The following is a 57,671-nucleotide window of genomic DNA, read 5'->3' as shown; positions in this document are numbered from 1 at the left end:
GTTGGCGGCGGTACCGTTGAAGGCGAAGAACACTTCGCAGTCGGTTTCAAACAGTTTGCGGAAATCGTCGGACGCGCGGGCGGTCCATTCGTCGTCGCCGTAGGCGCGCTGATGGCCATGGTTGGCCTGCTCCATGGCAGCCCAGGCTTCAGGGCAAATGCCGGAATAGTTGTCGCTGGCGAATTGTTGGCTCTTATCGGTCATGGCCTGCTTCCGTGGTCGAGACGCCTATGGTGAAGCGTCTCGTGGTCAATGAGGGTGCGCACTTTACCGAAGATCGTCCGGGGAGCGCACGGGATGTCACTGTCAGAACATTACAAGGATGCCGGGCAATTATGCACGTGAGTCAACGGGACGGTGCACTGGATCTGCTCAAGTGGCTGGCATTGCTGAGCATGCTGCTCGATCACCTGCGATATGTCGGTTATTCCGCCGATTGGCTGTATGTGCCGGGCCGCCTGGCGTTCCCGTGGTTTTGCCTGGCGATGGCGGCCAATCTGGCGCGGGCGTCGGCGATGACGACAGGTAGGCAGTGGCGCTATCTGGGCTGGTTGCTGCTGTTCAGCGCGGTGAGTGAAGTTCCCTACCGGATGTACATTCCCAATCCCGACACCTTGAATGTATTGCCCACGCTGGCACTCGGCCTGCTGGTAGTGCGGGGCTGGCAGGACCGGGTTCTGCCAGCGCGTCTGCTGGCCGGCGGTGCACTCGCACTGGCGGCGATGTTCCCGGAGCGACTGATGTTCGGGTTCTTCGGCGTGTTATTACCGCTGGCGATGCTGCTGGCCATCCGGCGACCCTGGGTTTTCGCACTGCTGCCGGGGGTGGTCTGCCTGGCGGCCAATCAATTGCAGGTGCTGTATTACTCCGTTCGATTGGGTAATGGCGTGGCGATGGCGGCGGTTGCCACTTGTCTGATTGCGCCATGGCTGGGGCTGTTCCTGTTGCGACACGCTCAAGACGCAAAACCACCCCCGATGCGGCGCTGGGCGTATGCCCTGTACCCCGCGCATTTCCTTGTGCTGCTGGCATTGCGACAGGTTCTGGCATAACCGCGGGAACTGAATGCAAACCCTGTGGGAGCGAGCCTGCTCGCGAAGAGGGAGTGCCAGGCGACATCAATGTTGCTGACGCATCGCCTTCGCGAGCAGGCTCGCTCCCACAGGGGATTGCGGCGGGTTCACCGATTGTGTGCGGCTTGCCATTTCCCGCCATGTCGTAAACGCACCTTTGCGTGGCGCCCATAGGCATTTGACCGCGCCAAGCCAGTCATACCATCGCTATCAAAGGGCACTGCCGAAACACCAGTGCCTTACCGAGACGAATGGCGCACAGATGCCGCTGGGAGAGACGCGATGTTCAGCAAGCAAGACAAGATCCAGGGTTACGACGATGCACTGCTGGCGGCGATGAATGCCGAGGAGCAACGTCAGGAAGATCACATCGAGCTGATCGCGTCGGAGAACTACACCAGCAAGCGCGTGATGGAAGCGCAGGGCAGCGGCCTGACCAACAAGTACGCCGAAGGCTACCCGGGCAAGCGCTACTACGGTGGCTGCGAGCATGTGGACAAGGTTGAAGCCCTGGCCATTGAACGCGCCAAGCAACTGTTTGGCGCCGATTACGCCAACGTGCAGCCGCACTCCGGTTCCTCGGCCAACAGCGCCGTGTACCTGGCCCTGCTGCAAGCCGGCGATACCATCCTCGGCATGAGCCTGGCCCACGGCGGTCACCTGACCCATGGCGCCAAGGTGTCGTCCTCGGGCAAGCTGTACAACGCCGTGCAGTACGGTATCGACACCAACACCGGCCTGATCGATTACGACGAAGTCGAGCGCCTGGCGGTCGAGCACAAGCCGAAAATGATCGTTGCCGGTTTCTCGGCCTACTCCAAGACTCTCGACTTCCCGCGCTTCCGTCAGATCGCTGACAAAGTCGGTGCGCTGCTGTTCGTCGACATGGCGCACGTGGCCGGTCTGGTCGCCGCCGGTCTTTACCCGAACCCGCTGCCTTACGCCGACGTGGTCACCACCACCACCCACAAGACCCTGCGCGGTCCACGTGGCGGTCTGATCCTGGCCAAGGCCAACGAAGAGATCGAGAAGAAGCTCAACGCCGCAGTATTCCCCGGCGCTCAGGGCGGCCCGCTGATGCACGTGATCGCCGGTAAGGCGGTGTGCTTCAAGGAAGCGCTGGAGCCTGGCTTCAAGGCTTACCAGCAGCAAGTGATCGACAACGCCCAGGCCATGGCCGGCGTCTTTATCAAACGCGGCTACGATGTAGTGTCCGGCGGTACCGATAACCATCTGTTCCTGGTCAGCCTGATCCGTCAGGGCCTGACCGGCAAAGAGGCGGATGCAGCACTCGGTCGTGCCCACATCACCGTGAACAAGAACGCTGTCCCGAACGATCCGCAGTCGCCGTTCGTGACCTCCGGCCTGCGCATCGGCACACCGGCGGTGACCACTCGCGGCTTCAAGGTTACCCAGTGCGTCACGCTGGCCGGCTGGATCTGCGACATCCTCGACAACCTCGGCGATGCCGACGTTGAAGCCAATGTCGCCCAGCAAGTATCGGCCCTGTGCGCGGACTTCCCGGTTTATCGCTGAGTGCGGTTTTGGAGTAAATGACTATGCAACGCTACTCAGGCTTCGGCCTCTTCAAACACTCCCTCAGCCACCATGAAAACTGGCAGCGGATGTGGCGCACACCGACCCCGAAAAAGGTCTACGACGTGGTCATCGTCGGCGGTGGCGGGCATGGTCTGGCGACCGCCTACTACCTGGCCAAGGAACACGGCATCACCAACGTGGCCGTGGTCGAGAAAGGTTGGCTGGGCGGCGGTAACACCGCGCGCAACACCACCATCGTCCGCTCCAACTACCTGTGGGACGAGTCGGCGCACCTGTACGAACACGCGATGAAACTGTGGGAAGGCCTGTCCCAGGACCTGAACTACAACGTGATGTTCTCCCAGCGCGGCGTTTACAACCTGTGCCACACCCTGCAGGACATCCGTGATTCCGAGCGTCGGGTCAGCGCCAACCGCCTCAATGGCGTGGATGGCGAGCTGCTCGATGCCAAGCAAGTGGCTGACGAGATTCCGTACCTCGACTGCTCGAAGAACACCCGCTACCCGGTGATGGGCGCCACCGTCCAGCGTCGCGGCGGCGTGGCCCGGCACGATGCCGTGGCCTGGGGCTTTGCCCGTGCCGCCGACGCACTGGGCGTGGACCTGATCCAGCAGACCGAAGTGATCGGTTTCCGCAAGGAAAACGGCGTGTGCATCGGCGTGGAAACCAACAAGGGCTTCATCGGTGCCAAGCGCGTCGGTGTGGTCACTGCCGGTAACTCCGGGCACATGGCCAAGCTCGCCGGTTTCCGTCTGCCGATCGAATCCCACCCGCTGCAAGCGCTGGTGTCCGAGCCGATCAAGCCGATCATCGACAGTGTGATCATGTCCAACGCCGTGCACGGTTACATCAGCCAGTCCGACAAGGGCGACCTGGTGATCGGCGCCGGTATCGACGGCTACAACGGCTACGGCCAGCGTGGTTCGTACCCGGTGATCGAACACACCATCCAGGCCATCGTCGAGATGTTCCCGGTCCTGTCCAGAGTACGTATGAACCGTCAGTGGGGCGGCATCGTCGACACCACCCCGGATGCGTGCCCGATCATTTCGAAAACCCCGGTGCCGAACATGTTCTTCAACTGCGGTTGGGGTACCGGCGGCTTCAAGGCCACACCTGGCTCGGGCAACGTATTTGCCGCAAGCCTGGCCAAGGGTGAAATGCACCCATTGGCCGCACCTTTCTCCATCGACCGTTTCCACAACGGTGCGTTGATCGATGAACACGGCGCTGCTGCGGTTGCCCACTAACAGGAGAAATCCCCATGTTGCATATCTTCTGTCCTCACTGCGGCGAGTTGCGCTCCGAAGAGGAATTCCACGCATCCGGCCAGGCGCACATCCCGCGTCCACTGGACCCTAACAGCTGCACTGACGAGGAGTGGGGCGACTACATGTTCTTCCGCGACAACCCTCGCGGTCTGCACCACGAGCTGTGGGATCACGTCGCCGGTTGCCGCCAGTACTTCAACGTCACTCGCGACACCGTGACCTACGAGATTCTCGAAACCTACAAGATCGGCGCCAAGCCACAATTCACCGACAAGACCGATAGCCCGAAAGCGGCCACCACGGCTCTGGGAGAGAAGGTATGAGCCAGATCAATCGCCTGTCCAACGGCGGACGGATCGACCGCAACAAAGTCCTGAGTTTCACCTTCAACGGCCAGAGCTACAAAGGCTTCGAAGGCGACTCACTGGCCGCTGCACTGCTGGCCAACGGCGTCGACATCATCGGTCGCAGCTTCAAGTATTCCCGTCCGCGCGGGATCTTCGCCGCCGGTGCCGAAGAGCCGAACGCGGTGCTGCAGATCGGCGCCACCGAAGCCACGCAAATCCCGAACGTACGTGCCACGCAGCAGGCGCTGTACCAGGGTCTGGTCGCCACCAGCACCAACGGCTGGCCGAGCGTGAACAACGACATGATGGGGATTCTCGGGAAGGTCGGCGGCAAGCTGATGCCACCGGGTTTCTACTACAAAACCTTCATGTACCCGCAATCGTTCTGGATGACTTACGAGAAGTACATTCGTAAGGCTGCAGGTCTTGGCCGCTCGCCGACCGAGAACGATCCGGACACTTACGACTACATGAACCAGCACTGTGACGTGCTGATCGTTGGCGCCGGCCCTGCCGGTCTGGCGGCTGCACTGGCCGCTGCGCGCAGCGGTGCCCGGGTGATCCTGGCCGATGAGCAGGAAGAGTTCGGCGGCAGCCTGCTCGACTCCCGCGAAAGCCTCGACGGCAAGCCTGCCATGGAGTGGGTCGCCAGCGTCATCGCAGAACTGAAGAACACCCCGGACGTACTGCTGTTGCCGCGCGCCACGGTCAACGGCTACCACGACCATAACTTCCTGACCATTCACGAGCGCCTGACCGATCACCTCGGCGACCGCGCACCGATCGGCCAGGTACGTCAGCGTATCCACCGCGTGCGTGCCAAGCGCGTGGTGCTGGCCACGGGTGCCCATGAACGTCCGCTGGTCTACGGCAACAACGACGTGCCGGGCAACATGCTGGCCGGCGCTGTGTCGACTTACGTTCGTCGCTACGGCGTGGCACCGGGCAAGAAGCTCGTGCTCTCGACTAACAACGACCACGCCTATCGCGTGGCCCTGGATTGGCTCGATGCCAGCCTGCAAGTGGTGGCCATCGCCGACGCCCGCAGCAACCCTCGTGGTGCGCTGGTGGAAGAAGCGCGCGCCAAGGGCATTCGCATCCTCACCGGCAGCGCCGTGATCGAGGCCCGTGGCAGCAAGCACGTGACCGCTGCCCGCGTTGCCGCGATCGATGTGAAAGGACACAAAGTCACCAGCCCTGGCGAATGGCTCGACTGCGACATCGTCGCCAGTTCCGGCGGCTACAGCCCGGTGGTTCACCTGGCTTCGCACCTGGGCGGCAAGCCGATCTGGCGTGAAGACATCCTCGGTTTCGTACCGGGCGAAGCACCGCAGAAACGCGTGTGCGTCGGTGGCATCAATGGCGTCTATGGCCTCGGCGATTCCCTGGCCGATGGGTTTGAAGGGGGCGTGCGCGCTGCCAGCGAAGCCGGTTTCGGTGCGGTCGAAGCGACCTTGCCCAAAGCCCTGGCCCGTCTGGAAGAGCCGACCCTGGCGCTGTTCCAGGTGCCGCATGAGAAGAACACCGCACGGGCACCGAAGCAATTCGTCGACCTGCAGAACGACGTGACCGCCGCCGCCATCGAACTGGCGACCCGCGAAGGCTTCGAGTCGGTCGAGCACGTCAAGCGCTACACCGCCCTGGGCTTCGGCACCGATCAGGGCAAGCTTGGCAACGTCAACGGTCTGGCCATTGCCGCCCGTTCGCTGAACGTGACCATCCCGCAGATGGGCACCACCATGTTCCGCCCGAACTACACGCCGGTCACTTTCGGCGCCGTGGCCGGTCGCCACTGTGGGCACATCTTCGAGCCGGTGCGTTACACCGCGCTGCATCAGTGGCACCTGAAAAACGGTGCCGAATTCGAAGACGTCGGCCAGTGGAAACGTCCGTGGTACTTCCCGAAAAGCGGTGAAGACATGCACGCGGCGGTCAAGCGCGAATGCAAGGCCGTGCGCGACAGCGTCGGCCTGCTGGACGCCTCGACCCTGGGCAAGATCGACATCCAGGGTCCGGATACCCGCGAGTTCCTCAACCGCGTGTACACCAACGCCTGGACCAAGCTCGACGTGGGCAAGGCCCGTTACGGCCTGATGTGCAAAGAAGACGGCATGGTGTTCGACGACGGCGTGACGGCATGCCTGGCCGAAAACCATTTCGTGATGACCACCACCACCGGTGGCGCGGCCCGCGTGCTGCAATGGCTGGAGCTGTACCACCAGACCGAATGGCCGGACCTGAAAGTGTACTTCACTTCCGTGACGGATCACTGGGCGACCATGACCCTGTCCGGGCCGAACAGCCGCAAGCTGCTCAGCGAAGTCACTGACGCCGACCTGAGCAACGAAGCCTTCCCGTTCATGACCTGGAAAGAAGCCTTGGTCGGCGGTGTGCCGGCGCGGATATTCCGGATTTCGTTTACCGGGGAACTGTCGTACGAAGTCAACGTGCAAGCCGACTACGCCATGGGCGTACTGGAAAAAATCGTCGACGCCGGCAAGAAGTACAACCTGACGCCATACGGCACCGAAACCATGCACGTCCTGCGGGCCGAGAAGGGCTTCATCATCGTCGGTCAGGACACTGACAGCTCGATGACCCCGGATGACCTGAACATGGGCTGGTGTGTGGGCCGCACCAAACCGTTCTCGTGGATCGGCTGGCGCGGGATGAACCGTGAAGACTGCGTGCGTGATCAACGTAAGCAACTGGTCGGCCTGAAGCCGATCGATCCGAACAAGTGGCTGCCGGAAGGTGCGCAACTGGTGTTCAACACCAAGCAGGCGATCCCGATGACCATGGTCGGTCACGTGACCTCCAGCTACCTGCACAACTCCCTGGGCTATTCGTTTGCCATGGGCGTGGTCAAGGGCGGCCTGAACCGCATGGGCGAGCGTGTGTTCGCGCCACTGGCGGACGGCAGTGTGATCGAGGCGGAAATCGTTTCTTCGGTGTTCTTCGATCCGAAGGGCGAGCGCCAGAACGTTTAATGGCCTCGATATCTGCGGGCGGGCTACCAATCGCCAGCAGGCTGGCTCCCACAGGGGAACGCGGTTGAATGTGGGAGCTAGCCTGCTGGCGATGACGGCAGTGCAGCCACCACAGAAACCAACAGAATTCAGGAAAGGTGCTTTATGACCGCAGCCAATGTTTACCAACAACGCCCAACCACCGGGGCCAAGGCCGAGTCGTCGCTGCATCATGCCGACCTCGCCAGCCTGGTGGGCAAGGGTCGCAAGAACGCCGGCGTGACCGTGCGCGAGAAAAAACTCCTCGGCCATCTGACCATCCGTGGCGATGGCCACGATGCCGCGTTCGCCGCGGGCGTGCACAAGGCCCTGGGTATCGAATTGCCCGGCGCGCTGACGGTTATCGTCAAAGGCGAAACCAGCCTGCAATGGATGGGCCCGGATGAGTGGCTGCTTATTGTCCCGACCGGCGAAGAATTCGCTGCCGAGAAAAAACTGCGTGAAGCGCTGGGCGATTTGCACATTCAGATCGTCAACGTCAGCGGTGGCCAGCAGATCCTCGAACTGAGCGGCCCGAACGTGCGCCAGGTGCTGATGAAGTCCACCAGCTATGACGTGCACCCCAACAACTTCCCGGTGGGCAAGGCGGTCGGCACGGTGTTCGCCAAGTCGCAACTGATGATCCGCCACACCGCCGAAGACACCTGGGAACTGCTGATCCGCCGCAGCTTCTCGGACTACTGGTGGTTGTGGTTGCAGGATGCATCGGCTGAGTACGGCCTTAGCGTTCAGGCGTAACTCGGTTCATGACCGCTTTTGTGGCGAGGGAGCAAGCTTCCTCGCCACAAAGTTCTCAGTGACCACAGAATTTGTTACAGGAGTCACCGCACTATGAGCCGCGCCCCAGACACATGGATTCTGACCGCCGACTGCCCCAGCGTGCTCGGCACGGTGGACGCGGTGACCCGCTTTCTGTTCGAGCAGGGCTGCTACGTCACCGAACACCACTCCTTCGATGACCGCCTCTCGGGGCGTTTCTTCATTCGTGTGGAGTTTCGCCAGCCCGACGGTTTCGACGAGCAGTCGTTCCGTGCAGGCCTTGCCGAGCGCGGGGAAGCTTTCGGTATGATTTTCGAGCTGACCCCGCCCCATCACCGCCCGAAAGTGGTGATCATGGTGTCCAAGGCCGATCACTGCCTCAACGATTTGCTCTACCGCCAGCGTATCGGCCAGTTGTCCATGGACGTGGCCGCCGTGGTCTCCAACCACCCCGACCTCAAGCCGCTGGCGGACTGGCACCAGATTCCGTACTACCACTTCCCGCTGGACCCCAATGACAAGCCTTCACAGGAGCGTCAGGTGTTGCAGGTGATCGAAGAGTCGGGTGCCGAACTGGTGATCCTTGCCCGCTATATGCAGGTCTTGTCACCGGAGCTATGCCGAAAACTCGACGGCAAGGCGATCAACATCCACCACTCCCTGCTGCCGGGTTTCAAGGGCGCCAAGCCCTATCACCAGGCCTATAACAAGGGTGTGAAACTGGTCGGCGCCACGGCGCACTACATCAACAACGATCTGGATGAAGGGCCGATCATCGCCCAAGGGGTCGAGGTGGTGGATCACAGCCATTACCCCGAAGATCTGATCGCCAAGGGGCGGGACATCGAAGGCCTGACCCTGGCCCGGGCCGTGGGTTATCACATTGAGAGAAGAGTGTTTTTGAACGCCAATCGTACGGTCGTTCTTTAGATCGCCATCGCCAGCAGGCTAGCTCCCACAGGATTTTGTGTCGTTCACAAGTCCTGTGTTCAACCCGGTCCACGGTGGGAGCTAGCCTGCTAGCGATGAGGCCATAACAGACAACGCAAAAAGACACAGGCAATAACCCGAGCAATCAACGCGCCGCCACTCCCCGGCGACGCGACCGCTACATAAAAACAACAGCGAGGTGAAAGCATGTCTGGCAATCGTGGTGTGGTGTATCTCGGCGCTGGCAAGGTCGAAGTACAGAAAATCGACTATCCGAAAATGCAGGACCCGCGCGGCAGGAAGATTGAGCACGCCGTCATCCTGCGTGTGGTGTCCACCAACATCTGTGGTTCCGATCAGCACATGGTGCGCGGTCGTACTACCGCTCAAACCGGCCTGGTCCTGGGTCACGAAATCACCGGTGAAGTGATCGAAAAGGGCCGCGACGTCGAAAACCTGCAAATCGGCGACCTGGTGTCCGTACCGTTCAACGTGGCTTGCGGGCGCTGCCGTTCCTGCAAGGAAATGCACACCGGCGTGTGCCTGAGCGTCAACCCGGCGCGTCCGGGCGGTGCTTATGGTTATGTCGACATGGGCGACTGGACCGGCGGCCAGGCGGAATACGCGATGGTGCCGTACGCCGACTTCAACCTGCTCAAACTGCCTGATCGCGATCGCGCGATGGCAAAAATCCGCGACCTGACCTGCCTTTCCGACATCCTGCCGACCGGTTATCACGGCGCAGTGACCGCCGGTGTCGGCCCAGGCAGCACCGTGTACATCGCGGGTGCCGGCCCGGTCGGTCTGGCCGCTGCCGCTTCCGCTCGCCTGTTGGGCGCAGCGGTGGTGATCGTCGGTGACGTCAACACCGTGCGCCTGGCCCACGCCAAGGCCCAGGGCTTTGAAATCGCCGACCTGTCCCTCGACACCCCACTGCACGAACAAATCGCCGCGCTGCTGGGTGAACCGGAAGTGGATTGCGCCATCGACGCCGTAGGCTTTGAAGCCCGCGGCCACGGTCACGACGGCGTCAAGCACGAAGCCCCGGCCACCGTACTCAACTCGTTGATGGGCGTGGTACGCGTAGCCGGCAAAATCGGCATCCCGGGCCTCTACGTCACCGAAGATCCAGGTGCCGTGGACGCCGCCGCGAAAATGGGCAGCCTGAGCATCCGCTTCGGCCTGGGCTGGGCCAAATCCCACAGCTTCCACACCGGCCAGACCCCGGTGATGAAGTACAACCGCCAACTGATGCAGGCGATCATGTGGGACCGTATCAACATCGCCGAAGTGGTGGGCGTGCAGGTGATCAGCCTGGATCAGGCGCCTGAGGGGTATGGCGAGTTTGATGCGGGCGTGCCGAAGAAGTTTGTGATTGATCCGCATAAGTTGTTTAGTGCGGCGTAAGAGCTACAAGCAAGAAGGTCGACGTGAAGTGACCTTCTTGCTTCTGATGTGTAAAGAGGTTTCAGTGGCCAATAAACTGTTCCAGAAATGTCGTTGAATTTTGCAGAGTCGTACGACCGGTTCTGACATTGCGCATTTCGTCGAGAACTCTCATCAATTCACTTGTTGTTGCATCGCTTGGTGCGTTGCTGAAGACAAGATTGAGATCGGCCCAATCTTCAGGTCCTAAATTTGGGCGTACAACAGCACGATGACGCTCCGGCCCTACTACATCCAAGCCCTTAAACTCAAAACTGTCAGAAAGAGATACTTCGGAAGAACGACGCAATGGGGCCGAAGTATTGATAGGTGCAGGCATCGAGATGGGTTGCCTTCCACTGATCGACCCAATCTCATCGATAGAGGCAACTCTTGCCACTCGATTTACACCAGTCGCAGGCACATTTCCAGTTCCCATGACCCTTGAGGCAGCGTGCCTGCCAAGGCTGGCTAAAGATTTCCATACCGAGTGCATTATTCCGCTAATTGACCAATGTCCATTTGGGTCACTCCGATTCACCGGATCCCCCAGGCAATACGCGTATGCATTCAATCCACCCGCCCCAAATGGACTCCTATTGTCCGGGCAAATGAAGCGCCCCAACACCGGATTGAATGGCCGATGAAACCCGGTCCCCAACAAGTAACAGCCGGTGACCGGATCAGGCCATTCGCCGTTGAAGCCGAGCAGGCTGAGCAAACCGTTCCCCCATGGGCGATGGCCGTAGGGTGCGTAGGCGAAGGGGTGAGATTGTATTGCGTCCAGTACGTTCAACACTGACCTCTGCAGATCGGTTGCGAGCAGAGACGACTCCACAGTTGCACTGCTCTGGCGCTGTTGCTGCGCCAGAGGTTGACCGTCGCTCTGCATGATCGAACGCTTTACAGCGCCCTGAACCTCAGTAACCAGCTGGTTTTTCTGGTAAAAGCGCTGGGCGGTGGCTTGCGCCGAAGGTGTGCTGGCAACCAGCCGATTCAGTGCGTCGTAATGGTAGTTAACGAGTGGCGTATGGAGTTTGGGCTGCATGGGCTGAGTTCCCCTGAATGGCCATCGGTTCAAGGCTTCACTGTGGCGCAATCCCTGACCGCTGCCTACTAGCAGAACTGATAGGAATACTGGGTTTACACAAGGCATTGACGGCCAGACCTCATCGCTTCCACACCGGCCAGACCCCGGTGAAGAAGTACGTCCGCCAGGAGATGCAGGCGATCATGTGACCGGATCAACATCGCGGAAGTGGTGGGTGTGCAGGTGATCAGCCTGGATCAGGCGCCGGAAGGGTATGGCGAGTTTGATGCGGGCGTGCCTAAAAAGTTTGTGATTGATCCGCATAAGTTGTTTAGTGCGGCGTAAAGGAAGATGAATTGAAAAGGGCGACTTGATGTCGCCCTTTTTTGAATTTGGTGGCAAACGATGCTGAAGCGGAGTTAAGTTCCTAAAACGGTCAGAACCAGTTCCCACTTCTTATGCTTGATGCGGCAACAGGAAAATTCAGCTGAGGATGTGAGCCTTGGGGAAAACTTCCAAAAGTTATTGATCCATTTTGGCGTACTGCGACCATCGGATATGGGAAATGCCTCTGTGCATCTGCGATAGTTGTCCCGGACGCTACGGCTGCAGAGGGAGCTACTCCTCGGGTATGACCGAGTCCAACATCAGTTACGAGGGGCAAAAGTCCTCTTTCAGGAGTTTTATTAATTAGCTTAACCATGTTTATAGTTGATAGAGCTTTAACGTTGTCATTCATTCGTTTTGATGTTTTGGCGACGTTTGCAAGGTCATTTCCATCAAGATTCCCTAATATTTTTTCGATGATCTCATTGGGCATGTCAGAGATGGTGGTTTTTGCTGCCTTGCTCGGCACCAAGTCCTTTACCCACTTGAGCATTACCGAAAGCCAGTTATGCCCCGTTGGATCTTTCCGATTTACTGGATCCCCCGCGCAATACGCATATACATTCACCCCGCCCTCCCCAAACGGACTCCAACTATCCAGACAGATAAACCGCATCAACACCGGATTGAACGGCCGATGATGCCCAGTCCCCAACAAGTAACAGCCGGTCACCGGATCAGGTCGCTCGGCGTTGAAACCGAGCAGGCTGAGCAAACCGTTCCCCAATGGGCGATGGCCGTAGGGTGTGTAGGCGAGGGGGTGAGATTGAATCGCGTCCAGTACCTTCAACACTGACCCCTGTAGATCGGTCGCGAGCAGAGATGCCTCCACCGCCGCACTGCCCTGGCGTTGTTGCTGCGCCAGAGGTTGACCGTCGCTCTGCATGATCGAACGTTTTACAGCGCCCTGAACCTCGGTAATCAGCTGGTTTTTCTGGTAGAAGCGCTGGGCGGTGGCTTGCGCCGAAGGTGTGCTGGCAACCAGCCGATTCAGTGCGTCGTAATGGTAGTTAACGAGTGGCGTGTGGAGTTTGGGCTGCATGGGCTGAGTTCCCCTGAATGGCCATCGATTCAAGACTTCACTGTGGCGCAATCCCTGAATACTGCCTACTAGCAGAACTGATAGGAATACTGGGTTTACACAAGGCATTGACGGCCAGACCTCATCGCTTCCACACCGGCCAGACCCCGGTGAAGAAGTACGTCCGCCAGGAGATGCAGGCGATCATGTGACCGGATCAACATCGCGGAAGTGGTGGGCGTGCAGGTGATCAGCCTGGATCAGGCGCCTGAGGGGTATGGCGAGTTTGATGCGGGCGTGCCGAAGAAGTTTGTGATTGATCCGCATAAGTTGTTTAGTGCGGCGTAACAAATTTTACAATATGTGGGGCGACTTGTTGTCGCCCTTTTTTATTGGGGAAATCTGACTGATAGAAAGTTGTGTTTGAAGTAGGCGCGTGCCTGAGTTTTTGGGATGTATGGGTTGTGTTTGAAAATGGATAATTTTATATCGGGGTAATCTTCATTGTAGAATTGGTTTGCATTTTTTTTGAATTTTTCGTAGTACGCATCTATCTGTTCTCGTGGGTCAAATGTATTTTGCCAGCTTTGAACGGTTCCTATATATCCTTTGGTTGGTTTATTGGTGAGTTTGTTGATGTTTGCTGCAAATGAATTAACTCCACCGTTTCCCGAGTAGCAGGCTAATATTCGTACGCTATCAAATTGTTTGAAATCTATGCCTTGGGCCTGCGCCTCTGAGTAAAGGCGCGCTGCATCCCACAGCTCTCCATTGACTCCTATTTTAGAACTTTGACCTGGAGATGGTTTATTGCCGTGAGCGAAGAAGTTTAGACGTCGGTTTCCTTTGTAAATATCCTCGAAGCTGACGGCACCCTCACCTATCCTGTGGATGTTTTTCATGGGGCCACTGCGAGGTACATGTGTAGCATTGTTCGGTGGGGTTGGTTTGTTCATTTTAGAGATTGTATTTAGTTTTAATTTTATTGTGGCCCAACTATGCCCTGTCGGATCCTGACGGTTTACCGGACACCCGTCGCAATACGCATACGCGTTCAGCCCGCCCTTCCCGAACGGGCTCCAACTATCCGGGCTATTAAAACGCATCAGTTTCGGGTTATATGCCCGATAACCATTTCCCAACAAATAACGCCTTGTCACCGGATCTAGCCGTTCGCCGTTGAAGCCGAGCAGGCTGAGCAAACCATTATCTAATGTGTGATGACCGTAGGGTGTGTAGGCGAGAGAGTTGGATCGTATCGCATCAGACACATTCAATACCGAACGCTGTTGGTCAGTGGCGAGCAGAGATGTCTCTATCGCAAAGCCGCTCTTATGCTGTTGCTGCGCCAGTAGTCGCTCTTCGTGTTGCATGATCGAACGCTGCTCCACGCCTTGAATCTCAGTAGCCAGACGATCTTTCATGTAAAAACGTTGGGTGCTGGATTCCGCTAGGGGGGTGCAACCGACCAGTCGATCAAGTGCGTCGTAGCGGTAACTACAGAGGGACTTGAGGTTCGGTTGCATAATCAGAGTTCTCTGAGCGGACGATCGGATAAGAATTTCACTGTGGCGCAATCCTTCAACACTGCCTACTAGCAGAACTGATAGGTTCGCCGCCTCCCGCTCGTAAGTAGGTTAGAAAATGCCCACTGCACCCAGGAACATGCCCACGCATCCCCGGTCAAACCGGCAGCTTTGCGCCCATCAACCGGGCGTTTTTCATGGCACAAGAGGATGTCCGAATGAAGATTTTACGCGGTTTTGCCCTGGCATCGCTCATGACCCTGGCGGCCAGCCCGGTGTTTGCCCAGTTCAGCCTGGGCGATGCGGCCAATGCCATTTCCGGGATGCAAGGTGAAAACGCCGCCACGCAGGCTGCGCCGACTTCAGAGACCGCAGACCTGCTGGGCGCTCTTAGCCAGTTGAACGTGACCCCGCAGCAAGCTTTCGGCGGTGCCGGGGCGATGCTCGGATTGGCGAAGAACCAGTTGAGTTCGACCGACTACTCGGAGCTGGCCAAAAGCGTGCCGGGCCTCGACATTTTGTCCGGTGGCGGGGAGCTGGGCGCTCTCGCCGGATTACTCGGGGCTACCGGCCAGGTGGCCGGGCTGAATAACGCGTTGGGCAACGTTAAAAGCACCGACGACCTGAACAACGCCTTCAGTACCCTGGGCATGGACAGCGGCATGGTTGGCCTGTTTGCCCCGGTGATCCTGCAATACCTCGGTCAACAAGGCGTCGGTGGTTCGCTGCTGCAGAGTCTGGGCGGCATCTGGGGCACGGGCTCTGGAATTGACACCGACAGCTGATCAGCGGCTTTCGGTGCGCAAGGCGTCGATGCGCCGGTCTTTCTCGGTCCAGAGCTGGTTGACCCAGTTCTGGACCTGCTCACGAAACAGCGGATCGTTTTCATAATCGCCCTGCCACAGTGCCGGGTCGAGTTCGCGGGTCTTGATGTCGATGATGACCCTCGGCACGTTGCCGCTGATCAAGTCCCAGAAACCCGGAATCGCTTGCTGTGGATAGACCACCGTGACGTCGAGAATCGCATCCAGTTGTTCGCCCATCGCGGCCAGCACGAATGCCACACCGCCCGCCTTGGGCCTGAGCAGGTGGGTGAACGGTGATTGCTGCTGCACGCTTTTGGCGCTGGTGTAGCGAGTGCCTTCCAGGTAATTGACCACGGTGACTGGCTGACGCTTGAACAATTCGCAGGCCTGTTTGGTGATCTCCAGATCCTTGCCGGCCAGCTCCGGGTTCTTCGCCAGAAAGGCCTTGGTGTAGCGCTTCATGAACGGGTAATCCAGTGCCCACCATGCCAGACCCAGGAACGGCACCCAGATCAGTTCTTTCTTGAGGAAGAATTTGAAGAACGGCGTGCGCCGGTTCAGCGTCTGGATCAGCGCTGGAATATCGACCCAGGATTGATGATTGCTGATCACCAGGTATGAGGTGTCGGTGCGGAGATCGTCACCGCCACGAATGTCCCACTGAGTGGGGATGCACAGGCGGAAGATCAGTTTGTCGATCTCGGCCCAGGTCTCGGCAATCCACATCACCGCCCATGACGCGTAATCGCGAAAACGACCGGGCAGGACCAGCTTGAGCAGGGCAAACACCATCAACGGCCCGAACAGGACCAACGTGTTGAGCAACAGCAGCAGGGTGACGAAACAGCCGGTGAGCAGGCGGCGCATAGGCAACTCTTGAAAGCGTGTGGGCGCGCCATGATAAGCAGCTTCGGGCGGCAGGCCAAATCGGCGGATGACGAATGTTTCACCTTTGCGGCGGTAGGCTGGAGTAACGCTATCGGGTTCAGATACTCGGGTGACTGTGCCGGCCTCTTCGCGAGCAGAAGAACGAACGAATAGCTGGCGGGTTGTCTAAAATTCCGCTGCCCATCTTTCAAGGACAACGATCACGTGAAATCCCTTCTCGCACTGCTGTCGCTCATCGCCCTGCCGGCCCTGGCCGCCGAGCCGACCCTCTACGGGCGTTACGAATACATTGCGCTGCCGGAAATCGGCGGTGAAGTGCTCAAGGCCAAAATGGACACCGGCGCTTTGACCGCGTCACTGTCGGCCAAGGACATCGAAACCTTCACCCGCGATGGCGAGGATTGGGTGCGTTTCCGTCTGGCTACCAAGGATGCGAGCAACAAGGTGTACGAACACAAGATTGCGCGAATCAGCAAGATCAAGACCCGCTCCGAAGAAGACGAGGATGAAGACGTGGCCGCGCCTACCAAGCGGCCGGTGGTTGATCTGGAGTTGTGCCTGGGTAACGTCAAGCGCACGGTTGAGGTGAACCTGACTGACCGCAGCAGTTTCAATTATCCGCTGCTGATCGGTGCGAAGGCGTTGCGCGAGTTTGGGGCGGCGGTGAATCCGGCGAGACGGTTTACGGCGGATAAGCCGGATTGTTAATCAATCCACTTATTTTTGACCTCCTGTTCTAATTATTTTTTGTATTTCCTGGGTTGGAAGCGCTAAAAACTCTGAAGCCATTGCAGCGTATAGCCTTGCGTGTGTACTTGTTGGAATCGCGGCGAATTTGGAAGTGAGAAAGCCGCCATCTGGGCCAACTTGTTTTGAAAAATAGAACCCGTCCAAGTATTCATTGAAGTCTTCTGAAATGTGGCCCAGTGATTTCGTTCGGCGATTCAACAATCGGTTTTTTGTGATGTCGGAAGCATCAAGGTTTCTAATGCTAGTTTGCTGTCCCGTTGAAGCTGTCTGTGATTCTTGTGTCTTGGCTGTGGCTTTTGATTCGAATTCGGCACTGGGCTTTTTGGAAGGCAACTGGTGCGGCCTAGAGGCACCCGCCGATCTCGACGCATTGGGGTTGCTACGGGCACCATTTTTTGATGTGGTCTTCGGGGGCTTGGCCGCGCCTACCCTGACATTTTCACGAAGAAAAGATTTAAAGTCCTTCCACATATGGCCTGTTGGATCTGACCGATTAACCGGATCCCCTCCACAATACGCATACGCATTCAACCCCCCCTTCCCAAACGGACTCCAACTATCCGTGCTGTTAAACCGCATCAACACCGGATTGAACTCCCGATACCCATTCCCCAAATGATAATGCCCAGTCTGCGCGTCAGGCAGTTCGCCATTAAATCCAAGCAAGTTGCACCCGCCGTTTTCCCGTGGGCGATGACCATAGGGTGTGTAAGCGATGGGATGGGGTTGATTCCCGTGGAGAGCATTCAACACCGAACGTTGTTGATCGGTTGCCAGCAGGATTGTTTTGAATGAATGAGTAGGCATTGGTTAATCCCTGCGCCAGATTCCAAGTAAGGGGTATCAGACTCAGTCCTTTTTCGGCCTTTGCCTACTATCACAACTGCTAGGTCCTACAGACCACGCCACTGATTTACCCTTGCCGATTGACGCCGATTCCCCCTTGGTTCACCGTTCGCCCACTCACCTGACGGGCTCGGACGCCATGCCTCATATCCTGATTGTCGAAGACGAAGCGGCGATTGCCGACACCCTGATTTTTGCCTTGCAAGGCGAGGGGTTCACCACCACCTGGCTGAGCCTTGGCGCGACTGCGCTGGAGTATCAGCAACAGACGCCGGCGGATCTGATCATCCTCGACATCGGCCTGCCGGATATCAGCGGTTTTGAAACCTGCAAGCAACTGCGGCGTTTCAGTGATGTGCCGGTGATGTTTCTCAGTGCTCGCGATGGCGAAATCGACCGTGTGGTGGGTCTGGAGATCGGTGCCGACGATTACGTGGTCAAGCCGTTCAGCCCCCGGGAAGTGGCGGCGCGGGTCCGGGCGATTCTCAAACGCATGGCCCCGCGTGCGATAGAAGAGTCGGCGTCAACACTGTTTCGCATCGACAGCGAGCGGGTGCAGATCAGCTATCGCGGTCAGCTGCTGACTCTCACACGTCATGAGTTCCGCCTGCTGCAATGTCTGCTGGAGCAGCCCGAACGCGTGTTCAGTCGCGAGCAATTGCTTGATGCGCTGGGCGTGGCCGCCGATGCCGGTTACGAGCGCAGCATCGACAGCCACATCAAAAGCGTGCGCGCCAAACTGCGCCTGGTGAAGGCCGATGCCGAGCCGATCCAGACCCATCGCGGCCTCGGCTACAGCTACAACCCGGGGCACAGCTGATGCCGTTGGGGATGCGGATTTTCCTGGTCTATGTGCTGTTCATCGGCCTGACCGGCTACTTCGTGCTCAACACCGTGATGGAAGAAATTCGCCCTGGAGTGCGCCAGTCCACCGAGGAAACCCTGGTTGATACCGCCAACCTGATGGCCGAGATCCTGCGCGACGATTTCAAGGCCGGCACCCTTAATCAGAACCGCTGGCCGGAACTGCTCAAGGCCTTCGGTGAGCGGCAGCCGAAGGCGAATATCTGGGGTTTGTCGAAGAACCAAGTCAACCATCGTATCTACGTCACCGACGCCAAGGGCATCGTGGTGCTCGATTCCAGCGGCGCGGCGGTCGGCCAGGATTACTCGCGCTGGAACGATGTGTATCTGACTCTGCGTGGTCAGTACGGCGCTCGCTCCAGCCGTAGCGACCCTGACGATGCAAGCTCATCGGTGATGCATGTCGGCGCACCGATTCGCGATAACGGGCGGATCATCGGCGTGGTCACGGTGGCCAAACCCAACAGCTCGTTGCAGCCCTATGTGGATCGTACCGAGCGCCGATTGCTGGCTTATGGCGCCGGGTTGATCGGCCTCGGCGTGCTGTTCGGCGCCTTGCTGTCCTGGTGGCTGAGCCGGGCGCTGCGGCGATTGACCGCTTATGCCCAGGCCGTGAGTGAGGGGCAACGGGTCGAGGTGCCGCACTATCGCGGCGGTGAGCTGGAACAATTGGCGACGGCGGTGGAGCAGATGCGCACGCAGTTGGAAGGCAAGGCTTACGTCGAGCGCTATGTGCACACCTTGACCCATGAATTGAAGAGTCCGCTGGCGGCGATTCGCGGTGCGGCGGAGTTGCTGCAAGGTGAGATGCCGTTGGATCAACGGCAGCGTTTTGTCGGCAACATCGACAACGAAAGCGCGCGTATGCAGCAGCTGATCGAGCGGTTGTTGAACCTGGCGCAGGTTGAACAGCGGCAAGGGCTGGAGGAGCGGCTAGAAGTGCCCTTGGCGGCGTTGATGGATGAATTGCTGAACGCTCAGGCGGCGCGTATCGAAGGCAAGGCACTGCGTGTGGAACAAAGGATTCCATCAACCGTGACGTTGATCGGCGAACCTTTTCTGTTGCGTCAGGCGCTGGGCAATCTGCTGGAGAATGCGCTGGATTTCACCCCGGCCAAGGGTGTACTGCGGTTCAGCGCCGAACGGATGGGCGAGCAGATTGAGTTCACACTGTTCAATCAGGCCGAGGCGATTCCCGACTATGCATTGCCGCGATTGACCGAGCGCTTCTACTCACTGCCCCGGCCGGACAGTGGGCGCAAAAGCACCGGGTTGGGACTTAACTTTGTCGAAGAAGTGATCAAGTTGCATGGAGGGGAGATGAGTATCGGCAATGTTGCAGGCGGGGTTGAAGTCAGGTTGCGCCTGGCTTAGCACCGAGTCGCTGCATTCGCGAGCAGGCTCGCTCCCACAAAGGATCTATGCCGCACCGAAGATCCCCTGTGGGAGCGAGCCTGCTCGCGAAGGGGCCGGTCCAGTCTCCACACAATCTCCATATTCCCCCCATAAAACCCCCACACAGCCATCCCAGACTCTCCCCATCCAAAACAGGGAGAGTCCCATGAACCGAAATTTGACCTTGAAACTCGGGGCCATCGCCCTACTGATTCTGTTATTGCTGATCCCGCTGTTGATGATCAATGGCGTGATCCAGGACCGCCAGAAACTGCGCGATGGCGTGCTCGAAGACATCGCCCGCAGCTCCAGCTACAGCCAGCAATTGAGCGGGCCGTTGATGGTGGTGCCGTACCGCAAAGTGGTGCGCACCTGGAAGCTCAACGAAAAAACCAACCAGCGCTCTCAGGATGTTGGCGAGGAGCGCGGCCGGTTGTATTTCCTGCCGGAGCGCTTTGAACTCGACGGCCAGGTCCAGACCGAACTGCGTTCCCGGGGGATTTATCAGGCGCGGCTGTTCCATGCCGACAACCGCATCAGCGGGCATTTTTCGCTGCCGACGCAACTGGGCATCAAGGAAGATTTCGCCGACTATCAATTCGACCAGCCGTTTCTTGCGGTCGGCATCAGCGACATTCGCGGCATCGAAAACGCCTTGAAACTCGAACTGAACGACCAGAAACTGGACTTCGTTCCGGGCAGTCAGGTCGGCTGGCTGGGCGAGGGTGTCCATGTGACGCTGCCGGCCCTGGAGGCGAAACAGGCCACCGAACTGGCTTTCGCTTTCGACCTGAAGCTGCAGGGCACTGGCCAGTTGCAAATCCTGCCGGTGGGCAAGACCAGCAATGTCTCGCTGACCGCCAACTGGCCGCATCCGAGCTTCATCGGCAACTACCTGCCGGCCCAGCGTGAAATCACCGATCAAGGCTTCACCGCCAACTGGCAGACCTCGTTTTTCTCCACCAACCTGCAAGAAGCCTTGAACGGTTGCGTCGCCCGCAGCAGTTGCGAGGCGTTTTATGGCCGCAGCTTTGGCGTGAGCTTCATTGACCCCGTGGACCAGTACCTGAAAAGTGATCGCGCCATCAAATATGCGCTGCTGTTCATCGTCCTGACCTTCGCCGGTTTCTTCCTGTTCGAAGTGCTGAAAAGCCTGGCGGTGCACCCGGTGCAATACGCGTTGGTGGGTGTGGCGCTGGCGTTCTTCTATCTGTTGTTGCTGTCGTTGTCCGAGCACATCGGTTTTGCCTTGGCGTATTTGCTGTCGGCTAGCGGTTGTGTGTTGTTGATCGGGTTCTATGTCTGCCACGTGCTGCGCAGCGTGCGCCATGGCTTGAGTTTTTCGGCGGGGCTGGCGGCGTTGTACGGGCTGCTTTATGGCTTGTTGAGTGCCGAGGACTACGCGCTGTTGATGGGGTCGTTGTTGCTGTTCGGAGTGCTGGGTGCGTTCATGGTGCTGACGCGCAAGCTGGATTGGTATAGGGCTGGGCAGAAGGTGGCCAAGCCACTGGAGTTTGATATTGGAGGGGTGGAATGAGCCGGTCGGTGGGGTTGCGGGAGGACAGGGTGCTGGGGAAACAACTGGCGGTTTTGATCGCCAGATTGTTTCCACCTCGTCCATCTCATACTTGAAGTTTAATGTTTTAACCTCCAAGAGAGTCTCGAGATGGATTTTTTCGGTCGCGTACAACCTTAGCGCTCATTTGTTCTCGTATGCCTTCGACCTGCCGAACCAGGTTTTTTTTTGATCCGGCCCTAGGCGCGGGCATTCGCCCAGAGGCTTTGAATGGCTCATCAGGAATAACGTTGAGAGTCGATTCTACCCATTTATCCACAGACAGTGGTTGACTCGGATAAGCCTCTCTGTGGTATGTAACCCCGTATATCAGCTCATGCATTGGGTTAACCCCACGCCGTGAATTGGAAGGGCCTATGTCAGAAAGAGAAACTTGCCTCAAGCTTTCGGGAGGAGAACGCGTAGGTGGTTGCGGGGTACCGTCGACACTCTTATATGATTTGATGGATGCGTAACCGGACGAGAAACTTTTCTCACTAATGTTTGATCCGGCAACATCGTAAATGATAGAGCCCTCGTTTATTGAAGCAGGCGTCGATACGCTACTTGCGGAATTGAGTTTAGGTAGTGGTTTAAACGTGCCAAATCTGTTTGGGCGCCAGAGGCGAGAGCGAAATGCGTGTCCGTCCGAATCGTATCGATTCCTCGGGTCTCCTCCACAATAAGCATAGGCATTCAACCACCCCGCCCTGAACGGACTCCATCCATCCGGGCTCAAAAAACGCATTAATCTCGGGTTGTACATTCGATAACCATTACCCAGTAAATAACAACCTGTCGTTGACTCCAGAAATACGCCATTAAATCGAAGTTGACTTTGCTGGCCTCCGTCCGTTGGACTATCACCGTAGGGAGTGTAAGCAATGGAATTATTCTTGGTTGTGTCGACGGCATTCAACACCGAGCCCGAATGATCGGTTGCTAACAAGATTGTTATGGAAGCTTGCGTAGGCATTGGATGATCTCCGAACACTGATTCAAAACGGCGCGGTCTCAGTGTCGGAGCTTCTTCAGCCTTTGCCTACTATCAGAACTGCTAGTCCTTTGCTCTCGTAGATTTCAAATCTTCGGCCTCGTCGCCAACATCGAAGGCCGCTGACTCACCTCGAAATACCACGCCGCCAATTGCGGATTCGCTGTGCGCCAGTCCAGGTCGGGATGGCGCAGGTCCAGGTACCCCAACGCACAAGCCACGCTGATCGCCGCCACGTCGAAGTGGCTGGTCAGTTCGGCAATCGCATCTTTTTCCAGCAGCGCCACGGCGCGGCGGATTTTGTCGCGTTGGCCGTCGAGCCAGGCGTCCCAGTGTTTTTCCGGGGCGCGCAGGGCGACTTCGTAGCGCACCAGCACGGCTGCATCCATGATCCCGTCGGCCATCGAGGCCAGGGTCAGGCGCCGCCAGCGGGCGGAGCCTTCGCGGGGAATCAGCGGATTGCCGACGTGCTGGTGGTCGAGGTAGTCGAGGATCACGCGGCTGTCGTGGATGACGCTGCCGTCGGCCAGGCGCAGGGCCGGTATCTTGCTCAGGGGGTTGTCGTCGATCAGCGTTTGGTCTGGGTCGACTGGGGTGAGTACACAGTTCTGCAGGGCCACACGGTCCTGTTGGCCGGTTTCGTGCAGCAGCACCATGACTTTGCGAACGAAGGGGGAGAGCGGGTTGTGGTACAGGGTCATGCTCGGGGCGGACATGGCGGCGTCTCGGTCGGTGGCGGTGAGTCGAGGCAGCATAGCGCGTTGAGGGGATAGCTCAATATCCCTTGTGGGAGCGAGCCTGCTCGCGAAAAGGGCGTGTCAGTCTCCATCAATGCTGGATGACAAAGCGCATTCGCGAGCAGGCTCGCTCCCACAGGGTTATCTGTGTTCAGTGGCGTTGCAGGAGGCCGCGCAAGGCGAGGACGGCGGGTATGCCCAACCCGAGCCAACTCAAGGCATCCCACACACCGTCGCCGAGCAAGGCGGCGAACAACCCCGCTGCGCTGAACAGAGCGATGACGGTGGGCGTGCCGAAGACCTTCCAGAAGTTTGACTGCCGGGGTTTCATGCCACGCTCTCCGCTTTTTCCAGCACGGCTTTCGCCGCCTTGCGCCGTACCACCCACAGGTAAACGCCGCTGCCGAGCACAATGATCGTCAGCACATCCAGGGTCGCCCAGAGGATTTGCATCGGCATGCCGCCGTAGTCACCGAAATGCAGTGGCTGCGACATGCCCATGGCGTCCATGTACCACGGGCGCTCCGCCACGGCGGTGACTTGCAGGGTGCTGGCGTCGATCAACACGGGCGTCAGCAAGTGCGAGGTCAGGTGCGTGCTGCCTTTCATGAACACCGCGTAATGGTGCTCGCTGGAAAAACGCGTGCCGGGAAACGCGATGAAGTCGGGCTGCATGCCCGGCGCAACCTCCCTGGCGATGTCGAGCAAACGCGTGGCGGGCGCCAGTTGCGTCAGCGGCGGCGCATCGCGATACGGTGCGACCATGGCACTGAGGCTGTCATTGCGCCACGCGGCGATGAGCAGGTCGGCGCAGGCACTGATGACGCCGGTCACGCCGACCACCAAAGCCCAGGTCAAGGTCACCACGCCGATCAGGTTGTGCAGGTCGAGCCAGCGCAGGCGGGTGGATTTGTCCTGGCGCACAGTGGCGAATTTCAGGCGGCGCATGAACGGCAGGTACAGCACGGTGCCGGACACGATCGCGATCACGAACAGCAGGCCCATGAACGCCAGCAACAGCTTGCCCGGCAGCCCTGCGAACATGTCCACGTGCAGGCGCAGCATGACCATCATGAAGCCGCCATTGGCCGACGGCATCTCCAGCGCTTCGCCGGTTCGGGCGTCGAGCATGAAGGTGTGGGACGAGTTCGGTTCGGTGCCGGCGGTGGGCGCCATGATCGCGATCGCGGCATTGGGCTCGTCTTCGTCGAAACCGAAATACTGCATGACGTCGCCAGGACGATGCTTTTCAGCGGCCAGCACAAGCTGCTGCAGATTCAATTGCGGGGTGTCCGCCGGCATTTGCTTCAACTCGGCGGCATCGCCCAGCAAGTGGTCGATCTCGTGATGGAAGATCAGCGGCAGGCCGGTCAGTGCCAGCAACAGCAAAAACACGGTGCAGATCAGGCTGGTCCAGGTGTGGACGAAGGACCAGCGACGAATTGTTTTACTTTTCATTTCATGACCTTCAGAAATACCAAAGCCGCCCTTGATGGACGGCCTGGGTACTGGGCGTGTCAGTTCAAGCCGTTACCACTTGTAGGTGGCACTGGCCACGACACTGCGTTGGTCGCCGTAGTAGCAATAGAAACCGTCGCAGGTGGAGATGTAGTCCTTGTCGAACAGGTTGGTCGCGTTCAATGCCAGTGAGGCACCTTTGAGGCTGTTATCCAGACGACCCAGGTCGTAATGGACCGCGGCATCGAACACGGTGTAGGCGTCAGCCTTGCCCAGCCAGGTATTGCCCTGGTCGCCGTAGGTATTGCCGGTGTAACGCGCGCCGGCGCCGATGCCAAAACCGTCCAGCACGCCGTTGTGCCAGGTGTAGTCGGCCCACAGCGAAGCCTGTTGGTTAGGCATCAATTGCAGGCGATTGCCTTTGAAATCGCCTTTTTGCACTTCCGATTTGGCCAGGGTGTAAGCGGCGATGACCTTGAGGTTCTCGGTCACGTCGGACACTGCTTCCAGTTCCAGGCCTTTGACTTTCACTTCACCGGTCTGGCTGGTGATCGAGACGTTATCCGAGTTGGTGGTGGTGACGGAGACGTTTTTCTGGGTCAGGTCATACACTGCGGCGCTCAGCAACGTGTTGCTGCCCGGTGGCTGGTACTTGATGCCCAGCTCCCATTGCTCGCCTTCGGTCGGCTTGAACGAATCGGTCGGCGAGGCCGTGGCGTTGCTGGTCGGCTGGAACGATTCGGCATACGACAGGTACGGGACGAAGCCGTTATCGAACACGTAGCTGATCGCTGCGTTGCCGCTGAAGTTGGTGTCGCGCTCGGTGTTGGTGGCATCGCCCTTGTTGAAGAACTTGGTGCCGGTGTGAACCCAGTCTTCGCGCCCGCCCAGGGTCAGGCGCCAACGGTCGAGGGCCATCTGGTCCTGAATGTACAGGCCGGTCTGGTAGGTCTTCTGATCGTAGTCATAGAACGCCGACGAGCGCGGTGGACGAACGATGGGTTGACCATAAATCGGGTTGTTGACGTTGGTGGGCGGAGCACTGCCGAAAATCGAGGTGTAGTTGGTATTGCTGCGCTGATGATCGAGACCGATCAGCAGGGTGTGACGAATTTCGCCCGTATCGAAGTCGGCCTGGAAGTTGTTGTCCACGGCGAACTGGCTGATGTCTTCGTCGACGCTGGTGGTCGAACGGCCTACGTTGCCTTCATCGTCGACCAGGGTGAACGGGTACGCGCCGACGGTGATGCCCTGGAAGGACAGGTCGGACTTGGTATAGCGCAGGTTCTGGCGGAACTGCCAGACATCGTTGAGGCGATGCTCGAAGGCGTAGCCCAGCGCGTAGTAGGTGCGGTCGTAGTATTCCCAGTCCGGGTCGCCCAGGTTCTTGTGGTGGGAAACATCGCCGAACGGCATGTTGATCTTGGTGCCCTGGATCGGCAGGAACTGGCTGGTGATGCCGGTATCGTCACGGGTGAATTGCGTGAGCAAGGTGAATTTGGTGTCTTCGTCGATGTTCCAGGTCACGCTCGGCGCAATGTTGTAGCGCTTGTTGTCGACGTGGTCGATCTGGGTGCCGCTGTCGCGCACCACGCCGCTGAGGCTGTAAAGGAATTGACCTTCATCGTCGATCTTGCCGGTGCTGGCGAAGTTGATCTGGCGATGATTGTCGCTGCCGTATTGCAGCTGGATTTCATTGCTCGATTCAGCGCCGGGACGACGGCTGACCATGTCCAGCAGACCGCCTGGCGGGGTCTGGCCGTAGATCGACGAGGCCGGGCCACGCAGCAGGGCGAGGCGGTCGAGGTTCCAGGTTTCCTGTTTCGGGTTGGCGTACACACCTTTTGGCAGGGGCAGACCATCGAGGAACTGGGTCGGTTCGAAGCCGCGCACACGTATCCAGTCTGCACGGGTGTCGCTGCCATAGCTGCTGGCAGTGATGCCGGGCATGTAGCGCACGGCGTCGTCGAGGCTGTGTACGTTGCGGTCGTCCATTTGTTCGCGGGTGGCAATCGAGATCGAACGGGGGACTTCGACCAGTGCAGTGTCAGTCTTGGTGCCGGCGGCGGTGCGCTTGGCCACATACCCTTCTACCGGGCCCCAGGCGCTTTCGGTGTTTTCCACGCCGATCACGCTGGTGGCCGGCAGGGCCATCGCGCCTTCGGGTACAGCTACCAGGGTGTAGGTGCCGCCGCTCTGCTCCAGCTGCAGGCCGGTACCGCGCAAGGCTTCTTGCAGGGCGCCGGCGGCATCGAACTGGCCTTTGACCGGGGCGGACGTCTTGCCCGCGGCCAGCGATGGATTCAACGACAGTGCCAGACCGGCCTGGCTGGCGATCTGGTTCAGGGTGCTGGCCAATGGCGCGGCCGGCAAGTTGTAGGCGCGAATGCTGGATGCCTGTTCAGCGGCGATCAGTTGGCTGCTGGCCAAAGGGGTGCAAAGGGCAATGGCAACCGCCAGCAAACTGGGGCGCAACAAGGTGTCTAGCGAACGGGACATACAGCGGCTCCTGAAAGTGAATACTTCTCAATTGCCTACGTGCCGAACGAAAATCAAAAAGTGATAGGGCTGGATGAAAATAATTTAGATTTCAATTGCGATGAAGCCGATGGGCCATTCGCGAGCAGGCTCGCTCCCACAGGGGTGGTGGTTCTCTGTGGGAGCGAGCCTGCTCGCGAAGACGGTCCGTCAGGCGCAACACCTGTCAGGGCTTGACCTCAGTCTTCGCCACCACCGTCACCCACCACGGCGTACGCTGTTCGATCTGCACCGGCAAGGTCGGCAGCAGAGCGCTCAAGGCCAGGTCAGTGTCTTTGAGCGGAAAGCTGCCGGTGATCCGCAGGTCGGCCACATCCGGGGCAACTCCCAAATGTCCCTGGCGATAGCGAGCGAGTTCATGCACCAGGTCTTCCAGGCGTGCGTTGTCCACCACCAACATGCCGCGGGTCCAGGCATCGGCGCCTTGGTTGAGCGCGGCAACCGGTCCCAGGCCGTCGTTGCGGATCAGCACTTGCTGGCCTTCGCGCAGAATCTGCTCGTCAGTACTCGCTTGCGGATGAGCAGCCACCGCGGACTGCAACACGCTCAGGCGCGTGCCTTGTTCTTCGCGCTTGACCAGGAACCGCGTACCCAGCGCGCGCATGCTGCCTTCACGGGTTTCGACGATGAACGGCCGGGTGTCGCCATGACCGGTCTCGACAAGGATTTCCCCTTCCTGCAGGACGATCAGCCGCTGCTGTTCATCGAAGCGCACGTCCACGGCACTGTGGGTGTTGAGATTGATCAGCGTGCCGTCGGTCAGACGAATCGTACGTTGCTCGCCGGTGGCGGTGCGTTGGTCGGCCAGCCAATAGTCGACCGGCAGATAGTGCTCACCGGCAAACAACACCAGGCCGATCACCGCGACGACACTGGCCAGGCCACTGCCGAGCCTGCGCACCCGTCGGCGAATGCCTTCGCGCGATTGCAGCAGGGCGGTGCGGGCCGGGCCGCTGGCGACGCTGAAGCGTTGATCGAGCATGCCCAACTGACGCCAGGCCCGCGCATGCTCCTCGTGGGCGGCATGCCATTTGGCAAATTCTTCGCGCTCCACCGGGTTGGCCGAATCCAGCGACAATTGCCAGGCAATCGCCGCATCCAGGACCTGTGCCGATACCGGTTTGGAACTGACCGGGCTCATGTTGGCTCCCCGTACAACGCGACGTAGCACTGACGGATGCCTTGGGCCAGGTACTGGCGCACGCGGGGCACCGACACACCGAGGCGCTCGGCGATTTGCGCGTGGCCCAGGCCGTCGAGTCGGTTGTAGAGAAACGCCGCCCGGGCCTTGCTCGACAGCTTGCCGAGCAGGTGATCGATGTTTTTCAGGTCTTCGAGGATCATTTGCTGCGCTTCCACCGATGGCTGCTCGGCTTCGGGAATCAGCATCAGTTCGGTGAGGTAGGCCTGCTCCAGCGCGGCGCGGCGGAAATAGTCGAACAGCAGGCCCTTGGCAATCGCCACCAGAAACGCCCGCGGCTCGCGGGGCTCTTTGAGTTCTTCACGACCCAGCAACCGCACAAAGGTGTCCTGGCTCAGGTCTTCGGCCCGTTGCGGGCAGGCGACATTGCGACGAAGCCAGGCCAATAGCCAACCACGGTGGTCGCGATACAACGCACCGACGAGCTCACTTTGAGGGCTTGGGACTGACGACACGCAGCATCACCGATTGGGAAGTGTTAACTAACGAGAATTGTTCGCGATTGTGGCAGAGGTAAGGAAGGTGCGCAATTGGCGCTGGTCGGGTGGCCTTTGAGGGGAGGCAGGCAGTTGGACCGCCTAATCGTTCTTCGCGAGCAGGCTCGCTCCGACAGGGCGGTGGATATCCTGTGGGAGCGAACCTGCTCGCGAAGATGTCAATGAAGGCGCTGAGGATTCAGAAGGACGGCGTCTGCTGCCGCCGTTTCCACTGAGCCAACCGCTGCTGCAAATTCAACGGACTGTGGATCTGCTGCTGCCGTGCCCGGCTGAACAGGATCAGCGCCAGTTCGGCGGTGGCCAGAGCATCGGCGCTGGCGTTGTGGCGCTCGAAGACTTCCAGCTTGAACCAGTCGATCCACTCATCCAGCCCCGCCTCGCGGATGCTGGCCTGCGGGCATAGCAACGGCGCAATATCAGCCACATCCAGAAAAGCATGCTGCAACTTGTAGCCCAGGTGGTCTTTCAGGGCGCGCCCGAGCATGTGCTGATCAAACGGCGCATGAAAGGCCAGCAACGGGCTGTCGCCGACAAACTCCATGAATTCGAGCAACGCCAGTGCCGGGTCGCTGCCAGCGGCAATCGCACTGGGGCCAAGGCCGTGAATCAGCACACTGGGGCTGAGTTTGAGCTCGGCGCATTGCAGGGTGCGTTCGAACTGCTGACTGAAATCGATCGCACCGTCTTCGATGACCACCGCGCCGATCGACAGCACCCGGTCCTTGTTCAGGTTCAGTCCGGTGGTTTCCAGATCGAGCACAACCCAGCGTTGTTCACGCAGGCTGCATTCTTGCAGTGCGGTCGCCACCGGCAAGCGTTGCAGGCGCTGTTGCAGTTCCCCGGACAAGATCGGGGTGGCGGGACGCAGCCACGAAAACAGGCTCATAGTTGGTACCGCAGGGCCAGGCTGCTTTGCAGGCGTTGCGCCTGGCGCAGGGATTCACGCAGGATTCGCCGATCCAGATGATTGAGGCTGTCGGGATCGACCCGGTTGGAGTACGGCAGATTCTCCCGGGTTTGTATTTGATGTTGCTGCATGCGGGTTTGCTGGATGAAGTGATAAGCCTCTTCGTACGCCGCGCCATCCAGCGGCTCGATGACCTCTTTATCCACCAGTTGGCGAAAACGCTCCAGGGTATTGTTGGTCTCGATGCCATGGGCCAGGGCCAGCAGTCGGGCGCCGTCGACAAAGGGCGTCAGGCCCTGGATCTTCAGGTCCAGGGTGGCTTTCTCGCCATTCTTGCGCGCCAGCACGAACTCACGGAAACGGCCTACGGGGGGGCGATTGCGCAATGCGTTCTCGGCCATCATGCGCTGAAACAGGCGGTTGTCGCCGACCTGATCGAGAATCCCGCGACGCAACTGCTCACAGCCTTGCTCGCTGCCCCAGACCACGCGCAAATCGAAATAGATGCTCGAACCCAGCAAGTTTTCCGGCGTCGCCTCGCGGATAAACGCGGCAAAGCGACGTGCCCATTCGACCCGGGACAGACACAGCTCGGGATTGCCGGCCATGATGTTGCCCTTGCACAGTGTGAAGCCGCACAGCGCCAGGCTGTGGTTGATCTGGTGCGCTATGGGCAGCAATTTGCCACGGATTTCCGCTGCATGGGCCGCGTCCCGGGCTTCGAACAGAATGCCGTTGTCCTGATCGGTGTGCAGCGTCTGCTCGCGACGACCTTCGCTGCCGAAACACAGCCAGCTGAACGGCACGCCGGGGTCGCCTTTTTCGGCCAGGGTCAGTTCGATCACCCGGCACACGGTGTGGTCGTTGAGCAGGGTAATGATGTGGGTGATCTGCGTCGAAGACGCACCGTGGGCCAACATGCGCTCCACTAACTGGCCGATCTCGCCACGCAGCGCTACCAGGTTTTCCACGCGGGGGGCATTGCGAATGGTGCGGGCCAGGTGCACCAGGTCAACTCGTTGCAGGGAAAACAGATCCCGTTCAGAGACCACGCCGCACAAGCGCTGATCCTTGACCAGGCAGACGTGGGCGATATGTCGCTCGGTCATGGCAATCGCTGCATCAAACGCGCTGTGATCCGGGGTCAGGTAAAACGGCGACCGGGTCATATGCCGCTCGATGGCCTCGGTGAAATCACCGGTGCCGTTCGCCACCACCTGGCGTAAATCACGCAAGGTGAAAATCCCCAGTGGCGCCTTGTGTTCATCGACCACCACGATGCTGCCGACCTGCTGCTCGTGCATCAGGGTCACGGCTTCACGTAACGGCGTGTCCGGTCGGCACGTCACCGGATGGCGCATGGCCAACTCCCCCAGGCGAGTGTTGAGCGAATATTGGGTGCCGAGGGTTTCCACGGCTTTTTGCTGGACTTGCTGGTTGACCTGATCCAGCAGGCTGCTCACGCCGCGTAGGGCAAAGTCGCGAAAGGTGTGGGAAATGGCGAATAGCTTGATGAACGCCAGCTTATTGAGCTGAAGGCAAAAGGTGTCTTCGGCGGCCAGGTGTTCGGTGCGGGTCGCACGTTCACCGAGCAGCGCGGCGAGAGGGAAGCATTCGCCGGTGGTGATTTCGAAGGTGGTTTCGGTACCGCCTTTGGCCGAATGTGGACGCTCGCCCACCACCCGACCTTGCTTGACGACATAAAAGTGCTCAACCGGGCCATCGGCGGGCTTGATGATGCTCTCGCCGGGGCCATAAAAACGCAGCTGACATTGCTCGACCAGGTACGCCAGGTGGGCGTGTTCCATCTGATTGAAGGGCGGGAAGCGCTGAAGGAATTGCAAAGTGCCCTGGATGTTCTGCAACACCGCGGTTTTCCCTGCCTGTGTGAAGGCGTCCGCTTTACTCATAACCATTACCGCAGTCTTTTTTGGATTTGTTGTTGTCGGATGACTCACCCATGGTCGACCCCTGCGGTCAGGGTGCCCATTGGACGTAAGTCTAGGTAGGCAAATAGTGTGATGGAATGTCGGAAAAACCTTACGCAACGGCGCGATAAATCGCTCTATTCTGCTATTGGAAAAGTATCCGACGAAGTGCACATTGAAGCTCTGCTTAGTGATGTCTCACACACTGTGTCAGGGAATTGAATTGAACATGTAGAGAGCGCCATGTCCGACCACGATATTTTGAGTGACGCCGAGCGCGAAGCGCTCAGTGCCGTCATGCTGGAACCCGACCTGCCGCCGCAGCGGGTGCTGATCGTTGATGACGACAAGGACGCCCGAGAGCTGCTGTCAGAGATTCTGGCGCTGGACGGCATTCGTTGCATGACGGCAGCCAGCGGTGAAACCGCGCTCAAGATGCTCGAAGAGAAACCCTCGATCGGCCTGGTGATCACCGATCTGCGGATGGGGCATATCGATGGTCTGGATCTGATCCGTCAAGTGCGGGAGTCGGTACGGGCGGCGATGCCGATCATCATCGTCTCGGGTGACGCCGACGTGAAAGACGCCATCGCTGCGATGCATTTGAGCGTGGTGGATTTTCTGCTCAAGCCCATCGATTCCGGCAAATTGTTGGGGTTGGTCAAGCATGAGTTGGGAATGGATTTGTAGGATCGAGGGCTTTTGTGGCGAAGGAGCTTGCTCCCGCTGGGGCGCGAAGCGGCCCTTTGCGGTTTACCAGTCAAATCCCATTCGCTGACTTTACGACTGCTTCGCAGCCGAGCGCGAGCAAGCTCGCTTGCCACAGGAATACCTTCACCACCGAAATCGCGGTGAACAAAAAAGCCCTGATCGAAAGATCAGGGCTTTTTCATGTCCGGCATCAGCGCTCAGTTACAGGCCATTGGCAGCCTTGAACTCGCGACGACGACGGTGCAGAACCGGCTCGGTGTAGCCGTTCGGCTGCTTGGTGCCTTCGATCACCAGTTCGACCGCCGCCTGGAAGGCGATGTTGCTGTCGAAGTTCGGTGCCAGCGGGCGATACAGCGGGTCGTTGGCGTTCTGACGGTCAACCACCGGCGCCATGCGCTTGAGGCTTTCCATCACTTGCTCTTCGGTGACGATGCCGTGACGCAGCCAGTTGGCGATGTGCTGGCTGGAAATACGCAGCGTGGCACGGTCTTCCATCAGGCCGACGTCATTGATGTCCGGCACTTTCGAACAGCCGACGCCCTGGTCGATCCAGCGCACCACATAACCGAGGATGCCCTGGGCATTGTTGTCCAGTTCATTCTTGATCTGTTCGGCGGTCCACTGCGGATTGACTGCCAGCGGGATGGTCAGGATGTCGTCCACCGACGCATGGGCACGTTTGGCCAGTTCGGCTTGGCGGGCGAATACGTCGACCTTGTGGTAGTGCAGTGCGTGCAGCGTGGCGGCGGTCGGCGATGGCACCCAAGCGGTATTGGCACCGGCCAGCGGGTGAGCGATTTTCTGTTCCAGCATCGCTGCCATCAAATCAGGCATGGCCCACATGCCCTTGCCGATCTGCGCACGACCTTGCAGGCCGGTGCTCAAACCGATATCGACGTTGGAGTTCTCGTAGGCGCCGATCCATTTTTCCGCCTTCATGTCCGCCTTGCGCACCATCGGGCCGGCTTCCATGGAGGTGTGGATTTCATCGCCGGTGCGGTCGAGGAAACCGGTGTTGATGAACACCACACGCTCGCTCGCCGCCTTGATGCAGGCCTTGAGGTTGACCGTTGTGCGACGCTCCTCGTCCATGATCCCGACTTTGAGGGTGTTGCGCGGCAGGCGCAATACATCTTCGATACGGCCAAACAGTTCATTGGTGAACGCGGCTTCTTCAGGCCCGTGCATTTTCGGCTTCACGATGTAGACCGAGCCGGTGCGGGTGTTTTTGCGCGACGTATTGCCGTTGAGGTTATGCACGGCCGCCAGGCAAGTCACCAAGCCGTCGAGAATGCCTTCCGGTACTTCGTTGCCGTCTTTGTCGAGAATCGCGTCGATGGTCATCAGGTGACCGACGTTGCGCACGAACAACAGCGAGCGACCGTGCAGGCTCAATGGGCTGCCGTCGACCGCAGTGTAGGTGCGGTCAGCGTTCATGGTGCGGGTAAAGGTCTTGCCGCCCTTGGCGACTTCTTCCGACAGATCGCCTTTCATCAGGCCGAGCCAATTGCGGTAAATCACCACTTTGTCATCGGCGTCGACGGCGGCGACGGAGTCTTCGCAGTCCATGATGGTGGTCAGCGCGGCTTCCATCAGGACGTCTTTGACGCCGGCAGCATCGGTCTGGCCGACCGGTGTGCTGGCATCGACCTGGATTTCGAAATGCAGGCCGTTGTGTTTCAGCAGGATCGCGGTCGGTGCCGAAGCGTCGCCCTGGAAGCCAATGAGCTGAGCGTCGTTGCGCAAGCCGGTGTTGCTGCCGCCTTTGAGGGCGACCACCAGTTTGCCGTCAACGATTTTGTAGGCGGTGGAATCGACGTGTGAACCAGCCGCCAGTGGCGCCGCCTCATCGAGGAAAGCGCGCGCGAAGGCGATGACCTTGTCGCCGCGAACCTTGTTGTAGCCTTTGCCTTTTTCCGCGCCATCGGCTTCGCTGATGGCGTCGGTGCCGTAGAGCGCATCGTACAGCGAACCCCAGCGGGCGTTCGAAGCATTGAGGGCGAAACGGGCGTTCATCACCGGCACCACCAGTTGTGGACCGGCCATGCGGGCGATTTCTTCATCGACGTTTTGCGTCGTCGCCTGGAAATCGGCCGCTTCTGGCAGCAGATAACCGATGTCTTGCAGGAAGGCTTTATAGGCCACGGCGTCGTGGGCCTGACCGGCACGAGACTGGTGCCAGCCATCGATACGAGCCTGGAAATCATCGCGTTTGGCGAGTAGGGCTTTGTTCTTCGGCGCCAGGTCATGAATGACCTTGTCGGCACCGGCCCAGAACTGATCGGCGGTGAGGCCGGTTCCGGGAATGGCTTCGTTGTTCACGAAGTCGAACAGGACTTTGGCGACCTGCAGGCCACCGACTTGAACGTGTTCAGTCATTGCTTGCCTCACTCTGCTCAGCTATTTCGCTTTTCAGCTCTTCAATTTAACAATGAAGCCTTTGGCATTTAAACCACAAACCCTGCGACCAGTGCATGCCATTTCTGACGGCTGGGTGGGACCAATCAACGGCGTTGAGGCCTTGCTGACGGGGCTTTCAGGGATGCGACTGCGCCTGAGGCAGACATCGATCCAACGTTATGTAGTGCGCGCTGCGGCATACTACATGATGAATTGCGCTTGTGAAAATTAGACTAATTACGTCGTTCTGCGACCCCATGACGCATTGCAGTCACGCTGGGGATCGGGATGTTCTCAAAAAAGTATGAGATTGTTCCAGTTAAATATAAAAAGTTGTACACGATTTGTAGTTGGCAGGTTATCAGCGTGTCCATTCGCGAGCAGGTTTAACCCTTGCCTATACTTGAATTTTCCATAACAAAAATCACGACCAGAGGGCTGCGCCATGGACCACCTCGTACTCACAGTGTTCGCTCCGGACAAGCCTGGGCAGGTCGAGCGCATTGCCCAATGCATTGCCGAGCACGGCGGCAACTGGCTGGAGAGCCGCATGTCGCGCATGGCCGGGCAATTTGCCGGGATTCTTCGGGTGGGCGTACCAGCCGAAGCCTACGACGCGCTGGTGGATGCCTTGAAAGGCTTGTCTACCCAAGGCATCCGGGTATTGATCGCCGAAAGCAGCATCGAGCAATCGTGCACCTGGAAACCCATCGCCATGGAACTGGTGGGCAATGATCGGCCGGGGATCGTGCGCGATATCACGCGATTGCTGAGCGAGCAGGGCGTCAACCTGGAACGGCTTGTGACTGAGGTGCGACCGGCGCCGATGAGCAGCGAGCCACTGTTTCACGCCGAAGCGATTCTTGCGGTGCCGTTGACGCTGTCACTGGATGTGCTGCAATCGCGGCTGGAAACTCTGGCCGATGATCTGATGGTGGAGTTGGTGCTGCGCAGTGAATCCTGATGGGTTATCCAAGTTAAACGTGCACCGGCCTGTGGATAACCTGTAGAGACAGCCCGCCAGGCCGCATCCGCCGTGGCTTGGCAGGGTTTGATCAAAAAATCGCCAGCATTCAGTGACTTGCGCACAAACGCCGGGGATCACGCTGTGGATAACCTTGGGAAGGAACCTTGCAGGCCACGTCAAACGTGGCCTGCAAGAGGTTGTGCGTTTTTTGATCAGTTTCGGCGGCGCAGACTTATCCACGCATCAACGCTGTAAACCGCCAGACCGGCCCAGATAAAGATGAACGCCAGCAGCGTGCTCGACGACAAGTGCTCGCCAAACAGCAACACGGCTTGCAGCAATACCAGGGTCGGTGCCAGATACTGGAGAAAGCCGAGGGTTGTGTAGGGCAAATGCCGGGCAGCAGCGTTGAAACACACCAGCGGCACCAGCGTCACCGGCCCGGCCGCCACCAGCCACCAGGCTTCGGACGTGGTCCAGAATTCGGCCTGGGCGCTGCTGGCGGCCGGGTTGAATAGCAACCAGGCGACGGCAATCGGTACCAGCATCCAGGTTTCCACCACCAGTCCTGGCAGTGCCTTGACCGGCGCTTGCTTGCGGATCAGTCCATAGAAACCGAAGGTCAGGGCCAGCACCAGTGATACCCACGGCAGGCTGCCGACCTGCCACACCTGTTGTGCCACACCGATGGTCGCCAGGCCCACGGCAATCCACTGCATGCGTCGCAGCCGTTCGCCGAGGATCAGCATGCCCAGCAGCACGTTCACCAGCGGATTGATGTAGTAGCCGAGACTGGCTTCGAGCATGCGCCCGTTGTTCACCGACCACACATAAGTGAGCCAGTTAGCCGCAATCAGCGTGCCGCTGAGGGCCAGGATCGCCAGCCGTCGTGGGTTTTCCCGCAATTCGCGCCACCAGCCCGGGTGCTTCCAGACCAGCAGCAACAAGGCGCCAAACAGTGCCGACCACAGCACACGGTGAATGATGATCTCCACGGCGGGCACGCTGGCGATGGCTTTGAAATAGAGCGGGAAAAGCCCCCAGATGATGTAGGCACTCAGACCCAGAATGTACCCGCGACGCGGGTTGGCAGCTTGCATGCAGAATCCTTGCTTAGGCAGCTAACAAAGAAGGGATTGTAAGGAGGTTTGGTTGCTAATGTCCTGCTGGAATGGTGCGCACTGACAACCTGTGGGAGCGAGCCTGCTCGCGAAAGCGGTGTGCCAGCCACAGATGTGCTGGATGTGCCAGCGTATTCGCGAGCAGGCTCGCTCCCACATTGAATCTGGGTGAATCAGAAAAGTTTGAGTGGTTCTTCGTTGAGTGCCGCCAATTGCTCACGCAACGCCAACACCTGATCACCCCAATACCGCTCGGTGCCGAACCACGGAAAGCTGCGTGGGAAGGCCGGGTCATCCCAGCGCCGGGCCAGCCACGCGCTGTAGTGCATCAGGCGCAGGGCGCGCAACGGTTCGATCAGCGCCAGTTCCCGGGGGTCGAAGTCGTGGAACTCGTTGTAGCCATCCATCAATTCCGACAATTGTCCCATGCATTCCTGACGGTTGCCGGCCAGCATCATCCAGATGTCCTGTACGGCCGGACCCATGCGGCAGTCGTCGAGGTCGACGATGTGGAACATCTCGTCGCGGCACATCATGTTGCCGGGGTGGCAATCGCCGTGCATGCGGATGTTTTGGTGCGGCGTGTTGCTGTAGGCATCTTCCACACGCTTGAGCAGGTCGCGGGCTACGGACTCGTAGGCCGGCAGCAAACTGCGCGGTATGAAATTACCTTCGAGCAAGGTCGTCAGCGAGTCATGACCGAAGTTTTTGACTGCCAGTGCTTCGCGGTGCTCGAACGGTTTGGTCGCACCGACCGCGTGCAGACGACCGAGCAGTTGCCCCAACCGATACAGCTGATCGAGGTTGCCGGGCTCTGGCGCGCGGCCGCCACGGCGGGGGAACAGGGTGAAACGGAAGCCGTTGTGTTCGTGCAGGGTTTCACCCTTGTGGATCAACGGCGCAACCACCGGCACCTCGACTTCGGTGAGTTCGAAGGTGAACTGGTGTTCTTCCAGAATCGCTTCGTTGGTCCAGCGCTGCGGGCGGTAAAACTTGGCGATCAGCGGCTCGGAGTCTTCGATGCCGACCTGATAGACACGGTTTTCGTAGCTGTTGAGCGCCAGAATGCGCGCATCGCTCAAGAAACCGATGCTTTCTACGGCATCGAGAACGAGATCTGGGGTGAGGGTTTCAAACGGGTGGGCCATGCTGACTCCTGCGCGCAGCAGGCTGCTGCGTCCGGCCAGGCATGGTAGCGCAGACGAGCCGACTTTAGTGTTTAGGCTTGAGATGTGGGGCGTCTGGACTGACGGCATCGCGGGCAATCCCGCTCCCACAGGATATGCGCCATGTGGAAATCGGCACAGGACCTGTGGGAGCGGGCTTGCCCGCGATGTGGACTTATCAGGCGCCGATGATCCCGCCGTCTTCACGGGTAATGGCAATGACCGAAGAGCGCGGCTTGCCGTTGGGCAAGTGCTCGGGGAAGGTCGAACCGCCGAATTCGCCTGGATGCTGGATCCCCACAAACAGGGTCTTCTGGTCCGGCGAGAAGCTGATGCCCGTCACTTCGCAACCAATCGGTCCAACCATGAAACGGCGAATTTCGCCGGTCACCGGGTCGGCGCAGAGCATCTGGTTGTTGCCCATGCCGGCGAAATCCCCGGCATTGCTGGCATCGCCGTCGGTTTGTATCCACAACCGCCCGGCGTCATCGAAAGCCAACCCGTCCGGGCTGTTGAACATGTTCTGCGGCGTGATGTTCGATGAGCCGCCCTTCGGTGTGCCGGCGTGCACTTGCGGATTGCCGGCGACCACGAACAGGTCCCAGGAAAAACTTTTCGAACCGTGATCGTCGCGGTCGGTGCGCCAGCGCAGGATTTGCCCGTAAACGTTTTTTTCCCGCGGATTCGGACCGCCCGCCGGTTGCCCGTCTTCACCGCGCTTGGCGTTGTTGGTCAACGTGCAGTAGACCTGACCGTCCTTGGGACTCACCACGATCCATTCCGGGCGATCCATGCGCGTGGCTTTCACCACGCTGGCCGCCAGGCGCACGTTGATCAGCACTTGCGCCTGATCGGCGAAACCGCTGCCGGCATCGATGCCGTTTTTGCCGTGGGTCAGTTCGATCCATTCACCCTGGCCTTTCGGGTGATCGGCATTGTTGTCGCCGGCGTCGAAACGCGCCACGTACAAGGTGCCGTGGTCGAGCAAGTCGCGGTTGGCCTTGGGGGTTTTGTGATTGATTTTGTCGCGGCTGACGAACTTGTAGATGAATTCGCCGCGCTCATCGTCGCCCATGTACACCACGGCATGGCCGTCATTGGTTTCGGCCAGGGCGGCGTTTTCATGTTTGAAGCGACCCAGCGCCGTACGCTTGACCGGGGTCGATTGCGGATCGAATGGATCGATCTCCACGATCCAGCCGTGGCGGTTGAGTTCGTTGGGGTTTTTCGCCAGGTCAAAGCGCGCATCGTGCTGATGCCAGTTGATCTCTTTCCTGGTCGCCACCGCGCCATAGCGCTTCTGTGCTGCGTCGAACTTCTGCTCGGCCTGGGTGCTGCCGAAACAATCGGTGAAGTTCTCTTCGCAGGTCAGATAAGTGCCCCAGGGTGTTTTGCCGTTGGCGCAGTTCTGGAAGGTGCCGAGAACAGTCTTGCCGTGTGGGTCGGCGCTGGTTTTCAGCAGCTCGTGGCCAGCGGCCGGACCGCTCAGGCTGATCGGGGAGTTACCGTGGATGCGACGGTTGTAGCGCGAATCCTGGACGAATTGCCAGTGACCGTTTTTGCGCTGCACTTCGATGACCGCCACGCCTTCGGCGGCCAATGCCTTGTGTACCTCTTCGGCCGATTGCGGCATGCCGCCGTGGGGGTAGAGGTAGCGGTAGTTGGTGTACTCGTTGTTGATCGCCATCAGCGCCCGGTTGGGGTCGTCGGGAAAGGCGAACAGGCTCATGCCGTCGTTGTGATCACCGAACTGCACTTCCTGCTGCCCGGCGCTGCCATGGCCGCTCGGGTCGAAGGCCGGGCCGTTCTTGTGCAAGGGTTGACCCCAACTGATCAGCACCGAGGATTTGTAGCCTGGCGGCAGGCTGATGCTGTCGGCGGTGGCCGCGGGAATGCTGTCGAAACCCAGCAATTGGCTGGTGCCGGCATTGACACTGGCTGCCAGCACGCTGCGACTCAACAAGTTGCCGCCCAGAAACATCGCGGCGCCGCACAGGGCTCCTGCGCTGATGAATCCACGGCGGCTGAGGCCGACCATTTGTTCGAGGTCGGTGGTTTGGTGTTCTTCCAATAGGCTCACATCAGGCTCCCTGCGGTTTTTGCAGTCACCTTAATGATGGGTGATGACGGTTTTGTTGCAGCGCGTTTACAACGGCGTACCCAGTAGCACGTTGGACGGCGAAAACTGCACGCTCACCGTTTCTCCCGTGGCCAAGCGCCGCGATTGCAGGTGTTCGGGATCGGCCAGAGCGCAAAGTGTCTGGCCGTTGGGCAGGGCGATGCGCACTTCACTGGGGCCGTCTTCGGCGTCGAGAATTTCCTCGATCGTGCCTTTGAGGCAATTGTGTCCGGGCGTTGCGACGTAGTCGGCGCCGAGCAATTCAAGCCAGCCGGCCTTGATCAGGGCCACCACTTCGGTGCCGGGTTGCAGCTCCAGGCGCAGGGTGCTGTCGTGGGTGATTTGTGCGTCGATGTTCAAGCCTTCGGCCAATTCAAGGCGAACCCTGTCGTTGTGGCCTTGGGTTTCGATGGCGGCAACCTTGCCGTGCAATTGATTGCGCGCGCTGGTGCGCAGCATCAAACGGCTGAGCAGGTCGAGGTCGCTGGCTTGCTCGGCGGCTTCCAGTACCTGGGCCTGCAAGGCTTGCAGCTTTTGATACAGGCGCAAAACCCGCTCGCCTTCGCTGGACAGTTTGGCGCCGCCACCACCCTTGCCGCCGACGCTGCGCTCCACCAATGGCTTCTGCGCCAGGTTGTTGAGCTCATCGATGGCATCCCAGGCAGCCTTGTAGCTCAGGCCCGCGCTTTTCGCCGCTCGGGTGATCGAGCCCTGTTCGGCAATGTGTTGCAGCAGGGCGATTCGCTGCGGCCGACGGACAAGGTGTTGGGACAACAATGTGGGCAGGGACATGGCAGAGCGCTTCGATCTGTGACGATGGAGGGGACGTTGGCGGCTGAGAGCCTGGGAGTCAAGTCGAGCCACGGTCCTTGTGGGAGCGAGCCTGCTCGCGAAGAGGTCGTGTCAGACGAAATCACGGCTGCTGGCACACCGCCCTCGCGAGCAGGCTCGCTCCCACAGGGTAATGGGTTTTCAGGTCAAACCGTTTCGCCAGGTTTTGGGGTGCGAGCCAGGCAATACACATCGACTCGCGTGGCGCCTGCATCCACCAGCAGGCGAGCCAGGGCCTGGGCCGTGGCGCCGGTGGTCAGCACGTCGTCTATCAGTGCCAGGTGACGTCCTACGACTGCTGCACCAGGTGCCAGAGCAAAAACGTTACGCAGGTTTCGCCGCCGGTCGTTGGCGTTCAGCACTTGTTGCGCGCTGGTGTCCTGAGTTCTCAGCAGCAGGCGTTCATCACAGGGCAAATCGAGGCGGCTGCTGAGCCAGCGAGCCAGCATCGCCGCCTGATTGAACCCCCGTTGGCGCAGCCTGCGGGTGGCAAGCGGCACTGGCACCAACAAGTCGGGACGCGGCAGTTCATCTTCGAAGCGATGTTGCACGGCTTGGACGAGCAGCTCGGCCAGCAGGTGGCCAAAGGGCCACTTCGCGCTGTGTTTGAAGCGGGTGATCAGGCTGTCTATCGGAAAATTGTAGCTCCAGGGGGCAATGACGTTTTCGAAAGCCGGCGGCTGTTTCAGGCACTGGCCACAGGTCAGGCCAGCTGCGGGTAACGGCAGGGCGCAGGTCTGACAGTGATCGCCGAGCCAGGGAAGCTCCGTTTCGCAGGCCATGCAAAGGGGCGTATCACCATCGGCGGCTTCGTCGCAAAGCAAACAGAATTGTTTGTTTTTTAACCAGATGTAAACCTGTTCATTGTGTTGTGGTTGACAGCGCATCGCTCTTCCTTAAATATGCCGAACATCCGTGTGGCGCCTGTGGGTATTCCGTCCCGCAGGCGTTTGCCCAGCATAAAACCTTGTACGGCTTAAAATAAAGGTAACGCCCATGAGCGCCAGCACCTCTGCAACCCTGCGTCATGACTGGTCTTTGGCCGAAGTCAAAGCACTCTTCGTTCAACCATTCAATGACTTGCTGTTTCAGGCGCAGACCGTGCACCGCGCGCATTTCGACGCCAACCGCGTCCAGGTGTCGACCCTGTTGTCGATCAAGACCGGTGCCTGCCCGGAAGATTGCAAATATTGTCCGCAGTCCGGTCACTACAACACCGGCCTGGAAAAAGAAAAGCTGATGGAGGTGCAGAAGGTCCTCGAGGAGGCCGCCCGCGCCAAGGCCATCGGTTCGACCCGTTTCTGCATGGGTGCGGCGTGGAAGCACCCGTCGGCCAAGGACATGCCGTATGTGCTGAAGATGGTCGAAGGCGTAAAGGCCTTGGGTCTGGAAACCTGCATGACCCTTGGTCGCCTGGATCAGGACCAGACCGAAGCGCTGGCCAAGGCTGGCCTCGACTACTACAACCACAACCTCGACACCTCGCCGGAGTTCTACGGCAGCATCATCACCACCCGCACCTACGCCGAACGCCTGCAAACCTTGGCATATGTGCGTGATTCCGGAATGAAGATCTGCTCCGGTGGCATCCTCGGCATGGGTGAGTCCCTCGACGACCGCGCCAACCTGCTGATCCAGTTGGCCAACCTGCCGGAGCATCCGGAGTCGGTGCCGATCAACATGCTGGTGAAAGTCGCCGGTACGCCACTGGAAAATGCCGACGATGTCGACCCGTTTGACTTCATCCGTATGCTCGCCGTCGCCCGGATCCTGATGCCTAAATCCCATGTGCGCCTGTCCGCCGGCCGCGAAGCCATGAACGAGCAGATGCAGGCCCTGGCGTTCCTGGCTGGCGCCAACTCGATTTTCTACGGCGAAAAACTGCTGACCACCGCCAACCCACAGGCCGACAAGGACATGCAACTGTTCGGGCGCTTAGGGATCCTGCCGGAAGCGCGCGAAGAGCACGCCGACGAAGTGCATCAGGCTGCCATCGAGCAGGCGCTGGTGGAGCAGAAGAACAGCGAGCAGTTTTACAACGCTGCCGTTTGAATCGTCCGCCATTGACCTGATTGAAATGTAAAACCCTGTGGGAGCGAGCCTGCCCGCGAATGGGATCTGACTATCGACATTTTTGTTGACGGTGAGGCCCTCTTCGCGAGCAGGCTCGCTCCCACAGTGGACTTGTGTCACTGGATAGACGAGGCCTGCATGTCTTTCGATCTCGCCGCACGCCTGGCTGCCCGTCGTGCCGAAAACCTATACCGCCAACGCCCGCTGCTCGAAAGCCCGCAAGGCCCTGAGGTAGTTGTCGATGGCCAGCCATTGCTGGCGTTCTGCAACAACGACTACCTGGGCCTGGCCAATCACCCGCAAGTGATCGAAGCCTGGCGCGCGGGTGCTTCGAAATGGGGTGTTGGTGGCGGCGCTTCGCATCTGGTGATCGGCCACAGCGGGCCGCATCACGCGCTGGAAGAAGCCCTGGCCGATCTGACCGGGCGCCCGCGCGCCTTGCTGTTCACTACCGGTTACATGGCCAACCTTGGCGCGGTCACGGCGTTGGTGGGGCAGGGTGATACGGTGCTCGAAGATCGGCTTAACCACGCGTCGCTGCTGGATGCCGGGCTGTTGTCCGGGGCGCGTTTCAATCGCTACCTGCACAACGATGCGGCGAGCCTGGCCGCACGTCTTGAGAAAGCCACCGGCAATACGCTGGTGGTCACTGATGGTGTGTTCAGCATGGATGGCGACATCGCCGATCTGCCGGCATTGGCCCGGGAAGCCAAGGCCAAGGGGGCATGGCTGATGGTCGACGATGCTCACGGTTTCGGCCCGCTGGGCGCGAATGGCGGCGGCATCGTCGAGCATTTCGGATTGAGCATGGATGACGTGCCGGTGCTGGTCGGCACCCTCGGCAAGGCGTTCGGCACGGCGGGGGCGTTTGTCGCCGGCAGCGAAGAGCTGATCGAGAGCCTGATCCAGTTCGCCCGGCCCTACATCTACACCACCAGCCAACCGCCCGCCCTGGCCTGTGCCACGTTGAAAAGCCTGGAACTGCTGCGCAGCGAGCATTGGCGTCGTGAGCATCTACAGACGTTGATCCGTCAGTTCCGCCAGGGCGCCGAGCAGATCGGCCTGGAATTGATGGACAGCTCCACGCCGATCCAGCCGATCATGATTGGCGACGCCGGGCGCGCGGTGCGCTTGTCGCAGATGCTGCGCGAACGCGGCTTGATGGTGACCGCGATCCGCCCGCCGACCGTGCCCGCCGGCAGCGCCCGCCTGCGTGTGACCCTGACCGCCGCCCACAGTGAAGCGCAGGTGCAGCTATTGTTAGAGGGACTGGCCGATTGTTTTAAACAACTTGGACCGGAGCCAAGCGATGCGTGACCGACTGATTCTGCTGCCCGGCTGGGGCCTCGGAATTTCGCCGCTGGAACCCTTGGCCGCGGCCCTGCAAGGCCTGGACGAGCACCTGCGGGTGGAAATCGAGCCATTGCCGGAACTGCAGTCGAGCGATCCTGAGGAATGGCTCGATGAACTCGACTCGACGATCCCTCAGGACACCTGGCTCGGCGGTTGGTCACTGGGCGGCATGCTTGCGTCGCAGTTGGCGGCGCGTCGCGGTGATCGGTGCTGCGGCTTGTTTACGCTGGCGAGCAATCCTTCTTTTGTTAGTCATGAACAGTGGCCAAGTGCGATGCCCGGGGAAACCTTCGATGCGTTTCTGGCGAGCTGCATCGCCGACCCGCGCATGACCTTGAAACGCTTTTCGTTGCTCTGCGCACAAGGCGCCGAAGACCCGCGCGGGTTGTCTCGGTTGTTGCTCGGTGGTGCGCCACATAGCGCAGCGCCCGTGTTGATGAGCGGCCTGGAAGTGCTCGCGCAACTGGATACCCGGCAAGCCTTGCAGGCTTTTCGCGGACCGCAGTTGCATCTGTTCGCCGGCCTCGACGGCCTGGTGCCTGCCGAAGCGGCGGGCGATTTGCTGACGTTGCTGCCCGATGTCGAAATCGGCCTGATCGAACAGGCCAGCCACGCGTTTCTTCTGGAAGATCCCCACGGCGTGGCGGGGGCGATCCAGGCCTTTTTGCATGAGTGCGGCGATGACTGATTTATCCCTTCCCACCCCACCTGGGGGGTTGCCTGACAAACGCCAGGTAGCGGCTTCGTTCTCCCGTGCTGCGGAGAGTTATGACAGCGTGGCCGAATTGCAGCGTGATGTCGGCAGCCAGCTGCTGAGCCGTTTGCCGGACGATTTCGTGCCGGCGCGCTGGCTCGACTTGGGCTGCGGCACCGGGCATTTCAGTCGCGCGCTGGGTGAGCGGTTCCCGGCGGGGCACGGCGTGGCGTTGGACATCGCCGAAGGCATGCTCAAGCACGCCCGACCATTAGGCGGTGCCACGCACTTCATCGCCGGCGATGCCGAGTGTCTTCCACTGCGCGACTCGACCTGCGACCTGATCTATTCCAGCCTGGCGGTGCAGTGGTGCGCGGACTTCGCTTCGGTACTCAGCGAGGCTTATCGCGTGCTGAAGCCTGGCGGAATATTCGCGTTTGCTAGTCTGTGCGTGGGGACTTTGTTAGAACTGCGTGACAGTTGGCGGCAGGTGGATGGCATGGTGCACGTCAACCGCTTCCGCGAGTTCACGGTTTATCAGCAGTTATGCGCGGCCAGCGGTTTGCAGCCGATCAGTCTGCAAACCCGTCCCCACGTGCTGTACTACCCGGATGTGCGCAGCTTGACCCACGAGCTCAAGGCGCTGGGCGCGCACAACCTCAACCCTGGTCGGCCGGGCGGATTGACCGGTCGGGCGCGGATTCTGGGATTGATCGAGGCCTATGAGCAATTTCGTCAGGCCCAGGGCCTGCCGGCGACTTATCAAGTGGTGTACGCCGTTATGGAGAAACCCTTATGAGTGCAGCCTATTTCATCACCGGCACCGACACCGATGTCGGCAAAACCACGGTGGCCGCCGGTTTGCTCTACGCCGCACGGTCTTCGGGCCTGAGCACGGCGGCGGGTAAACCGGTCGCCTCCGGTTGCGATGTCACGCCCAAGGGCTTGCGCAACGCCGATGCCTTGGCGCTGCTGGCGGAATGCTCGGTGCCGTTGACGTATCAGCAGGTCAATCCGTTTGCCTTCGAACCGCCCATCGCTCCGCATCTGGCGGCACGCGAGGCGGGTGTGGCATTGACGGTGCAGTCGCTGTTGATGCCGATGCAGCAGATTCTCGACATGCGAGCCGACTTCACCTTGATCGAAGGCGCCGGTGGCTGGCGCGTGCCGCTGGCGGATCAGGACAATCTGTCCGACCTGGCGATGGCGCTGGGGCTGCCGGTGATTCTGGTGGTCGGCGTGCGTCTGGGGTGCATCAACCATGCGTTACTGACCGCCGAGGCCATCGCCCAGGACGGTTTGCAACTGGCGGGGTGGGTGGCCAATATCATCGATGCCAAGACGTCGCGGCTGGAAGAAAACCTGGCGACGCTTGCCGAACGGATCCCGGCACCGTGCCTTGGACGGGTGCCGAAACTCAAGGTGGTCACGGCCGAAGCGGTGGCGGAGCATCTTCAGCTGGATTTGCTGGACTGAAGGTGTGGGCTTTGTCTATGACAAGGCACTGTGCCATTAGTGTTTTTGTCGGGTGTTTTGCTCACGCGTCTGCTTCAATGTCCGCTGTTGATCCTTTGAAAGGACGAGTTCTCCCATGGAAATCTCAGGAAGCACCGCTTTTTACGCCGGTCTGAGCACTATTCAGACAGGGCAGAACCGTGTCGATCTAGCCGCCGGGCAGATCGCCAATAATACGATCGAGCGTTCGGTCACCAGCCAGTCCTCCGATGTTCAGGTCGATCGCCTGCGGTCGGTCGATCGCAGCCAGCAATCGGACCTGGCCAGCAGCATGGTGGAGATGGCCCAGGGTAAATTTCAGGTGGAACTGGGTGTGAAAGTCGCCAAGGCATCCGATGAAGTGCTCGGTACGTTGATCGATACCTTCGCCTGACGCTTGTGAACCCGTAACGCCGACGCCGCGATCATTCGCGGCGTTTTTCTGCGTAAGTCCTTCTCTGCAAACTATTCTTTCCTACACTGCGTGTAGCTCGTCGAGCGCCGTTGCGGTGCCGTGTGCGTTGGTGTGGCGATGGGGTGATGACGAATGGCAAATGATCGGCGCTTGACAAGCTTTTGGCGTAAACGTATGTTTCAAACAACTGTTTGACCGCCACAACACATCCACGCGGTCGTTCATTCCCGGTTACATCAGCAGAGGTTTATCGCTATGCCTGACTACAAGGCCCCCTTGCGTGATATTCGCTTCGTTCGTGACGAACTGCTCGGCTACGAAGCGCACTATCAGAGCCTTCCGGCTTGCGCGGACGCAACTCCGGACATGGTTGACGCCATTCTCGAAGAAGGCGCCAAGTTTTGTGAGCAGGTACTGGCTCCGCTGAACCGTGTGGGCGACCTTGAAGGCTGCACCTGGAGCGAGTCCGGCGTTAAAACCCCGACAGGCTTCAAGGAAGCGTACAAACAATTCGTCGAAGGCGGCTGGCCAAGCCTGGCTCACGACGTCGAGCACGGCGGCCAAGGCCTGCCGGAATCCCTGGGTCTGGCCATCAGCGAAATGGTGGGCGAATCCAACTGGTCGTGGGGCATGTACCCGGGCCTGTCGCATGGCGCGATGAACACCATCTCCGAGCACGGCACGCCTGAGCAGCAAGAGGCTTACCTGACAAAACTGGTGTCCGGCGAATGGACCGGGACCATGTGCCTGACCGAACCTCACTGCGGTACCGACCTGGGCATGCTGCGCACCAAGGCCGAGCCTCAGGCTGATGGTTCCTACAAAGTCTCCGGCACCAAGATCTTCATCTCGGCCGGTGAGCACGACATGGCCGACAACATCGTCCACATCGTGTTGGCCCGCCTGCCGGATGCACCGGCCGGTACCAAAGGTATTTCCCTGTTCATCGTGCCAAAGTTCCTGCCGAACGCAGACGGTTCGATCGGTGCACGTAACGCGGTGTCCTGTGGTTCCCTGGAACACAAGATGGGCATTCACGGCAACGCCACCTGCGTGATGAACTTCGACGCGGCCACCGGTTTCCTGATCGGCCCGGCGAACAAAGGCCTGAACTGCATGTTCACCTTCATGAACACCGCACGTCTGGGTACCGCGCTGCAAGGCCTGGCCCATGCTGAAGTCGGCTTCCAGGGCGGCCTGAAATACGCTCGCGATCGCCTGCAAATGCGCTCGCTGACTGGCCCTAAAGCGCCGGACAAAGCTGCCGACCCGATCATCGTGCACCCTGACGTACGCCGCATGCTGTTGACCATGAAGGCGTTCGCCGAAGGCAACCGCGCAATGGTTTACTTCACCGCCAAGCAAGTCGACATCGTCAAGTACGGCGTGGACGAAGAAGAGAAAAAGAAAGCCGACGCACTGCTGGCGTTCATGACCCCAATCGCCAAAGCCTTCATGACCGAAGTCGGTTTCGAGTCGGCTAACCACGGCGTGCAGATCTATGGCGGCCACGGTTTCATCGCCGAGTGGGGCATGGAGCAGAACGTGCGCGACAGCCGCATTTCCATGCTGTACGAAGGCACCACCGGCATCCAGGCACTCGACCTGCTGGGTCGTAAAGTACTGATGACTCAAGGCGAAGCCCTCAAAGGTTTCACCAAGATCGTGCACAAGTTCTGCCAGACCAACGAAGGTAACGAAGCGGTCAAAGAGTTCGTTGCACCGTTGGCTGCACTGAACAAGGAATGGGGCGAGCTGACCATGAAGGTCGGTATGGCTGCCATGAAGGATCGCGAAGAAGTCGGCGCGGCGTCGGTGGATTACCTGATGTACTCCGGTTACGCCTGCCTGGCCTACTTCTGGGCCGACATGGCGCGCCTGGCGGCCGAGAAACTGGCTGCCGGCACTTCCGAGGAGGCGTTCTACACCGCCAAGCTGCAGACTGCGCGCTTCTACTTCCAGCGCATCCTGCCGCGTACCCGCACTCACGTTGCAACCATGCTGTCGGGCGCCAACAACCTGATGGACATGAAAGAAGAAGACTTCGCGCTGGGTTACTAAGCCTTAACGCAGTTCTTCAAGAAACCGCTGGTCCTTCGGGATCAGCGGTTTTTTTTTGCTTGAAGAATGTTCAATGGCCACCTGTCGGGCATGGCTTATGACTGAAGTGCAACCCGATGCTCCGGTTACGAACTGCCGAAAAAAACCTCGTCCAATTGCTCAGTAAGTCCGTGCTTCTGCCGTTAACAATGATGGCCATGTGACCTTGGTCAGAATGTGTGTGCGTATTAACCTGCATTGCAGGCACAATGCCATCAACTTGCTATGACGGTCGGAGCTTTACCCTTGCCGCGTTCTTCCGCTGTGCGTTTGAGTCATTTCCTGCCGTCGTTGCTGCTGTTGCTGGCGGGGCTTGCGGCTGCGTACGTCAAGGACCTGAACGTCTTCTTCACCTCGCTGTTCAACGTACTGCCAACCCTGGTGCTGCTGCTCGGCGGTGCTTATTGCGCGGTTTACCGACGTCAACGTGAACTGTTTCTGATGGTCACGGTGTACATCGCCTACTTCCTGCTCGACACCCAGACTGACTACTACCGCGACAACGGCAAAGTGCGCGAAGACGCCGCGGTGGTCTTTCATTTGTGCTGCCTGTTGCTGCCGTTGATGTTTGGGGTATTCGCTGCGTGGCAGGAGCGAACACATCTGTTCCAGGACATGGTGGCGCGTTTTGCCGTGTTGTTGGCGGTGGGCAGCGTGGCGTTGGGGTTGGAGAAGAGCTATCCACAGGCGTTGCTGATGTGGCTGTCAGAGATCCGTTGGCCGGCCTTGCACGGCGCCTGGATGAGCCTGATCCAGCTGTCGTATCCGGTGTTCATCGCGTCGTTTGTGCTGCTGGCCTGGCAGTACTGGCGCAACCCGAGGCCGCTCCACGCCGCACAACTGGTGGGCTTGCTCGGGCTGTTCTGGATGTTGCCGAAAACTTTCATTCTGCCGTTCACCTTGAACATCATGTGCAGCCAGGTGATGTTGATGATCGCCGCCGCCGTGGCCCATGAGGCTTATCAAATGGCCTTCCGCGACGAGCTGACCGGTCTGCCGGGCCGCCGCGCACTGAACGAACGCATGCAGCGTCTGGGACGCAACTATGTGCTTGCGATGAGCGATGTCGATCACTTCAAGAAATTCAACGACACCCACGGCCACGATGTCGGCGACCAAGTGTTGCGACTGGTGGCCAGTAAATTGTCGAAAATCGGTGGCGGCGGTAAGGCGTATCGCTACGGGGGTGAAGAATTTGCCTTGGTGTTTGCAGGCAAGACTCTTGAAGAGTGCATGCCGCACCTGGAAGTGATCCGCGAATCCATCGCCACCTACAACATCCATCTGCGCAATCAGGACAGCCGTCCGCAGGATGATAATCAGGGGCGCCAGCGTCGCTCCGGTTCCACCGCTTCGAGCGTGTCGGTCACCGTCAGTATCGGCGTCGCTGAACGGGTTGAGCAACGCACCCCTGAAGAAGTGCTTAAGTCCGCCGACCAGGCGCTCTACAGTGCCAAGGGCGCCGGGCGTAACTGCGTGATGGCATTCGGGCAGAACCGCCGTGGCGCCGTGCGCATGGACGCCGCTACGGTTGAGTGATGATGGCGCATTCAGCGTCTGGACTGTGATTGTGAGGCAAGGTTGCCAGCAGTAGGTTGAACAAATCTGCCGCCGGAGAAACGACCATGCCTGAGTACAAAGCTCCCCTGCGCGACATGCGCTTTCTGATCGACCACGTCTTCGACTTTCACAGCAACTACGCGGCGCTGGGGGCCAATGACGCCAGCCCGGACATGATCAATGCGATCCTTGAGGAAGGCGCGAAATTCTGTGAGAACGTGCTGTCGCCCCTCAATCGCAGCGGCGACGAAGAGGGCTGCCATTTCGACAATGGCGTGGTGACGACGCCCAAAGGCTTCAAGCAGGCTTTCGCACAATACGTGGAAGGTGGCTGGCATGGCCTGGCGGCCGATCCGGCCTACGGTGGCCAGGGTTTGCCCAGCTCTCTGGGACTGGTCATCAGCGAAATGGTGGCTTCCAGCAATACGTCGTGGGGCATGTACCCCGGCCTGACCCATGGCGCCATGTCGGCGATCCACGCCCACGGCACCGAAGAACAGAAACAGACCTATCTGAGCAAACTCACCGCCGGTCAGTGGACCGGCACCATGTGCCTGACCGAAGCCCATTGCGGCACCGACCTGGGCATCATCAAGACCCGCGCCGTACCCCAGGCCGACGGCAGCTATGCCATCTCCGGCAGCAAGATTTTCATCTCGGCCGGTGAACACGACATGAGCGACAACATCATTCACCTGGTGTTGGCGAAATTGCCGGATGCACCGGCCGGGACCAAAGGCATTTCGCTGTTTATCGTGCCCAAGTTCCTGCCCGATGCCGCGGGCGAAGCAGGAGAGCGCAATGGTGTGTCTTGCGGCTCCATCGAACACAAAATGGGCATCAAGGCTTCGGCCACTTGCGTGCTGAATTTCGACGAGGCCAAGGGCTTTTTGATCGGTGAAGCGAACAAGGGCCTGAACTGCATGTTCACCATGATGAACCACGCGCGGCTGGGTACTGGCATGCAGGGCTTGTGTCTGGGCGAGGCGAGCTTCCAGGGCGCGATCAAGTATGCCCATGAGCGTTTGCAGATGCGCGCGTTGACCGGCCCTGAAGCCCCGGAAAAAGTGGCCGACCCGATCATCGTGCATCCCGACGTACGCCGGATGTTGCTGACCATGAAGGCCTTCAACGAAGGCAACCGCGCACTGACCTACTTCACTGCGCAGTTGCTGGACGCCGCGCACCTGGGTGCGGATGAAACGGCGCGTCAGGATGCCGAAGACCTTCTGGCGTTCCTGACGCCGATCTGCAAGGCCTTCATGACCGAAACCGGCCTGGAAGTGACCAACCACGGGATGCAGGTGTTTGGTGGCCATGGCTTTATCCGCGAGTGGGGGATGGAGCAACTGGTGCGCGATTGCCGCATCGCACCGATCTATGAAGGCACCAACGGCATCCAGGCGCTGGACCTGCTTGGGCGCAAAGTCCTCGGCAGCCAGGGCAAACTGCTGCGTGGCTTCACCAGAATCGTTCACAAGTTTTGTGCGGCGAACGCCGGGCATCCTCAACTGGCCAGCTATGTGGCTCAACTCAATGAGCTGAATCAGCAATGGGGTGAGTTGACGACCCGGGTAGGCATGGCGGCGATGAAAAACCCGGATGAAGTCGGTGCTGCGTCGGTGGATTACCTGATGTACAGCGGCTATATCGTCCTCGGCTACCTGTGGTTACGCATGGCGTTGGTGGCGCAGGCACAGCTAGAAACGGGTGAAGGCCATGCCGATTTCTGCCGGGCGAAACTGGCGACCAGCGAGTTTTACTTCAAGCGATTGTTGCCGCGTACTGCCGCTCATCGGACGGCGATCGAGGCGGGGAGTGACTGCCTGATGCAGCTGCCGGCGGAGTTATTTGCGCTCTGACGCCAGCCCTTTGTAGGAGCGAGCTCGCGATGGTCGTGAACGATAACGTGTAAATCCTGACACCAGTGGCACCCTCAGGTTTTTCGCGAGCGAGCTCGCTCCTACCGTTTCATCCCTCTCAATCCTCGCACATGGCGATGACCAAAAATTACAAAGCGGTCATGTGCTGACCCTATGTGTCGCAAACGTTGTTGGGTTACACTCGGACCCATTCAAAACACTCTCCCTGTGAATAACTTGTATTAGATCTTGCGAGGTTTGCCATGGCTGACTACAAAGCGCCCCTGCGCGATATGCGCTTCGTCCTCAATGAAGTTTTCGAGGTCGCCAAACTCTGGGCCGAGTTGCCGGCGCTGGCCGATACCGTTGACGCTGAAACGGTCGAAGCCATTCTCGAAGAAGCCGGCAAGGTCACCAGCAAAAGCATTGCGCCCCTGAGCCGCGCGGCTGACGAAGAAGGTTGCCACTGGTCGGACGGTGCTGTCACCACCCCGGCCGGTTTCCCACAGGCCTATCAGACTTACGCTGAAGGCGGTTGGGTCGGCGTGGGCGGTGATCCGGCCTACGGCGGCATGGGCATGCCCAAGGCGGTTTCGGCCCAGGTCGAAGAGATGGTCAACTCCGCCAGTCTGTCGTTCGGCCTGTACCCGATGTTGACCGCCGGGGCTTGCCTGTCGATCAATGCCCACGCCAGCGAAGAACTGAAAGCCGCCTATCTGCCGAACATGTACGCCGGGGTCTGGGCAGGCTCCATGTGCCTGACCGAGCCGCATGCCGGCACCGACCTGGGGATCATCCGCACCAAGGCCGAACCTCAGGCCGACGGTTCCTACAAGGTCAGCGGCACCAAGATTTTCATCACCGGCGGCGAGCACGACCTCACCGAAAACATCATCCACCTGGTGCTGGCCAAGCTGCCGGACGCGCCGGCGGGGCCGAAAGGCATTTCGCTGTTCCTGGTGCCCAAATTCCTGGTCAATGCCGACGGCAGCCTGGGCGCGCGCAACCCGGCCAATTGCGGTTCAATCGAACACAAGATGGGCATCCAGGCGTCCGCGACCTGCGTGATGAACTTCGACGAAGCCGTGGGTTATCTGGTCGGTGAGCCGAACAAAGGCTTGGCGGCGATGTTCACCATGATGAACTACGAGCGTCTGGGCGTCGGCATCCAGGGCCTGGCCAGCGGCGAGCGCTCCTACCAGAACGCCGTCGAATATGCCCGTGACCGCCTGCAAAGCCGTTCGCCGACTGGTGCGCAGAACAAGGACAAGGTGGCCGACCCGATCATCGTCCACCCGGACGTGCGTCGCATGTTGCTGACCATGAAAGCTTCCAACGAAGGCGGTCGTGCTTTCTCGACCTACGTGGCGATGCAACTGGACACCGCCAAGTTCAGCGAAGACGCCACCACGCGCAAACGTGCGGAAGATCTGGTGGCGCTGCTGACCCCGGTGGCCAAGGCGTTCCTGACCGATCTTGGCCTGGAAACCACCGTGCACGGCCAGCAAGTGTTCGGCGGCCACGGCTACATCCGCGAATGGGGCCAGGAACAATTGGTGCGTGACGTGCGCATCACCCAGATCTACGAAGGCACCAACGGCATTCAGGCGCTGGATCTGGTGGGGCGCAAGATCGTCGGCAGCGGCGGAGCGTTCTACAACCTGTTCGCAGACGAGATTCGCCACTTCACGGCGACTGCCAGCCCTGACCTGGTGGAGTTCACCAAGCCGTTGAACGATGCCGTGACCACCCTCGACGAACTGACGGCCTGGTTGCTGGACCGGGCGAAAGCCAATCCGAACGAAATCGGCGCCGCTTCGGTGGAGTACCTGCAAACCTTCGGTTACGTGGCCTATGCCTACATGTGGGCACTGATGGCCAAGGCAGCTTTGGGCAAGGAAGCGCAGGGCGATTTCTATGCGAGCAAACTGGGCACGGCGCGGTTCTATTTCGCTCGTCTGTTGCCGCGAATTCACTCGTTGAGCGCCTCGGTGAAAGCTGGCAGCGAGTCGCTGTTTCTGCTGGATGCGGCACAGTTCTGACAATGTAACGTCATGTAAGCATTCTCTTACATGACGTGCTGCTTTTCTCCCATAGAAGCAGATTGGATCCACAGCTAATCTACTTCTCATGGACGTCGCGCAGGAAGCGCAAAGCAACAACACGGACACGTAGGATTCTGCCAGGACGGCGGAGTGAAATGGATGTCAGGGAAACAGTCTGCAAAGCCCCGCTTCGGCGGGGTTTTCTTATGCCTGCGAAAAAGTATTCAGCTCAGGCCGTCCCGTTCATCCGGCCGACTCATCACCTCTTCAAGCAATGTCCGCAGCAACGCCAACGAGGCCTGTTGCCGTTGCACATCGCGACACACCAATCCGACTTTCAGTGGCACGCGTGGTTCGGTCAGGGGTTTCCACAGCAAATCCTTATTGCCATGCGCCTTTTGTGAACGCCCCGGCAACACCGTCGCCAACTGCGTGTGCGGCAGGCTATCGAGAATCCCGGCCATGTTATTCAGTTCGGCTTGCACCTGTGGCCGGCGTCCCAGGTTTGCCAATTGCGCCTGCCAGATTTGCCGCACCTGAAACTCTTCACCCAGGAGCAGCATGGGCAATTCAGCGGCCTGGCTCATGGACACTTTCTTGAATTCCCGCAATGGATGCTCAGCCGGGATCACAAGGGTCAGTTCATCTTCGTACAACATGACGCCATGCAGCCCCGGTTGGCGGGGCGGCAAGTAACTGATGCCGATATCCAGTGACCCATTGAGCAGTCGTCGCTCGATTTCCAGGCCCGTCAGTTCATAGATCTGCACCACCAGATGCGGTTGCTCCCTGCGTACCCGTTCGAGCATCTGCGGCACCAGGCTGGTATGCACGGTCTGCAAGACACCGATGGCCAGCGTACGCAGCGCTTGCCCCTTGAAATTGCCTAGCGCTTCGCGTGCCCGTTGCAGACCGTCGAGCAAGGGCAGGGCGTGGTTGTACAGCGTGTGGGCCGCGAGTGTCGGCAGCAGGCGTTTGCTGCTGCGCTCGAACAGACTCACATCGAGGATCTGCTCGAGGTGGCGGATCTGCTGGGACAGCGCCGGTTGGGAGATGGACAGTCGCTCGGCGGCGCGGCCTACATGGCCTTCTTCATAGACCGCGACGAAATAACGCAGTTGCTTGAAATCCATAAGTAATACTTATCGAAAATGCTCGGAAATCGAAATGGCTCAACGCCTTGTCTGAGCCTAGTCTACCGGTATTCACAAGGCTTACAGGGCCACAGAACACGATGAATACCGTTTGCTTCGATGGTGTTTACATAGGTAATGCAAAAAACCTCAAGCGAGGGTTGAACGAATGAATTTGTTCAGCCTGCGCCGTCATTTGCCGAGTCTTGATGATCTGGTGACGAACGCATCTTTCCCGTCCAGTAGCGACAACCTTTCCAGCGAGTGTCTGATGCCCAGTGTCGCGCGGCCGCAGCAGGTTTTTGTACGCGGCCAGGGCTCATGGCTGTGGGACAGCGATGACCGCGCCTATCTGGATTTTTCCCAGGGCGGCGGGGCCAACAGCCTCGGCCACAGCCCCAAGGCGTTGATCAACGCGATAGCGGCGCAGGCTCAGACACTGATCAATCCCGGTTTCGGCTTGCACAATCGCGGCATGCTCAACCTCGCCGAGCACTTGTGTACCGGCACCGGCAGCGACCAAGCGTATCTGCTCAACACCGGCAGCGAAGCCTGTGAAGCAGCGATCAAACTGGCGCGCAAATGGGGTCAACAACATCGCGGTGGCGCTTCGCGAATCATCGTTGCCAGCAAGGGGTGTCATGGCCGTAGTTTGGGGACGATTCCGGCGTCGGACAGTTCGACGCTGATCAACCGATTCGAGCCGCAGCTTCCGGGCTTCAACCATGTGCCGTTCAATGATCTTCCGGCGCTGCACTCGGCCGTGGATGAGCAGACGGTAGCGATCATGCTCGAGCCGATCCAGAGCGAGGCCGGGGTGATTCCGGCCACGGCGCATTACCTCAAAGGCGTCGAGCGCCTCTGCCGAGAACTCGGCATCCTGTTGATCCTCGACGAAGTGCAAACCGGCATCGGTCGCTGCGGTACCTTGCTCGCCGAACAATCCTACGGCGTCCGGGCCGATATCGTGGTGCTCGGCAAAGGGCTGGGTGGTGGCGTGCCTCTGGCGGCCCTGCTGGCGCGGGGGAGGGCCTGCTGTTTCGACACCGGCGAAATGAGCGGTACCCACCATGGCAATGCGCTGATGACCGCGGCGGGCCTGGCCGTGCTCGACAATATGCAGGACAAAGGATTTCTCGAGCATGTCGGGGAAACCGCCCAGCACCTGCGAGAAGGTCTGCAGCGCTTGTCCCATCGATATGGTCACGGCGAATTGCGCGGCCAAGGGCTGCTCTGGGGCCTGACCCTTTCCGACGATTGCGCCGACGACGTGGTCAAAGCGGCGTTGTACGAAGGCTTGCTGCTCGATGCCCCACAACCCGACTGTCTGCGCTTTACCCCCGCTTTGACTGTCAGCAAAGGCAACATCGACGAAATGCTGCTGCGCCTGGCCCGCGCCTTCTCCCGAGTACGCACCGCACAAGTGCAGTGCCGCAAGGGGATTGCCGTCTGAGTCGGGACGTTCCCGGCACAAAATTCCTGAACCGTCTCGCGGTATAACGCACGCCCTTCGCCTGATTTTTTTGGCGTGGGGCGTTTTTTTGTCCGCGTGATTCACCCTTGATGAGCGGGTACCACGAAGTATTGATGTGAACCCTGACCAACGGCACAGGTCGATTGCATGTATGGTTCGCACGAGCCGACTTCAATCAGGAGCTGACCCCATGGATTTTATTCGCATCATCATCGCCATTCTGTTGCCGCCGTTGGGTGTGTTTCTGCAAGTAGGCTTCGGGGGGGCGTTCTGGCTGAATATTCTGTTGACCCTGTGCGGTTACATCCCGGGGATCGTGCATGCGGTGTATATCATCGCCAAGCGCTGAGTCTTGCATGGCCTGGTAGATTGCTTTCGCGAGCAGGCTCGCTCCCACAGGGTTTTGCGTGCACCGCAGATCCTGTGGGAGC

General features: G+C 59.4%; 49 protein-coding genes and 2 pseudogenes (1 of these 51 only partly in view). 29 read left to right on the top strand and 22 right to left on the bottom strand.

From position 1 onward, the window contains the following. Positions 1–204, bottom strand: partial view of a threonine aldolase family protein gene (locus tag AC07ZE_RS27525; RefSeq protein ID WP_207267525.1) — the 5' portion only. The gene continues 837 nt to the left of window position 1, outside the view; the window shows 204 of its 1,041 coding nt (coding positions 1–204); it begins with the start codon at positions 202–204; its stop codon lies off the left edge, out of view. 131 nt (positions 205–335) lie between these two features. Between AC07ZE_RS27525 and AC07ZE_RS27520 the strand changes: the two genes are divergently transcribed. From AC07ZE_RS27520 to fdhA, 8 genes are all read left to right on the top strand, one after another. Beyond that, the gene (locus tag AC07ZE_RS27520) at positions 336–1,052 is read left to right on the top strand and encodes a conjugal transfer protein TraX (RefSeq protein ID WP_259331996.1); all 717 of its coding nucleotides are present in this window, start codon (positions 336–338) and stop codon (positions 1,050–1,052) included. Between the two features lie 303 nt (positions 1,053–1,355). Beyond that, a complete protein-coding gene (glyA, locus tag AC07ZE_RS27515; protein ID WP_137804996.1) occupies positions 1,356–2,609 on the top strand; it encodes a serine hydroxymethyltransferase in 1,254 nt (417 codons plus the stop codon). A 23-nt stretch (positions 2,610–2,632) separates the two neighbouring features. After that, positions 2,633–3,883 carry a sarcosine oxidase subunit beta gene (locus AC07ZE_RS27510; protein WP_007980419.1) on the top strand — a complete coding sequence of 417 codons (1,251 nt, stop codon included), beginning with the start codon at positions 2,633–2,635 and terminating at the stop codon, positions 3,881–3,883. Positions 3,884–3,897: 14 nt separating this feature from the next. Then, entirely contained in the window at positions 3,898–4,227 is a 330-nt protein-coding gene (locus AC07ZE_RS27505) for a sarcosine oxidase subunit delta (RefSeq protein WP_095195932.1), read from the top strand. Next, entirely contained in the window at positions 4,224–7,241 is a 3,018-nt protein-coding gene (locus tag AC07ZE_RS27500; RefSeq protein WP_137804997.1) for a sarcosine oxidase subunit alpha, read from the top strand. Before AC07ZE_RS27505 ends, AC07ZE_RS27500 begins: the two co-directional genes overlap by 4 nt. Positions 7,242–7,385: 144 nt before the next feature. Continuing rightward, complete coding sequence (locus AC07ZE_RS27495) at positions 7,386–8,018, top strand: sarcosine oxidase subunit gamma (RefSeq protein WP_207267523.1); 633 nt, start codon at positions 7,386–7,388, stop codon at positions 8,016–8,018. Between the two features lie 93 nt (positions 8,019–8,111). Continuing rightward, positions 8,112–8,969 carry a formyltetrahydrofolate deformylase gene (purU, locus tag AC07ZE_RS27490; protein WP_207267522.1) on the top strand — a complete coding sequence of 286 codons (858 nt, stop codon included), beginning with the start codon at positions 8,112–8,114 and terminating at the stop codon, positions 8,967–8,969. 207 nt (positions 8,970–9,176) lie between these two features. Further along, positions 9,177–10,376, top strand: a complete 1,200-nt coding sequence (fdhA, locus tag AC07ZE_RS27485) for a formaldehyde dehydrogenase, glutathione-independent (RefSeq protein ID WP_008057129.1) — start codon at positions 9,177–9,179, stop codon at positions 10,374–10,376. Positions 10,377–10,437: 61 nt separating this feature from the next. On the opposite strand, the gene AC07ZE_RS27480 is transcribed toward fdhA, so the two are convergent. Beyond that, positions 10,438–11,442, bottom strand: a complete 1,005-nt coding sequence (locus tag AC07ZE_RS27480) for an RHS repeat-associated core domain-containing protein (protein ID WP_207267521.1) — start codon at positions 11,440–11,442, stop codon at positions 10,438–10,440. A 113-nt stretch (positions 11,443–11,555) separates the two neighbouring features. On the opposite strand from AC07ZE_RS27480, the pseudogene AC07ZE_RS27475 reads away from it, so the two are divergent. Continuing rightward, positions 11,556–11,769 (top strand): annotated as a pseudogene (locus AC07ZE_RS27475) (formaldehyde dehydrogenase, glutathione-independent); the annotation flags it as partial. A 91-nt stretch (positions 11,770–11,860) separates the two neighbouring features. On the opposite strand, the gene AC07ZE_RS27470 reads toward AC07ZE_RS27475, so the two are convergent. Next, positions 11,861–12,853: an RHS repeat-associated core domain-containing protein gene (locus tag AC07ZE_RS27470; RefSeq protein ID WP_207267520.1), complete on the bottom strand. Its 993-nt coding sequence runs from the start codon at positions 12,851–12,853 to the stop codon at positions 11,861–11,863. Positions 12,854–12,966: 113 nt separating this feature from the next. Here AC07ZE_RS27470 and AC07ZE_RS27465 point away from each other — a divergent pair. After that, positions 12,967–13,180, top strand: a pseudogene (locus AC07ZE_RS27465) (formaldehyde dehydrogenase, glutathione-independent); the annotation flags it as partial. Between the two features lie 41 nt (positions 13,181–13,221). Here AC07ZE_RS27465 and AC07ZE_RS27460 read toward each other — a convergent pair. Further along, positions 13,222–14,358, bottom strand: coding sequence for an RHS repeat-associated core domain-containing protein (locus AC07ZE_RS27460; RefSeq protein WP_207267519.1), 1,137 nt, complete (start codon positions 14,356–14,358; stop codon positions 13,222–13,224). Positions 14,359–14,576: 218 nt separating this feature from the next. Between AC07ZE_RS27460 and AC07ZE_RS27455 the strand changes: the two genes are divergently transcribed. Further along, entirely contained in the window at positions 14,577–15,143 is a 567-nt protein-coding gene (locus tag AC07ZE_RS27455; protein ID WP_207267518.1) for a DUF2780 domain-containing protein, read from the top strand. On the opposite strand, the gene yihG is transcribed toward AC07ZE_RS27455, so the two are convergent. Continuing rightward, positions 15,144–16,031, bottom strand: a complete 888-nt coding sequence (yihG, locus tag AC07ZE_RS27450) for a 1-acylglycerol-3-phosphate O-acyltransferase, YihG family (RefSeq protein WP_207267517.1) — start codon at positions 16,029–16,031, stop codon at positions 15,144–15,146. Between the two features lie 225 nt (positions 16,032–16,256). Between yihG and rloA2 the strand changes: the two genes are divergently transcribed. Beyond that, the gene (gene rloA2, locus AC07ZE_RS27445; RefSeq protein ID WP_207267516.1) at positions 16,257–16,760 is read left to right on the top strand and encodes a retropepsin-like aspartic peptidase RloA2; all 504 of its coding nucleotides are present in this window, start codon (positions 16,257–16,259) and stop codon (positions 16,758–16,760) included. Positions 16,761–16,769: 9 nt separating this feature from the next. Here rloA2 and AC07ZE_RS27440 read toward each other — a convergent pair whose 3' ends face one another. Continuing rightward, positions 16,770–17,609, bottom strand: a complete 840-nt coding sequence (locus AC07ZE_RS27440; RefSeq protein ID WP_207267515.1) for an RHS repeat-associated core domain-containing protein — start codon at positions 17,607–17,609, stop codon at positions 16,770–16,772. A 178-nt stretch (positions 17,610–17,787) separates the two neighbouring features. On the opposite strand from AC07ZE_RS27440, the gene creB reads away from it, so the two are divergent. The 3 genes from creB (at position 17,788) to creD (ending at position 21,444) form a co-directional block, all read left to right on the top strand. Beyond that, positions 17,788–18,468, top strand: coding sequence for a two-component system response regulator CreB (gene creB, locus AC07ZE_RS27435; RefSeq protein WP_207267514.1), 681 nt, complete (start codon positions 17,788–17,790; stop codon positions 18,466–18,468). After that, positions 18,468–19,886, top strand: a complete 1,419-nt coding sequence (gene creC / locus AC07ZE_RS27430; protein WP_207267513.1) for a two-component system sensor histidine kinase CreC — start codon at positions 18,468–18,470, stop codon at positions 19,884–19,886. Before creB ends, creC begins: the two co-directional genes overlap by 1 nt. Before the next feature lie 187 nt (positions 19,887–20,073). Then, entirely contained in the window at positions 20,074–21,444 is a 1,371-nt protein-coding gene (creD, locus tag AC07ZE_RS27425) for a cell envelope integrity protein CreD (protein WP_207267512.1), read from the top strand. Positions 21,445–21,550: 106 nt separating this feature from the next. Here creD and AC07ZE_RS27420 read toward each other — a convergent pair whose 3' ends face one another. The 9 genes from AC07ZE_RS27420 to AC07ZE_RS27380 form a co-directional block, all read right to left on the bottom strand. Beyond that, positions 21,551–22,438 (bottom strand): RHS repeat-associated core domain-containing protein, encoded by an 888-nt coding sequence (locus AC07ZE_RS27420; protein WP_207267511.1) that lies wholly within the window; start codon positions 22,436–22,438, stop codon positions 21,551–21,553. Between the two features lie 104 nt (positions 22,439–22,542). Next, on the bottom strand, positions 22,543–23,172 hold the full coding sequence (locus AC07ZE_RS27415; RefSeq protein WP_207267510.1) for a glutathione S-transferase: 630 nt from the start codon (positions 23,170–23,172) through the stop codon (positions 22,543–22,545). 172 nt (positions 23,173–23,344) lie between these two features. Next, entirely contained in the window at positions 23,345–23,524 is a 180-nt protein-coding gene (locus AC07ZE_RS27410; RefSeq protein ID WP_207267509.1) for a hypothetical protein, read from the bottom strand. Next, complete coding sequence (locus tag AC07ZE_RS27405; RefSeq protein ID WP_207267508.1) at positions 23,521–24,651, bottom strand: PepSY-associated TM helix domain-containing protein; 1,131 nt, start codon at positions 24,649–24,651, stop codon at positions 23,521–23,523. The genes AC07ZE_RS27410 and AC07ZE_RS27405 overlap by 4 nt, the downstream gene beginning before the upstream one ends. Before the next feature lie 72 nt (positions 24,652–24,723). Further along, positions 24,724–27,150, bottom strand: coding sequence for a TonB-dependent siderophore receptor (locus AC07ZE_RS27400; RefSeq protein WP_207267507.1), 2,427 nt, complete (start codon positions 27,148–27,150; stop codon positions 24,724–24,726). 205 nt (positions 27,151–27,355) lie between these two features. Beyond that, on the bottom strand, positions 27,356–28,330 hold the full coding sequence (locus AC07ZE_RS27395) for a FecR domain-containing protein (protein ID WP_207267506.1): 975 nt from the start codon (positions 28,328–28,330) through the stop codon (positions 27,356–27,358). After that, complete coding sequence (locus AC07ZE_RS27390; RefSeq protein WP_207267505.1) at positions 28,327–28,845, bottom strand: RNA polymerase sigma factor; 519 nt, start codon at positions 28,843–28,845, stop codon at positions 28,327–28,329. Before AC07ZE_RS27390 ends, AC07ZE_RS27395 begins: the two co-directional genes overlap by 4 nt. A gap of 220 nt (positions 28,846–29,065) precedes the next feature. Continuing rightward, complete coding sequence (locus tag AC07ZE_RS27385; protein WP_207267504.1) at positions 29,066–29,773, bottom strand: 3'-5' exonuclease; 708 nt, start codon at positions 29,771–29,773, stop codon at positions 29,066–29,068. After that, positions 29,770–31,710, bottom strand: a complete 1,941-nt coding sequence (locus tag AC07ZE_RS27380) for a putative nucleotidyltransferase substrate binding domain-containing protein (RefSeq protein WP_207267503.1) — start codon at positions 31,708–31,710, stop codon at positions 29,770–29,772. The genes AC07ZE_RS27385 and AC07ZE_RS27380 overlap by 4 nt, the downstream gene beginning before the upstream one ends. A gap of 255 nt (positions 31,711–31,965) precedes the next feature. Between AC07ZE_RS27380 and AC07ZE_RS27375 the strand changes: the two genes are divergently transcribed. After that, the gene (locus AC07ZE_RS27375) at positions 31,966–32,412 is read left to right on the top strand and encodes a response regulator (protein ID WP_095195912.1); all 447 of its coding nucleotides are present in this window, start codon (positions 31,966–31,968) and stop codon (positions 32,410–32,412) included. Positions 32,413–32,634: 222 nt separating this feature from the next. Here AC07ZE_RS27375 and AC07ZE_RS27370 read toward each other — a convergent pair whose 3' ends face one another. Beyond that, entirely contained in the window at positions 32,635–34,812 is a 2,178-nt protein-coding gene (locus tag AC07ZE_RS27370) for a malate synthase G (protein WP_207267502.1), read from the bottom strand. A 466-nt stretch (positions 34,813–35,278) separates the two neighbouring features. Between AC07ZE_RS27370 and AC07ZE_RS27365 the strand changes: the two genes are divergently transcribed. Then, on the top strand, positions 35,279–35,797 hold the full coding sequence (locus AC07ZE_RS27365; RefSeq protein ID WP_207267501.1) for a glycine cleavage system transcriptional repressor: 519 nt from the start codon (positions 35,279–35,281) through the stop codon (positions 35,795–35,797). A gap of 215 nt (positions 35,798–36,012) precedes the next feature. Here AC07ZE_RS27365 and rarD read toward each other — a convergent pair whose 3' ends face one another. From rarD to AC07ZE_RS27340, 5 genes are all read right to left on the bottom strand, one after another. Then, complete coding sequence (gene rarD, locus AC07ZE_RS27360) at positions 36,013–36,900, bottom strand: EamA family transporter RarD (RefSeq protein ID WP_137805018.1); 888 nt, start codon at positions 36,898–36,900, stop codon at positions 36,013–36,015. A gap of 194 nt (positions 36,901–37,094) precedes the next feature. After that, positions 37,095–38,069, bottom strand: a complete 975-nt coding sequence (locus tag AC07ZE_RS27355; protein WP_207267500.1) for a serine/threonine protein kinase — start codon at positions 38,067–38,069, stop codon at positions 37,095–37,097. Between the two features lie 196 nt (positions 38,070–38,265). Beyond that, positions 38,266–40,167, bottom strand: a complete 1,902-nt coding sequence (locus AC07ZE_RS27350; RefSeq protein ID WP_207267496.1) for a PhoX family protein — start codon at positions 40,165–40,167, stop codon at positions 38,266–38,268. A 66-nt stretch (positions 40,168–40,233) separates the two neighbouring features. Next, the gene (locus AC07ZE_RS27345; protein ID WP_207267495.1) at positions 40,234–40,998 is read right to left on the bottom strand and encodes a TOBE domain-containing protein; all 765 of its coding nucleotides are present in this window, start codon (positions 40,996–40,998) and stop codon (positions 40,234–40,236) included. Between the two features lie 185 nt (positions 40,999–41,183). Further along, a complete protein-coding gene (locus tag AC07ZE_RS27340; RefSeq protein WP_207267494.1) occupies positions 41,184–41,924 on the bottom strand; it encodes a ComFC family protein in 741 nt (246 codons plus the stop codon). Between the two features lie 109 nt (positions 41,925–42,033). Between AC07ZE_RS27340 and bioB the strand changes: the two genes are divergently transcribed. The 10 genes from bioB (at position 42,034) to AC07ZE_RS27290 (ending at position 54,630) form a co-directional block, all read left to right on the top strand. Beyond that, a complete protein-coding gene (bioB, locus tag AC07ZE_RS27335) occupies positions 42,034–43,089 on the top strand; it encodes a biotin synthase BioB (protein WP_207267493.1) in 1,056 nt (351 codons plus the stop codon). 159 nt (positions 43,090–43,248) lie between these two features. Continuing rightward, positions 43,249–44,427 carry an 8-amino-7-oxononanoate synthase gene (gene bioF / locus AC07ZE_RS27330; RefSeq protein WP_207267492.1) on the top strand — a complete coding sequence of 393 codons (1,179 nt, stop codon included), beginning with the start codon at positions 43,249–43,251 and terminating at the stop codon, positions 44,425–44,427. Then, positions 44,420–45,151: an alpha/beta fold hydrolase gene (locus tag AC07ZE_RS27325; RefSeq protein ID WP_207267491.1), complete on the top strand. Its 732-nt coding sequence runs from the start codon at positions 44,420–44,422 to the stop codon at positions 45,149–45,151. The genes bioF and AC07ZE_RS27325 overlap by 8 nt, the downstream gene beginning before the upstream one ends. After that, positions 45,144–45,956, top strand: coding sequence for a malonyl-ACP O-methyltransferase BioC (gene bioC / locus AC07ZE_RS27320; RefSeq protein WP_207267489.1), 813 nt, complete (start codon positions 45,144–45,146; stop codon positions 45,954–45,956). The genes AC07ZE_RS27325 and bioC overlap by 8 nt, the downstream gene beginning before the upstream one ends. Further along, positions 45,953–46,633: a dethiobiotin synthase gene (gene bioD / locus AC07ZE_RS27315; RefSeq protein ID WP_207267488.1), complete on the top strand. Its 681-nt coding sequence runs from the start codon at positions 45,953–45,955 to the stop codon at positions 46,631–46,633. The genes bioC and bioD overlap by 4 nt, the downstream gene beginning before the upstream one ends. A gap of 115 nt (positions 46,634–46,748) precedes the next feature. Beyond that, complete coding sequence (locus tag AC07ZE_RS27310; protein WP_207267486.1) at positions 46,749–47,045, top strand: pyrroloquinoline quinone biosynthesis protein PqqE; 297 nt, start codon at positions 46,749–46,751, stop codon at positions 47,043–47,045. Between the two features lie 276 nt (positions 47,046–47,321). Continuing rightward, the gene (locus AC07ZE_RS27305; protein WP_137805028.1) at positions 47,322–49,127 is read left to right on the top strand and encodes a phenylacyl-CoA dehydrogenase; all 1,806 of its coding nucleotides are present in this window, start codon (positions 47,322–47,324) and stop codon (positions 49,125–49,127) included. Positions 49,128–49,412: 285 nt separating this feature from the next. After that, entirely contained in the window at positions 49,413–50,705 is a 1,293-nt protein-coding gene (locus tag AC07ZE_RS27300; RefSeq protein ID WP_207267484.1) for a GGDEF domain-containing protein, read from the top strand. 86 nt (positions 50,706–50,791) lie between these two features. Beyond that, positions 50,792–52,588 carry an acyl-CoA dehydrogenase C-terminal domain-containing protein gene (locus AC07ZE_RS27295; RefSeq protein ID WP_207267482.1) on the top strand — a complete coding sequence of 599 codons (1,797 nt, stop codon included), beginning with the start codon at positions 50,792–50,794 and terminating at the stop codon, positions 52,586–52,588. Positions 52,589–52,851: 263 nt separating this feature from the next. Next, positions 52,852–54,630 carry an acyl-CoA dehydrogenase C-terminal domain-containing protein gene (locus AC07ZE_RS27290; protein ID WP_207267474.1) on the top strand — a complete coding sequence of 593 codons (1,779 nt, stop codon included), beginning with the start codon at positions 52,852–52,854 and terminating at the stop codon, positions 54,628–54,630. A 227-nt stretch (positions 54,631–54,857) separates the two neighbouring features. Here the strand turns inward: AC07ZE_RS27290 and AC07ZE_RS27285 are convergent, their stop codons facing one another. Continuing rightward, positions 54,858–55,766 (bottom strand): LysR family transcriptional regulator, encoded by a 909-nt coding sequence (locus AC07ZE_RS27285; protein WP_207267473.1) that lies wholly within the window; start codon positions 55,764–55,766, stop codon positions 54,858–54,860. A gap of 169 nt (positions 55,767–55,935) precedes the next feature. On the opposite strand from AC07ZE_RS27285, the gene AC07ZE_RS27280 reads away from it, so the two are divergent. Then, positions 55,936–57,219 (top strand): aspartate aminotransferase family protein, encoded by a 1,284-nt coding sequence (locus AC07ZE_RS27280; RefSeq protein WP_207267472.1) that lies wholly within the window; start codon positions 55,936–55,938, stop codon positions 57,217–57,219. A gap of 211 nt (positions 57,220–57,430) precedes the next feature. Next, a complete protein-coding gene (locus tag AC07ZE_RS27275; protein WP_003228885.1) occupies positions 57,431–57,589 on the top strand; it encodes a YqaE/Pmp3 family membrane protein in 159 nt (52 codons plus the stop codon). The last annotated feature ends 82 nt before the right edge of the window (positions 57,590–57,671 follow it).

Source organism: Pseudomonas sp. GW101-3H06 (assembly GCF_059424605.1).
Note: the sequence above shows the minus strand (reverse complement) of the source record. Positions and strands in the feature narration are given on the sequence as shown.

Bases quoted from the DNA above. Each gene is read 5' to 3' on its own strand.
- AC07ZE_RS27395 (WP_207267506.1), bottom strand. From the start codon at position 28,330: ATGAGCCCGGTCAGTTCCAAACCGGTATCGGCACAGGTCCTGGATGCG.
- AC07ZE_RS27340 (WP_207267494.1), bottom strand. From the start codon at position 41,924: ATGCGCTGTCAACCACAACACAATGAACAGGTTTACATCTGGTTAAAA.
- AC07ZE_RS27415 (WP_207267510.1), bottom strand. From the start codon at position 23,172: ATGTCCGCCCCGAGCATGACCCTGTACCACAACCCGCTCTCCCCCTTC.
- AC07ZE_RS27385 (WP_207267504.1), bottom strand. From the start codon at position 29,773: ATGAGCCTGTTTTCGTGGCTGCGTCCCGCCACCCCGATCTTGTCCGGG.
- purU (WP_207267522.1), top strand. From the start codon at position 8,112: ATGAGCCGCGCCCCAGACACATGGATTCTGACCGCCGACTGCCCCAGC.
- bioB (WP_207267493.1), top strand. From the start codon at position 42,034: ATGAGCGCCAGCACCTCTGCAACCCTGCGTCATGACTGGTCTTTGGCC.
- creC (WP_207267513.1), top strand. From the start codon at position 18,468: ATGCCGTTGGGGATGCGGATTTTCCTGGTCTATGTGCTGTTCATCGGC.
- fdhA (WP_008057129.1), top strand. From the start codon at position 9,177: ATGTCTGGCAATCGTGGTGTGGTGTATCTCGGCGCTGGCAAGGTCGAA.
- AC07ZE_RS27310 (WP_207267486.1), top strand. From the start codon at position 46,749: ATGGAAATCTCAGGAAGCACCGCTTTTTACGCCGGTCTGAGCACTATT.
- AC07ZE_RS27405 (WP_207267508.1), bottom strand. From the start codon at position 24,651: ATGAAAAGTAAAACAATTCGTCGCTGGTCCTTCGTCCACACCTGGACC.
- creD (WP_207267512.1), top strand. From the start codon at position 20,074: ATGAACCGAAATTTGACCTTGAAACTCGGGGCCATCGCCCTACTGATT.
- AC07ZE_RS27440 (WP_207267515.1), bottom strand. From the start codon at position 17,609: ATGCCTACTCATTCATTCAAAACAATCCTGCTGGCAACCGATCAACAA.
- AC07ZE_RS27510 (WP_007980419.1), top strand. From the start codon at position 2,633: ATGCAACGCTACTCAGGCTTCGGCCTCTTCAAACACTCCCTCAGCCAC.
- AC07ZE_RS27290 (WP_207267474.1), top strand. From the start codon at position 52,852: ATGGCTGACTACAAAGCGCCCCTGCGCGATATGCGCTTCGTCCTCAAT.
- AC07ZE_RS27375 (WP_095195912.1), top strand. From the start codon at position 31,966: ATGTCCGACCACGATATTTTGAGTGACGCCGAGCGCGAAGCGCTCAGT.
- AC07ZE_RS27470 (WP_207267520.1), bottom strand. From the start codon at position 12,853: ATGCAGCCCAAACTCCACACGCCACTCGTTAACTACCATTACGACGCA.
- AC07ZE_RS27410 (WP_207267509.1), bottom strand. From the start codon at position 23,524: ATGAAACCCCGGCAGTCAAACTTCTGGAAGGTCTTCGGCACGCCCACC.
- AC07ZE_RS27480 (WP_207267521.1), bottom strand. From the start codon at position 11,442: ATGCAGCCCAAACTCCATACGCCACTCGTTAACTACCATTACGACGCA.
- AC07ZE_RS27285 (WP_207267473.1), bottom strand. From the start codon at position 55,766: ATGGATTTCAAGCAACTGCGTTATTTCGTCGCGGTCTATGAAGAAGGC.
- AC07ZE_RS27505 (WP_095195932.1), top strand. From the start codon at position 3,898: ATGTTGCATATCTTCTGTCCTCACTGCGGCGAGTTGCGCTCCGAAGAG.
- bioF (WP_207267492.1), top strand. From the start codon at position 43,249: ATGTCTTTCGATCTCGCCGCACGCCTGGCTGCCCGTCGTGCCGAAAAC.
- AC07ZE_RS27520 (WP_259331996.1), top strand. From the start codon at position 336: ATGCACGTGAGTCAACGGGACGGTGCACTGGATCTGCTCAAGTGGCTG.
- AC07ZE_RS27420 (WP_207267511.1), bottom strand. From the start codon at position 22,438: ATGCCTACGCAAGCTTCCATAACAATCTTGTTAGCAACCGATCATTCG.
- AC07ZE_RS27275 (WP_003228885.1), top strand. From the start codon at position 57,431: ATGGATTTTATTCGCATCATCATCGCCATTCTGTTGCCGCCGTTGGGT.
- AC07ZE_RS27370 (WP_207267502.1), bottom strand. From the start codon at position 34,812: ATGACTGAACACGTTCAAGTCGGTGGCCTGCAGGTCGCCAAAGTCCTG.
- AC07ZE_RS27345 (WP_207267495.1), bottom strand. From the start codon at position 40,998: ATGTCCCTGCCCACATTGTTGTCCCAACACCTTGTCCGTCGGCCGCAG.
- AC07ZE_RS27455 (WP_207267518.1), top strand. From the start codon at position 14,577: ATGAAGATTTTACGCGGTTTTGCCCTGGCATCGCTCATGACCCTGGCG.
- bioD (WP_207267488.1), top strand. From the start codon at position 45,953: ATGAGTGCAGCCTATTTCATCACCGGCACCGACACCGATGTCGGCAAA.
- AC07ZE_RS27325 (WP_207267491.1), top strand. From the start codon at position 44,420: ATGCGTGACCGACTGATTCTGCTGCCCGGCTGGGGCCTCGGAATTTCG.
- bioC (WP_207267489.1), top strand. From the start codon at position 45,144: ATGACTGATTTATCCCTTCCCACCCCACCTGGGGGGTTGCCTGACAAA.
- AC07ZE_RS27280 (WP_207267472.1), top strand. From the start codon at position 55,936: ATGAATTTGTTCAGCCTGCGCCGTCATTTGCCGAGTCTTGATGATCTG.
- AC07ZE_RS27500 (WP_137804997.1), top strand. From the start codon at position 4,224: ATGAGCCAGATCAATCGCCTGTCCAACGGCGGACGGATCGACCGCAAC.
- glyA (WP_137804996.1), top strand. From the start codon at position 1,356: ATGTTCAGCAAGCAAGACAAGATCCAGGGTTACGACGATGCACTGCTG.
- yihG (WP_207267517.1), bottom strand. From the start codon at position 16,031: ATGCGCCGCCTGCTCACCGGCTGTTTCGTCACCCTGCTGCTGTTGCTC.
- AC07ZE_RS27365 (WP_207267501.1), top strand. From the start codon at position 35,279: ATGGACCACCTCGTACTCACAGTGTTCGCTCCGGACAAGCCTGGGCAG.
- AC07ZE_RS27355 (WP_207267500.1), bottom strand. From the start codon at position 38,069: ATGGCCCACCCGTTTGAAACCCTCACCCCAGATCTCGTTCTCGATGCC.
- AC07ZE_RS27305 (WP_137805028.1), top strand. From the start codon at position 47,322: ATGCCTGACTACAAGGCCCCCTTGCGTGATATTCGCTTCGTTCGTGAC.
- rarD (WP_137805018.1), bottom strand. From the start codon at position 36,900: ATGCAAGCTGCCAACCCGCGTCGCGGGTACATTCTGGGTCTGAGTGCC.
- creB (WP_207267514.1), top strand. From the start codon at position 17,788: ATGCCTCATATCCTGATTGTCGAAGACGAAGCGGCGATTGCCGACACC.
- AC07ZE_RS27400 (WP_207267507.1), bottom strand. From the start codon at position 27,150: ATGTCCCGTTCGCTAGACACCTTGTTGCGCCCCAGTTTGCTGGCGGTT.
- AC07ZE_RS27495 (WP_207267523.1), top strand. From the start codon at position 7,386: ATGACCGCAGCCAATGTTTACCAACAACGCCCAACCACCGGGGCCAAG.
- AC07ZE_RS27460 (WP_207267519.1), bottom strand. From the start codon at position 14,358: ATGCAACCGAACCTCAAGTCCCTCTGTAGTTACCGCTACGACGCACTT.
- AC07ZE_RS27295 (WP_207267482.1), top strand. From the start codon at position 50,792: ATGCCTGAGTACAAAGCTCCCCTGCGCGACATGCGCTTTCTGATCGAC.
- AC07ZE_RS27380 (WP_207267503.1), bottom strand. From the start codon at position 31,710: ATGGTTATGAGTAAAGCGGACGCCTTCACACAGGCAGGGAAAACCGCG.